55 protein-coding genes and 1 pseudogene (2 of these 56 cut by a window edge) are annotated in these 56,944 nt (G+C 62.1%); 38 read left to right on the top strand and 18 right to left on the bottom strand.

The features are described 5' to 3' along the window. The 5 genes in view from HX818_RS23145 to HX818_RS23125 are tightly spaced (at most 22 nt apart) and all read left to right on the top strand, a layout consistent with a single transcriptional unit that may run on beyond the window. A protein-coding gene (locus HX818_RS23145) for a CpaF family protein (RefSeq protein WP_008438997.1) crosses the window boundary here: on the top strand, positions 1-86 show its 3' portion. 1,186 nt of this gene lie to the left of the window's left edge; the window shows 86 of its 1,272 coding nt (coding positions 1,187-1,272); the start codon falls outside the window, past its left edge; the stop codon is at positions 84-86. An 11-nt stretch (positions 87-97) separates the two neighbouring features. Next, complete coding sequence (locus HX818_RS23140; RefSeq protein ID WP_003212908.1) at positions 98-982, top strand: type II secretion system F family protein; 885 nt, start codon at positions 98-100, stop codon at positions 980-982. 1 nt (position 983) lies between these two features. Further along, the gene (locus tag HX818_RS23135) at positions 984-1,868 is read left to right on the top strand and encodes a type II secretion system F family protein (RefSeq protein WP_087693099.1); all 885 of its coding nucleotides are present in this window, start codon (positions 984-986) and stop codon (positions 1,866-1,868) included. An 11-nt stretch (positions 1,869-1,879) separates the two neighbouring features. Beyond that, a complete protein-coding gene (locus tag HX818_RS23130; RefSeq protein WP_032899853.1) occupies positions 1,880-2,602 on the top strand; it encodes a tetratricopeptide repeat protein in 723 nt (240 codons plus the stop codon). A gap of 22 nt (positions 2,603-2,624) precedes the next feature. After that, entirely contained in the window at positions 2,625-2,897 is a 273-nt protein-coding gene (locus HX818_RS23125; RefSeq protein ID WP_008439006.1) for a DUF3613 domain-containing protein, read from the top strand. Here HX818_RS23125 and HX818_RS23120 read toward each other — a convergent pair. Next, positions 2,894-3,682 carry a response regulator transcription factor gene (locus HX818_RS23120; RefSeq protein ID WP_102605218.1) on the bottom strand — a complete coding sequence of 263 codons (789 nt, stop codon included), beginning with the start codon at positions 3,680-3,682 and terminating at the stop codon, positions 2,894-2,896. The genes HX818_RS23125 and HX818_RS23120 overlap by 4 nt on opposite strands. A 114-nt stretch (positions 3,683-3,796) precedes the next feature. Next, the gene (locus HX818_RS23115; RefSeq protein WP_003212917.1) at positions 3,797-4,282 is read right to left on the bottom strand and encodes a prepilin peptidase; all 486 of its coding nucleotides are present in this window, start codon (positions 4,280-4,282) and stop codon (positions 3,797-3,799) included. Positions 4,283-4,353: 71 nt separating this feature from the next. Here HX818_RS23115 and HX818_RS23110 point away from each other — a divergent pair, with 71 nt between their 5' ends. Next, complete coding sequence (locus HX818_RS23110) at positions 4,354-4,794, top strand: TadE/TadG family type IV pilus assembly protein (RefSeq protein WP_003212919.1); 441 nt, start codon at positions 4,354-4,356, stop codon at positions 4,792-4,794. After that, positions 4,791-7,538, top strand: coding sequence for a PAS domain-containing sensor histidine kinase (locus HX818_RS23105; protein ID WP_087693102.1), 2,748 nt, complete (start codon positions 4,791-4,793; stop codon positions 7,536-7,538). Before HX818_RS23110 ends, HX818_RS23105 begins: the two co-directional genes overlap by 4 nt. On the opposite strand, the gene HX818_RS23100 is transcribed toward HX818_RS23105, so the two are convergent. The 5 genes from HX818_RS23100 to HX818_RS23080 all read right to left on the bottom strand — a co-directional run bounded on the left by HX818_RS23100 (position 7,535) and on the right by HX818_RS23080 (position 11,970). Beyond that, positions 7,535-9,556, bottom strand: coding sequence for a pilus assembly protein TadG-related protein (locus HX818_RS23100; protein ID WP_256346368.1), 2,022 nt, complete (start codon positions 9,554-9,556; stop codon positions 7,535-7,537). The genes HX818_RS23105 and HX818_RS23100 overlap by 4 nt on opposite strands. Before the next feature lie 129 nt (positions 9,557-9,685). After that, a complete protein-coding gene (locus HX818_RS23095) occupies positions 9,686-10,243 on the bottom strand; it encodes a DUF4136 domain-containing protein (RefSeq protein ID WP_003212927.1) in 558 nt (185 codons plus the stop codon). 45 nt (positions 10,244-10,288) lie between these two features. Further along, positions 10,289-10,894, bottom strand: a complete 606-nt coding sequence (locus HX818_RS23090) for a DUF4136 domain-containing protein (RefSeq protein WP_063033315.1) — start codon at positions 10,892-10,894, stop codon at positions 10,289-10,291. Positions 10,895-10,918: 24 nt separating this feature from the next. Beyond that, positions 10,919-11,668 carry a methyltransferase domain-containing protein gene (locus tag HX818_RS23085; protein ID WP_177008340.1) on the bottom strand — a complete coding sequence of 250 codons (750 nt, stop codon included), beginning with the start codon at positions 11,666-11,668 and terminating at the stop codon, positions 10,919-10,921. Next, on the bottom strand, positions 11,665-11,970 hold the full coding sequence (locus tag HX818_RS23080; RefSeq protein ID WP_177020791.1) for a MazG-like family protein: 306 nt from the start codon (positions 11,968-11,970) through the stop codon (positions 11,665-11,667). Before HX818_RS23080 ends, HX818_RS23085 begins: the two co-directional genes overlap by 4 nt. 162 nt (positions 11,971-12,132) lie before the next feature. Between HX818_RS23080 and HX818_RS23075 the strand changes: the two genes are divergently transcribed. The 3 genes from HX818_RS23075 (at position 12,133) to HX818_RS23065 (ending at position 14,531) form a co-directional block, all read left to right on the top strand. Then, entirely contained in the window at positions 12,133-12,423 is a 291-nt protein-coding gene (locus HX818_RS23075) for a hypothetical protein (protein ID WP_003212934.1), read from the top strand. 294 nt (positions 12,424-12,717) lie between these two features. Beyond that, positions 12,718-13,020 (top strand): DUF6124 family protein, encoded by a 303-nt coding sequence (locus HX818_RS23070; RefSeq protein ID WP_023659366.1) that lies wholly within the window; start codon positions 12,718-12,720, stop codon positions 13,018-13,020. Positions 13,021-13,184: 164 nt separating this feature from the next. Continuing rightward, the gene (locus tag HX818_RS23065) at positions 13,185-14,531 is read left to right on the top strand and encodes an MATE family efflux transporter (RefSeq protein WP_134325669.1); all 1,347 of its coding nucleotides are present in this window, start codon (positions 13,185-13,187) and stop codon (positions 14,529-14,531) included. On the opposite strand, the gene HX818_RS23060 is transcribed toward HX818_RS23065, so the two are convergent. From HX818_RS23060 to HX818_RS23040, 5 genes are all read right to left on the bottom strand, one after another. Further along, a complete protein-coding gene (locus tag HX818_RS23060; protein WP_177020790.1) occupies positions 14,515-15,378 on the bottom strand; it encodes an alpha/beta hydrolase in 864 nt (287 codons plus the stop codon). The genes HX818_RS23065 and HX818_RS23060 overlap by 17 nt on opposite strands. A gap of 181 nt (positions 15,379-15,559) precedes the next feature. Continuing rightward, entirely contained in the window at positions 15,560-17,473 is a 1,914-nt protein-coding gene (gene speA, locus HX818_RS23055; protein WP_003217295.1) for an arginine decarboxylase, read from the bottom strand. Positions 17,474-17,685: 212 nt separating this feature from the next. Beyond that, positions 17,686-18,057 (bottom strand): translation initiation factor Sui1, encoded by a 372-nt coding sequence (locus HX818_RS23050; RefSeq protein WP_003217297.1) that lies wholly within the window; start codon positions 18,055-18,057, stop codon positions 17,686-17,688. Positions 18,058-18,354: 297 nt separating this feature from the next. Continuing rightward, positions 18,355-18,891, bottom strand: a complete 537-nt coding sequence (locus tag HX818_RS23045; RefSeq protein WP_008439015.1) for an NUDIX hydrolase — start codon at positions 18,889-18,891, stop codon at positions 18,355-18,357. Positions 18,892-18,893: 2 nt separating this feature from the next. Continuing rightward, the gene (locus HX818_RS23040; protein WP_003217301.1) at positions 18,894-19,961 is read right to left on the bottom strand and encodes a DUF2333 family protein; all 1,068 of its coding nucleotides are present in this window, start codon (positions 19,959-19,961) and stop codon (positions 18,894-18,896) included. 274 nt (positions 19,962-20,235) lie between these two features. On the opposite strand from HX818_RS23040, the gene HX818_RS23035 reads away from it, so the two are divergent. The 13 genes and pseudogenes from HX818_RS23035 (at position 20,236) to HX818_RS22975 (ending at position 37,263) form a co-directional block, all read left to right on the top strand. Next, the gene (locus HX818_RS23035) at positions 20,236-21,906 is read left to right on the top strand and encodes a PleD family two-component system response regulator (protein WP_177020789.1); all 1,671 of its coding nucleotides are present in this window, start codon (positions 20,236-20,238) and stop codon (positions 21,904-21,906) included. A 1,519-nt stretch (positions 21,907-23,425) separates the two neighbouring features. Next, positions 23,426-23,920: pseudogene (locus HX818_RS31535) on the top strand (methyl-accepting chemotaxis protein); the annotation flags it as partial. A gap of 264 nt (positions 23,921-24,184) precedes the next feature. Next, the gene (aroQ, locus tag HX818_RS23025; protein WP_003217307.1) at positions 24,185-24,640 is read left to right on the top strand and encodes a type II 3-dehydroquinate dehydratase; all 456 of its coding nucleotides are present in this window, start codon (positions 24,185-24,187) and stop codon (positions 24,638-24,640) included. A 25-nt stretch (positions 24,641-24,665) separates the two neighbouring features. Then, positions 24,666-25,127, top strand: a complete 462-nt coding sequence (gene accB, locus HX818_RS23020) for an acetyl-CoA carboxylase biotin carboxyl carrier protein (RefSeq protein WP_003217309.1) — start codon at positions 24,666-24,668, stop codon at positions 25,125-25,127. A 17-nt stretch (positions 25,128-25,144) separates the two neighbouring features. Beyond that, on the top strand, positions 25,145-26,506 hold the full coding sequence (gene accC / locus HX818_RS23015; protein ID WP_003217312.1) for an acetyl-CoA carboxylase biotin carboxylase subunit: 1,362 nt from the start codon (positions 25,145-25,147) through the stop codon (positions 26,504-26,506). 288 nt (positions 26,507-26,794) lie between these two features. Next, on the top strand, positions 26,795-27,673 hold the full coding sequence (prmA, locus tag HX818_RS23010; RefSeq protein ID WP_003217316.1) for a 50S ribosomal protein L11 methyltransferase: 879 nt from the start codon (positions 26,795-26,797) through the stop codon (positions 27,671-27,673). A 30-nt stretch (positions 27,674-27,703) separates the two neighbouring features. Next, the gene (locus HX818_RS23005) at positions 27,704-28,966 is read left to right on the top strand and encodes a DUF3426 domain-containing protein (protein ID WP_134325666.1); all 1,263 of its coding nucleotides are present in this window, start codon (positions 27,704-27,706) and stop codon (positions 28,964-28,966) included. A 185-nt stretch (positions 28,967-29,151) separates the two neighbouring features. After that, a complete protein-coding gene (gene dusB / locus HX818_RS23000) occupies positions 29,152-30,165 on the top strand; it encodes a tRNA dihydrouridine synthase DusB (protein WP_003217321.1) in 1,014 nt (337 codons plus the stop codon). After that, positions 30,162-30,482 (top strand): DNA-binding transcriptional regulator Fis, encoded by a 321-nt coding sequence (fis, locus tag HX818_RS22995; RefSeq protein WP_003186237.1) that lies wholly within the window; start codon positions 30,162-30,164, stop codon positions 30,480-30,482. Before dusB ends, fis begins: the two co-directional genes overlap by 4 nt. A gap of 81 nt (positions 30,483-30,563) precedes the next feature. Then, the gene (gene purH / locus HX818_RS22990; RefSeq protein WP_003217323.1) at positions 30,564-32,171 is read left to right on the top strand and encodes a bifunctional phosphoribosylaminoimidazolecarboxamide formyltransferase/IMP cyclohydrolase; all 1,608 of its coding nucleotides are present in this window, start codon (positions 30,564-30,566) and stop codon (positions 32,169-32,171) included. A 138-nt stretch (positions 32,172-32,309) separates the two neighbouring features. Next, positions 32,310-33,602 carry a phosphoribosylamine--glycine ligase gene (purD, locus tag HX818_RS22985; RefSeq protein ID WP_003217326.1) on the top strand — a complete coding sequence of 431 codons (1,293 nt, stop codon included), beginning with the start codon at positions 32,310-32,312 and terminating at the stop codon, positions 33,600-33,602. A gap of 102 nt (positions 33,603-33,704) precedes the next feature. After that, positions 33,705-36,482 (top strand): hybrid sensor histidine kinase/response regulator, encoded by a 2,778-nt coding sequence (locus HX818_RS22980; protein ID WP_102606175.1) that lies wholly within the window; start codon positions 33,705-33,707, stop codon positions 36,480-36,482. A gap of 184 nt (positions 36,483-36,666) precedes the next feature. Continuing rightward, positions 36,667-37,263, top strand: coding sequence for a MarC family protein (locus tag HX818_RS22975; RefSeq protein ID WP_003217330.1), 597 nt, complete (start codon positions 36,667-36,669; stop codon positions 37,261-37,263). A gap of 1 nt (position 37,264) precedes the next feature. Here the strand turns inward: HX818_RS22975 and HX818_RS22970 are convergent, their stop codons facing one another. The 5 genes from HX818_RS22970 to cobG all read right to left on the bottom strand — a co-directional run bounded on the left by HX818_RS22970 (position 37,265) and on the right by cobG (position 42,650). Then, on the bottom strand, positions 37,265-38,056 hold the full coding sequence (locus HX818_RS22970; RefSeq protein WP_177020787.1) for a hypothetical protein: 792 nt from the start codon (positions 38,054-38,056) through the stop codon (positions 37,265-37,267). Positions 38,057-38,358: 302 nt separating this feature from the next. Then, on the bottom strand, positions 38,359-39,999 hold the full coding sequence (gene cobJ, locus HX818_RS22965; RefSeq protein WP_177020786.1) for a precorrin-3B C(17)-methyltransferase: 1,641 nt from the start codon (positions 39,997-39,999) through the stop codon (positions 38,359-38,361). Further along, entirely contained in the window at positions 39,999-40,730 is a 732-nt protein-coding gene (locus HX818_RS22960; protein WP_102606178.1) for a precorrin-2 C(20)-methyltransferase, read from the bottom strand. The genes cobJ and HX818_RS22960 overlap by 1 nt, the downstream gene beginning before the upstream one ends. Beyond that, positions 40,730-41,356 carry a precorrin-8X methylmutase gene (locus tag HX818_RS22955; protein ID WP_177020785.1) on the bottom strand — a complete coding sequence of 209 codons (627 nt, stop codon included), beginning with the start codon at positions 41,354-41,356 and terminating at the stop codon, positions 40,730-40,732. The genes HX818_RS22960 and HX818_RS22955 overlap by 1 nt, the downstream gene beginning before the upstream one ends. Further along, a complete protein-coding gene (gene cobG / locus HX818_RS22950; RefSeq protein WP_371315735.1) occupies positions 41,349-42,650 on the bottom strand; it encodes a precorrin-3B synthase in 1,302 nt (433 codons plus the stop codon). Before cobG ends, HX818_RS22955 begins: the two co-directional genes overlap by 8 nt. Before the next feature lie 95 nt (positions 42,651-42,745). Here cobG and cbiE point away from each other — a divergent pair, with 95 nt between their 5' ends. The 4 genes from cbiE (at position 42,746) to HX818_RS22930 (ending at position 45,562) form a co-directional block, all read left to right on the top strand. Then, positions 42,746-43,951, top strand: coding sequence for a precorrin-6y C5,15-methyltransferase (decarboxylating) subunit CbiE (cbiE, locus tag HX818_RS22945; RefSeq protein ID WP_177020784.1), 1,206 nt, complete (start codon positions 42,746-42,748; stop codon positions 43,949-43,951). Continuing rightward, positions 43,948-44,673 (top strand): cobalt-precorrin-6A reductase, encoded by a 726-nt coding sequence (locus HX818_RS22940; RefSeq protein WP_177020783.1) that lies wholly within the window; start codon positions 43,948-43,950, stop codon positions 44,671-44,673. Before cbiE ends, HX818_RS22940 begins: the two co-directional genes overlap by 4 nt. Before the next feature lie 125 nt (positions 44,674-44,798). After that, the gene (locus tag HX818_RS22935) at positions 44,799-45,077 is read left to right on the top strand and encodes a hypothetical protein (RefSeq protein WP_003217345.1); all 279 of its coding nucleotides are present in this window, start codon (positions 44,799-44,801) and stop codon (positions 45,075-45,077) included. Beyond that, complete coding sequence (locus tag HX818_RS22930; protein WP_177020782.1) at positions 45,074-45,562, top strand: PIN domain-containing protein; 489 nt, start codon at positions 45,074-45,076, stop codon at positions 45,560-45,562. Before HX818_RS22935 ends, HX818_RS22930 begins: the two co-directional genes overlap by 4 nt. A 58-nt stretch (positions 45,563-45,620) precedes the next feature. On the opposite strand, the gene HX818_RS22925 is transcribed toward HX818_RS22930, so the two are convergent. Continuing rightward, the gene (locus HX818_RS22925) at positions 45,621-45,860 is read right to left on the bottom strand and encodes a DUF6124 family protein (RefSeq protein ID WP_177020781.1); all 240 of its coding nucleotides are present in this window, start codon (positions 45,858-45,860) and stop codon (positions 45,621-45,623) included. 644 nt (positions 45,861-46,504) lie between these two features. Between HX818_RS22925 and HX818_RS22915 the strand changes: the two genes are divergently transcribed. From HX818_RS22915 to HX818_RS22865, 11 genes are all read left to right on the top strand, one after another. Further along, positions 46,505-46,807 (top strand): type II toxin-antitoxin system RelE/ParE family toxin, encoded by a 303-nt coding sequence (locus tag HX818_RS22915; RefSeq protein ID WP_008439032.1) that lies wholly within the window; start codon positions 46,505-46,507, stop codon positions 46,805-46,807. A gap of 3 nt (positions 46,808-46,810) precedes the next feature. Further along, positions 46,811-47,098 carry an addiction module antidote protein gene (locus tag HX818_RS22910; RefSeq protein ID WP_008439033.1) on the top strand — a complete coding sequence of 96 codons (288 nt, stop codon included), beginning with the start codon at positions 46,811-46,813 and terminating at the stop codon, positions 47,096-47,098. 97 nt (positions 47,099-47,195) lie between these two features. After that, complete coding sequence (locus HX818_RS22905) at positions 47,196-47,591, top strand: DUF2946 domain-containing protein (RefSeq protein ID WP_177020780.1); 396 nt, start codon at positions 47,196-47,198, stop codon at positions 47,589-47,591. A 46-nt stretch (positions 47,592-47,637) separates the two neighbouring features. Further along, positions 47,638-48,120, top strand: coding sequence for a copper chaperone PCu(A)C (locus HX818_RS22900; protein ID WP_177020779.1), 483 nt, complete (start codon positions 47,638-47,640; stop codon positions 48,118-48,120). Between the two features lie 64 nt (positions 48,121-48,184). Further along, on the top strand, positions 48,185-48,556 hold the full coding sequence (locus tag HX818_RS22895) for a DUF2946 domain-containing protein (protein WP_102607479.1): 372 nt from the start codon (positions 48,185-48,187) through the stop codon (positions 48,554-48,556). Between the two features lie 93 nt (positions 48,557-48,649). Continuing rightward, complete coding sequence (locus HX818_RS22890; RefSeq protein WP_023659364.1) at positions 48,650-50,722, top strand: TonB-dependent copper receptor; 2,073 nt, start codon at positions 48,650-48,652, stop codon at positions 50,720-50,722. A gap of 118 nt (positions 50,723-50,840) precedes the next feature. After that, the gene (locus HX818_RS22885) at positions 50,841-52,223 is read left to right on the top strand and encodes a PepSY domain-containing protein (RefSeq protein ID WP_177020778.1); all 1,383 of its coding nucleotides are present in this window, start codon (positions 50,841-50,843) and stop codon (positions 52,221-52,223) included. A 152-nt stretch (positions 52,224-52,375) separates the two neighbouring features. Further along, on the top strand, positions 52,376-54,481 hold the full coding sequence (locus HX818_RS22880; protein ID WP_177020777.1) for a TonB-dependent siderophore receptor: 2,106 nt from the start codon (positions 52,376-52,378) through the stop codon (positions 54,479-54,481). A 139-nt stretch (positions 54,482-54,620) separates the two neighbouring features. Continuing rightward, entirely contained in the window at positions 54,621-55,409 is a 789-nt protein-coding gene (locus HX818_RS22875) for an ABC transporter ATP-binding protein (RefSeq protein ID WP_003217364.1), read from the top strand. Continuing rightward, complete coding sequence (locus HX818_RS22870) at positions 55,406-56,353, top strand: ABC transporter substrate-binding protein (RefSeq protein ID WP_177020776.1); 948 nt, start codon at positions 55,406-55,408, stop codon at positions 56,351-56,353. Before HX818_RS22875 ends, HX818_RS22870 begins: the two co-directional genes overlap by 4 nt. Then, on the top strand, positions 56,350-56,944 hold the 5' portion of the coding sequence (locus tag HX818_RS22865; protein ID WP_177020775.1) for an iron ABC transporter permease. The gene runs 416 nt beyond the window's last position; the window shows 595 of its 1,011 coding nt (coding positions 1-595); it begins with the start codon at positions 56,350-56,352; its stop codon lies beyond the right edge, outside the window. Before HX818_RS22870 ends, HX818_RS22865 begins: the two co-directional genes overlap by 4 nt.

The following is a 56,944-nucleotide window of genomic DNA, read 5'->3' as shown; positions in this document are numbered from 1 at the left end:
ACAAGCGCACCGGCTTTGGCTTCCTGCGCGAAGCGGTCAACCCGGCCGGTGACAAGTTGCGTCACGAAGGTCACCTGCCGGTGTAGGAGGCAACCCGATGATCGGTCCGATTCTGCTCGCCCTACTCGCCGTAGCCCTTCTGGTGCTGGGGATAGGCCTGATGCGCAACGGTTTGCGCAAGGCCCAGACCGACCGGGTATTGGAACGCCTGGCCGAAGGGCAACCCCAGGCCATGAAAGACAACGCGGTGACCACCAGCCTGGAACGCACGTTTATCCGTGCAGGCCTCGGCCGGCCAACCGAGCGCCTCGGCCTGTGGCTGACCCTGTGGGCCTTTGGCGCCCTGCTGGGGGGGCTCGTGGGCCAGTGGATAGGCTTGTTTGTGATGGTGGCGGCACCGCCCTTGGCACTGCGCCTGTACATCGCCGTACGCTACCAGCGGCGGCTGCGCCGGATGATCGAACAACTCCCGCAATTGCTCGATCACGCCGTACGCAGCCTGAAATCCGGACGCACCCTGGCGGACGCCATCCTGAGCGGAATCGATGCCAGTGACGACCCGTTGAAAAAGTCCATGGGCCGTATCAAGCGCAATGTGCAATTGGGTGTCAGCCTGCCGGAGGCCGCTCATGACTATGCCGAGTTTTATGAACAGGATGAATTGCGCCTGTTTGCCCTGGGCCTCAAGGTCAACCACCGCTACGGCGGCAACGCCAGTGAGCTGCTGGAAAACCTGATCAAGATGATCCGCGAGCGCGACCAGGGCGCACGGCAATTACGCGCCATGACCGGTGAAACCCGGGTGACCGCGCTGGTGCTGGCGGTGCTCCCGGTGAGTGTCGCGGGCTACTTCCTGCTCGTTAATCCGACGTACCTGATGGCCATGTGGGATGACCACAGCGGCCAACGCCTGATGCTCGGTGCGTTCGCCTTGCAAGTCATCGGATGCGTGGCGCTGTGGCGCATGTTGCGGAGTATCTGAGATGGCGATACTGATCAGTGCCGTATTGTTTCTTGCCGCGTTATCACTGCTGCTGGCGAATATCCTGAGCAGTCGTCGTCAACAACGCGTGGTCGCCCAGCGGCTGCAGGGCGAGCCAAGCCGCAATGACAAAATGAGTGAGTGGTTGCACCAGTTGGGCAGCACCCGGATCGGCCAGCGCACCATCAGCCTCGATAACGAAACCCAAATCCTGCTCAACCGCATGGGCTGGAGAAAAACCAGCCAACGCTCGATGTTCGCCGCTTGCCAGATCGGTTCACCGATAGTTTTGCTGGGGCTGACCGCGATGACACTGGAGCTGTTCTTTCCCGGCACCGAGCATGAGTTTGTGATCTCCCTGCTGGGCCTGATCATCGGCTACCTGCTGCCCAAGCGAATACTGGTGGCACTCGCCAAAAGGCGCCAGGGGAAAATCTCCCGGGAAGTAGCGACCTTCATCCCCCTGGTGCGCATTCTGTTTGAGTCAGGCATGGCCGTGGAGCAGGCGCTCCGGGTCATGGCCTACGACGCGCAAAAGTTGCTGCCGGTACTGACCGCCGAACTGCGCCTGGTGCTGGCACGCGTCGATTCCGGGCTGGAGTTGGGGGAGGAATTGAACAAGGCCAGCCAGATGCTGGACGTCGATGAACTCAGCGACACGTGCCTGATCCTCCAGCAGCTTCTGCATCAGGGCGGCGGGGCGATGAAGTCGCTGCAATCGCTCAAGCAGTTGCTGGATGACCGGCGCCTGACCCGCCTGCAGGAATACATTTCCAAGATGTCCGCCAAAATGTCCGTGGTGATGATGCTGTTCCTGTTTCCCGCATTACTGATCGTATTGGCCGGCCCTGGCTTTATCGCCATCGCCAAAGCCTTCGTGCCTTGAGAGGACATGCAATGAAGACATTGATGGTCGCCTGCAGCCTGTTGTTGTTAAGTGGTTGCGCCAGTAACGGGCAACTGCCGTGGGCGGGTTTCAGCGCGCAGGGCAGTTGTGCCAAGCCCAACTCCAATCAGGAGTTATCGCTGAACCTGGCCGACGACATGGCCAACGAGGGCAAGCTGCACGCCAGCCTGGCCAACCTGCAAAACCTGCCGGACAACCTGCCCCAGGTGCGCCAGCGCCAGGCCAAGGTGTACCGCCTGCTGGGCCGCAGCGAAGCCGAACCGTTGTACCGCAGCCTGCTCGGCACCTGCATGGCTGCCGAAGGCGAGCACGGGCTCGGCCAGCTGGCAGCGGCCAGGGGAGACAACGGCCAGGCCATGGCGCACTTGCAACGCGCGGCCAGGATGTCGCCCACCGACGAGAAAATCCGCAACGACCTGGGCGTGGTGTACCTCAATCAACGGCGCGTGGAAGATGCACGCTTCGAATTCCTCACGGCCATGGAGCTCAAGCAGAGCGACCAACTGGCGGCGATCAATCTGGTGACGCTGATGATCTACCAGGACAACTGGGAACAAGCCGCACAAGTGGCCAGCCGCATGGGCCTGAGCCCGGAACAAGTGACGCAAGCCCAGGCCCGGGCGCAGCAACTCAAGGCGCCCGTCTCACCGACGACAGCGCCAAAAGATCAGGTCGCAACCGTAGGCGACGTGCTGCAAGCGCCGGTCAAATAGGTCTCTAAAGGGAGTACACACGATGAAATTCACACTGCTCGCCACGCTGCTGTTCGCCAGCCTGCCGCTGACGGTGCTGGCTATTGAGCCGGGGCCTTCTTCGCCACAGCAAAAACAGACCGAAGGCTGGCTGCAACTGCAGGTCAGTGGCGAACGCGCATCTCCCATCCGGCAGAAGGCCACGCCCGCTGAACGCGACCAGGCCATGCAACGCCTGCTGGACAGTTACAAACACCCTATTCCTGAGTACTACGACCAGAAACTGGGCGGCAACACCCCAGGCAGCAACAACTAATGCGCAGTGACGCGCTGGCGCGCCGCAGAATTGTTCGGCGATAACGCCAGCGCCAACTGGGTTCGGTTGTGCATATGGGTCAGGCGCAGCACTTGGGACACGTAGAGTTTCACGGTGTTTTCAGTGATGCCCAGTTCACAGGCAATCTGGTAGTTGGTCTGGCCCTTGCCTACCAGCCTTGCGACATCCAGTTGACGGGGCGACAACTGATTGAAGATCGCCGGTATTTCAACCCGGTCAGTGTCGCTGACTTCACCCTCGGCTTCAGTCGACAGGCCGGATTGCGGACTACTGCGCACCTTGTCGAGGTCATGATAAAGGTCATCGATGGACGCCGAGAGAAACTGCAGCTTCTGGTTCAGGTGCCCCAGGTCGAGATCTTTCTGCCGGTCCTGCAGCGCGACCACCTGGCGTTGCAACCCTTCGAGCAGCTCGCCCAAATTGATCGGCTTCTGGTAGTAATCGGCAATCCCGGCGCGCAAGGCCTTGATCACGTCCTGCTTGTCTGCACGCCCGGTCAGCATGATGGCCTCAAAGGCCCGTTGCTTGCCGGCCAGGTGTTGCAGGGCCTGGACCAGTTCGATGCCATCCATCTCGGGCATATGCAGATCGCACAGCACCAGGCCGATCTCGGCATCGTCGCGAAAACGCTCGATGGCTTCCTGGCTGGATGCGCAAGGGACGCAACGGTAACCGTTGCTTTCAAGAAATTCGCAAAGCTCTTCCACGATCAAAGGCTGATCGTCCACCACGAGCACTTTCACTTGAGAGGTAAGCTTGTTCACGCGCTACTCCATGCCTGGCAAGCAAAAGGACCGATGTATCCATTCCGACCATTTTTCCTATACAACCTACCCATAAACGTAGACGTACTTTCCTACTATGTACATAGCGATACCCTACGTGGCGACTAATGGGATCCAAAACCAGGACAGGCAAAAACCGATCAGTAAAAACGGCACGAACGGCTGCCTGGCCGAATGTGCCGGATCAAGGTACTGCAAGGTATTCCTAAGCCCTTGATTCATCAGCGGCCACACCCTGGGCGCCAGCAACAGCCAGGCTGCGCTCGCGAGGCCGGCGCCGATAAAAGTGCCCAGTACGTAGAGGTAGTCGGTTGCCAGCCCCAATGCCGCGATCAGCTTCACGTCACCGGCGCCCAGGCGGCCCAGCGCGTACCCCGGCAGGGTGAACAACAACGCCAGGACAAAGGCCACGCCGCCCTCGACAGCCGGTGCACCGAGCCAGGTCGTACCGCTCCAGAACAGGTAACCCAACGCCAGCAAGGCTGCGCCGAGGGTCAAACGGTTGGAGACCTGACGTAGACGGATATCTTGCACAGCGCACAGCGCGAGCCAAACGACCAGGACGAGGCTTTGAATCACGTAAAAAAAATCCCTTTTTGCTGAATGATTCTATGCTGATATCAGGTAGTAGTAGTCAGGGTAGACGAGTCATGAAAAAAGGCCTCGCTAAAAAGCAAAAAGGTGCCGCCGCGCTGGAGTTCGCGATGGTCTTCATGATTTTTTTTGCCATTTTTTATGGCCTGGTCAGCTACAGCTTGCCGTTATTGCTGATGCAGTCCTTTACCCAGGCCGCCGCCGAAGGCGTAAGACGTAGCGTCGCGCTGGACCCCGCCACGCCTGGCTACGTCACGGCACTGCCGCTGCAGGCCGTCAGTGCGGCGCAGGCACAACTGGCGTGGATCCCCTCCCAGTTCAAATTCCTTCCCGGGTACGTGACGGCCGTCTACAACTCGTCAGGCGTGTTGACGGTGTACATCAATTACCCGACGTCCAGCCTCCAAAGTGTGCTGCCGTTCCTGGTACTGCCAGGCATCGGTACCGTCCCCGCCCTGCCTCCCATGCTGTCTGCCCAGTCGAGCATGCAGTTTTGACCTCAGGCGATAAACTCTTCGGCCGCCTGCTCGGACGTGGCAACCAGCTGCCTGCTGACGCACCGGCAGCGATCCCGGCAACCGCCGCGCTGTTGTTCTACCTGGACGCCCAGGGCCGCGTAATGGATGTCCATGGCCCGCTTCGCCATCGACTCGAACACCCCGCTGCGCAACAGCAACAGGCACCCTCGCTGCTCGACTACCTCACTGCGGCGAGCCGCCTGGTGATCGAGGGCACGCCCAGCGACTGGCAGGGGCAAAGCCTGGACCTGGAGCTCAAGGGGCTCGCCGGGCAAACCCTGCATACCCGTGGCTGGGTCCAACCCGAAGGCAAGGGCTGGCTCCTGCAATTGCTGGACATTGGCGACCTGATTGCCCATCGCCAACTCACCCAGGTGCGCGAACACAATCAACGGGTGAGCGACCAGATCAGCGAGCAACTGCGGGTCTGCAGCCTGGTGCGCCTGCCCGAAGTACTGCAAGACACTCTGCAGGCTATTTCCCAGCACTGGCACATCCCCTGCGTCGCCATCGCCTTGCTGGATGAGCAGGGCCAGGCGTGGTGCATCGAGGGCTGTTACACCGCCCACGATGCGCCGGTACTCTGGAGCAACGGCCAAGCCCTGGGCTCCAGCCTCGACAGCCTGGGCGGCACGGCGCCAGTGAGCCTGGAGGTAAACCGTGGCCACAGCGAACACCCACGCCTGCAAGGCCTGTTTGGCAATACTGATGGTTTTCTGGTGCCCTACCGCGACGGCCTGGGCGTGGGCGCATGGCTGCTGTGCGGGGTGTATCACCGCCAGGAACACACCAGCGACCGTGACTGGTTGCAACTGACCGCCGCCCTCGCGGCACCGCTGCTCGGCCGCCTGCGCGAACTGCGCCATCAACAGCAACTGGAACGCCTCGACGCGCTGCAAGGATTGCTCGGCACCGGCTGGTGGGAGCTGTCCCCACACACTGAAGACCTCGAACTCGCCCCACCGCTGCTGCACACCCTGAGCCAAGGCGAGGCGATCACACAGCTGTCGCTACCCATGTGGCTCAAGCTGATTCACCCTGCCGACCGGGAAGAACTCGCCAGCCGCCTGCAAGACCTGAAGACCCTGGGCAAACCGCTGTCCACCAGTGTGCGCCTGCAACGTGCCGACGCGGCGCTTAACCCCATCTGGTATCGCGTGCAGGGGCAAGCGTTGGGCTCGGGTGAGCATCGCCGCCTGGTGGGCTTCATGCTCGACATCAGCGACATAAAAAACCAGGAGCAACAGGCCGCCGCCGCCCACGCACGCCTGGATAACCTGATCGCCAGTTCCCCGGCTGTGATCTATGTGCAGCGCTACGTCGAGGGCACGCTGCAACCGGTGTTCTTCAGCGACAGTTTGCTGCCGCTGCTTGGCCGCACCCTGGCCGACTTCACTCCGGCGACGCTGAACCAGTGGATCCACCCCGAAGACCGCGACCTCTACTTCGACCGTACCCGCCAACTGCTGCGCGAAGGCAGCGTGCGCAGTCGCTACCGGGTGCTCGACACACAGGGCAATTACCACTGGCTGCTGGATGAAGCCCGGCTGCTGCGCGACGACCTCGGGTTGCCCGTGGAAGCCGTGGGCCTGTGGCTGGATGTGACCGAGACGACCCTGGCGGCGCAACGGGTCAAGGAAAGCGAGGAGCGCTATCGAATCCTCGTGGAAGACTCCCCGGCCATGATCTGCCGCTACCTTCCGGACCTGACCCTGACCTTCGGCAACACGCCCCTGGCCAACTACATGGAATGCCTGCCTGGACAGCTGCCGGGCATGAACCTCAGCCAATGGTTGTCGGACGAACAACACGAGGCGTTTGTACTGCGCATCCGCCAGCTCACCCCGGAATTCCCGGTGAGCACCGCCGAAATCAGCCTGCAACTGCCGGGGCGCACACATGCCTGGTGGGTGTGGTCGGACCGGGGCGTGTTCGACGAACAGGGCCAATTGCAGGAAGTGCAGGCCGTGGGCCGCGACAACACCGAAGTGCGCCGCTCCCAGCAGCAACTGACCCAAAGCGCCAAAATGGCCACCCTCGGCGAAATGGCCACCGGCCTGGCCCATGAGATCAACCAGCCGTTGAATGTGATGCGCATGGCCATCGTCAACGTGCTCAAGCGCTTGAGCAACGGCGATGCACAGATCGACTACCTGACGGAAAAACTCCAGCGTATCGACTCCCAGGTCCAGCGCGCAGCCCGCGTGGTAGACCACATGCGGGTGTTCGGCCGCCGTTCGGAAGTCGAACAGCAGCCCTTCAACCCGGCGCAGGCGGTGGAAGGCACTCTGTCGCTGCTCAGTGAAGGCATGCGCGGCAAAGGCGTGGACCTGCGCGTGGCACAGCTAGACGTGACGGTGCAGGTCAAAGGCTATGTCGACCAGCTGGAGCAGGTGCTGATCAACCTGATGGTCAACGCCCGCGATGCTCTGCTGAGCAAACGCGAACACGACCGCGACCTGCAACCGTGGATCTCGGTGCAGATCGAGCAGGACAGCCGCCACGTACGCATCTGGGTCGAGGACAACGGCGGCGGGATTGACCCGCGGCTGCTGGAGCGGATTTTCGAGCCGTTCTTCACCACCAAGCCGATTGGCGTGGGCACCGGCCTCGGGTTGTCAGTGAGCTACGGCATTGTCGAGAACATGGGCGGCCGGTTGAGCGTCGCCAACAGCGAGCATGGGGCGAAGTTCTGTGTGGAGCTGCCGGTGGTTGAAGCCTAATTCACCAGGGCCGCTTGCCCATGCGGCCGGCAACTGAGGTTGGCGCCCACTTCCACCGCGTTCAGGTTAACCCCAAGGTTCGACAACAGGCTGTTCACCACCGGGTCCAGAATAGGGCTGAGCACTCCGCCAATCACGGTGCCCAAGGTGCTGTTGAGCCCGTTTAGCACTGTGCCCGCCGTCGTCAATAACCCTCCCAGCAGATTGAACCCCGTTGGCTTGTAGACCTGGAACTGGATACCGCTCAACGCGTTACTGATCGCGCTGAGAAGGCTGGCTGTCGATGAGGCGTAGTACTGCGGCGGCAGGTTGATTTCCGGCGGTTGGAGGTACGTGTGGGGGGGCAAGGCACTTGTCGCAGCGCCCACCGGACTGTTGACGCTCAAGCCCAGGCCGCCCCCGTAAAACGCTTTGCGGGTGGACGGATCACAAGTGGTAGGCCCCAGGCCCAGCAAGGGTTTGAAACAGGTAATGGATCCGATATCCACCACCGGCACTGGAGGAATCGGATTAAGGGTGGTGTTGCTGTTAAACGCGTTGATCAGTTGCGGGCTCTGGCCAATTTGCACGGTAACGATCGAGGCATTGGTCTGGGTGGTCAGGGTCTTGGTAGCGTCGCTGACGCAGGTAAACCCGGTGACATAGCTTTCAGCCGTGCCCAGTTGAAGGACCACATCTATCCTGGCGGCCGGCGGGTTTGAGGATGACGACAGCACCTGCAAATTCGTCATCTGGCAATAACCACCCAGTACACACAGCACCGAACTGATGGTTCCTCCCAGGTTCAAGCTCAACAAGTTGTTCAAAACGTCCGAAAGCGGCCCGACCAAGCCGTTCAGGGCGGCCTGCACCGCGGGAGAATCCAGCGGTGGCAACCCTAACGTCAGGCCGACGCTGATCTGAGCCGTTTTTACGTAAATGCGGGTTGCTGAAGTTTTATCCACGGCAAACCGCGGATCGCCAATAGCGGACAACTGCGGTGGCTGAATCACCTTGACCTGAACACCTGCATTCACCAGGCCCGGAATATTCACCGGGATGGTCGCCACCACCCCGTTCTTGGTATTGGCCAATTGCACAAAGGCTTCGGCCAGCTGGAACACATTCAGGCTGGTATTCAGCCCCGCCGACACCGCCCCCGTTTGCAGCTGCAGCAGGCTGCCCAGGGTGACATCAAGGTTGCCGATTATCGCGTTGATACTGGTAAGACCGCTGACCGCCACGCTGGCTGTATTGCCTCCGGCACTGAGCACCGTAATGGCTGCGTCGACCAGCTGACTGATCTTGACCGTCTTGGTCAGCAGTTGATCGTAGGCTCCGGCCGTGACGCCCACGTTCAACGCCAACTGGTTGAGGTAGCTGAGCAAGTTGATGTTGGTGTCTACCAGGCCCTGCCAGCCTGCCACGCTCAGGTTCAGTGAGCCGCCCAAGAGTTGGCCGAACAACAGGTTCAGTGCTGCTGATTTGCTCGAGTCCACGGTGACCAGGGTCGATTTGATCGTCAGTTGCGCCTGAGGCGGCAGGATCTTCGGCGCCGCCACCGCGACGGCAGACAACTGGGTGTTGAAGTTGTAGCCGCTACCGCTGAACAACGCCCAGACACCCCCGGCAACGCTGGTCATGATCGGGCGCGAGGCAGTCACCTGGATGGCATCGGTCTTGGTCGCGTCTGCGGAGAACACCCGCTGGTTGGTGGCGCCGGTGGTCAGCACGCCGCATTTCACTATCAGGGCGTTTGCTGGCGGGATGACATAACCGTTGCGCACTGCGCTGGCACGGGCATAGGTGGGCGCGGTATTGGTGGCGGGCAGGCAATCCCCCTTACGCTGCACTGCCTCCAGTGCCGCCATATCGGCAATCCCCTGCAACTGGCGTTTTTCCAGGTACAAACGGCTGCTATCAACCACCAGCAACATGAATACCAGCACCATGCCCAGGGTCAAGACCGCCACCAAGCCAACCGCACCGCGCTGCCTTGCAGGCCCGGCGTGGTGACCGGAACGAAGTCGAAGAGACATCGAGCACTCCTTTGCCGGCACACTGCCGAGCGCTTACTCTCCTGTGTTGCTTGGGAGTGTAGTCAAGAGCGGCGGGGGCTGCAGGCCAGTCGCCATAGAACGGCGACTGGCGGAGGGCTGATCAGGCGATCAATGCGGCGGGTAGTTGGAAAGCACCTTGGTCACCGTGGCACGAATAGCGGCACTGCGGTCTTGGGGTTCAGGCGAGCTGGCGAGGATCTGCTCATCGCTGCCACGCCACACCAGCTTGCCGTCCTTGCCGTCGAGCAAGTCAATCTGGATGGTCGCGACCTTGTAGGTGATGTTGCGGGTTTCGTTATACATCGGCGCGCCCCAGTAACCATTCCACGGGCCGCCCCAGGCGCCGCCGTAATTGGTGGTGACTTGTTGCTGGCGGTCTTCGACGATCAGGTAGGTCTGTACATTCAGGTCAGCCTTGGTGCCCGGCGCGGCAGGACGCAGGCCACGCTGGTCGAGCTGCTCGCCCACGGCCTGGCGGATGCGCTGTTCGGTGAGGTCACTCTTGATCCGTGGGTCATCCGGGCGGTATTGCAGCGCGGGCTCTTTCCAGCTCCAGCTGCGGTAGGCGCCAAAGTCCCGGCTGGCGTCGAAATCATGGTTGACCTGGCTGGTCTGGCAACCGCCCAGCAACACAACAACAGCAAGTGCAGCAATACGACGAAGCATGGTTTTTCTCCAAAAGACAATCCGGGCCTGAGATGAGAATAGCTGCTAACTGGGCGGGTAGGCAGTCATTGCCTTTTGCATCGCCTCACGCAGCGAGTCGGCGCGCTCGCTGAGGCTGCCCTGGCTCGTGGTTTCGGCGCTGGTGCTCCATACCGGCTGGCGGGTGCGCGCGTCGAACAGGCTGATGCGCGCCACGGCCACCGTCACTTCATAAGTGCGTACCACCGGCACACTGTTGTACATGCCGTAGCCGTTGCCGTAGCGGTTATAACCGCCGTAACCGTAGCCATAGTCGTCCTGGACCTGGCGCAGGCGTTTTTCCAGGCGCACGTCGGCGCTTACCAGCAGGTCGGGGGCGCGGTTGTCATGCAAGGGGCGCAGGCCGCGCTGGTCGAGGGCGCCGCTGACCGCCTCGGCAATCTGCGCCGAATCCGCCCAGGCCGAGCCTGCCGGCAGCTGGTTGTTGAGCCAGGCCCAACTGCGGTACGCGCCGTAGTCGCGCACCGGCGCCGGGTAGGCGCTGGCATCAAAGGTGTTGGCCGCCTGGGCAGGCGCCGGCGGCATCGGGGCAGACGCCGCCACATACGGGTTGGGGCTTTGGCAACCCGCCAGGCCCAGGCCCAGCAGGATCAGTCCAAGACAGCGCTTCATTTCGACCTCCGCAGACTGGGCCGCTTAAACCGGACGGCAGATCCAGTGCAAATAACGCCCAAGTCCGGCAAAGCTTGGGTGACGACGGTGTGCGAGCTCCATCTCCAACAAATCCTGCAACTCGGCGCGGGCCTGGAATTCCACCGGCATATAGTCGTGGAACACCCGCACGCCACTTTCGGTTTCGACCTGCCACAGGCCCTCTAGTTGCGTCGCCAACTCCCGTGGGTCCAGGGGTTGTTGCGGCGTGAGGCTCTGCTTTTCGCCGGCCATATCGTTCTTGCGCATTTTGCGGAAGTGGCCTTTGAGCAGGTTGCGGTAAATCAAGGCATCGCGGTTATAGAAGGCCAGGGACAGCCAGCCACCGGGCGCGGTCAACTGGTGCAGCACCGGCAGGATCGCATGGGGTTCGGCCAGCCACTCCAGCACGGCGTGGCACAGCACCAGGTCATAGGGTTCGGTGAGCTGGCCCAGCAGGTCTTGCCAGGGGGCTTGAATGAACGTGGCTGTCTGCCCGGCTTCGGCGAAACGCTGGCGGGCGCCTTCGAGCATCGGCTCGGCGGGTTCGGCCAGGGTTACATCGTGGCCGCGCTCGGCCAGCCACAGCGACATATGGCCCAGCCCCGCGCCGATATCCAGTACCCGCAGCGGGCGGTCCGGCAGCGCTTCAATCAGGTCGGCCTGCAGCACGGCCAGGCGAATCGCGCCCTTGGCACCGCCATAGATCTTCTCGGCGAAACGGGTGGCCAACTGGTCGAAATGACGGTCGCTCATTTGGCAAACCGCCGTTCGCTGTCGGCCAGCTTGGCCTGTACCACCAGATCCATGTCCAACCCCAACTCACTGCACAACAGCAGCAGGTACAGCACGATGTCACCGACTTCCTGGCCGGCATGGGCGAGTTTGTCGGCGGGCAACTGGCGCGACTGGTCTTCGCTCAACCACTGGAATATCTCCACCAGCTCGGCCATTTCAACGCTGGCGGCCATGGCCAGGTTCTTGGGGCTGTGGAACTGCTTCCAGTCGTTGGTATCGCGGATGCGGTGCAGGCGTTCGGTGAGGTGATCGAGGTTCATGGGGGGCTCCTGAAGGTGTATAGCTTCGGGCGCAAGCCGCGCGAAGGCAAGTGAATCCCTGCGGCCCGTAAACCTCTATGCTAGAAGGGAACTAGCTTGGGCCAATAACGAACAAAGGCTCAGGTTCGGCAGCTACGCCCACCGTCTTATCAGGACACACACATGCAAACAGACTTTTTCGGATGGCTGGGTCTCAAGATCGGCCAGATCATCCACTTTATCGTCGAGTTGTTCAGCGGGCTGTTCAATACCCTGTCCCACGCGGGCGGCGACTTTGTCGACGGGCTGTCCAGATCCTTGGGGATGGACACCTCGATCATCAGCATCCTCATGCTGATTATCGGCTTGATGCTGTTGTACTCGGCGGTGCGCGCGTTTATGCGGGCTTCGATCATCATGGGGATTATCTGGTTGATGCTCGGGCTGTGGGTGCTCAGTTGGGTGGTGCATTAATAAAGGGCCAGCAGGGTAAATCCCTTTAATTTGAGGGACGTTTCCGAGACAATCTTTCGGCCTTGTGCCTGTTGGGATGGGTGGCTAGTCTTCGGCCCTTCACTGCATATCAGTGATCGGGTTTAGTCGCCCGGAATTAGTGAGCGCAAGTTGTCGCCATGCTTCATGGCGGCTGTGCGCAGGGCACCTTCGGGTGCGCCGGGTTCCACTAGCCGGTCGACTAACCTGCGTACAGCCGCCACCCTCGTTTAGTCGCGCGGGTGTCAGCTCCTTACCTTCTAGTGGAGTTACACCATGCATAAGCTCGTCCCCGATCCACCCAGCGACCTCCTCAACGACCGCGCCGCCTTCAATCGCGCCCTCGAACATTACCTGCCATCCCAAGGCTTCCACACCATCAACGAAGACCTGAGCTTCGAAGATTCCCTGCTCTACACCGCCAGCTTGCTCAGCAGCGCCTCGGCGACTGCGCTTGATTGCGGCGAACTGCTGGAAAGCCCGCAGCGCGCGAAGATCCTGGCGGTTTGGCATCTGCTGGAAATTGCCAAGACCACCGTCGACCGCTCCATCGAATGCCTGCACCCGCGCAAAACCTGACACTACGCGGTCAAAAATGTGGGAGCGGGCTTGCTCGCGAAAGCGGTGGATCAGCCAATACATCCGGCGACTGACACACCGCTTTCGCGAGCAAGCCCGCTCCCACATTGGCCCTGCGGCGCAGCTAATGGACAGTTACACTACCGCTCCCCAAAGGAGCCCGCATGACTTCCCTGCTAACCGACTGGCGCGACCGCCCCACCCACCGCCGCGTGTGGGCCCTCGCCGCGCCGATGATTTTGTCGAACATCTCCGTGCCGCTGGTAGCGCTGGTGGACAGCATGGTCATCGGCCACCTGCCCCACGCCCACCAACTCGGCGCCGTGGCCGTTGGCGCCAGCCTGTACACCTTCCTCGCCTGGGCCATGGGTTTCCTGCGCATGGGCTCCACCGGCTTTGCCGCCCAGGCCGCCGGGCGTGGTGATGGCGCGGCGCTGCGGCAGATTCTGTTGCAAGGACTGCTGCTGGCGCTGGGCCTGGCGATGTTGCTGGGCAGTATCGGCATTCCGTTAAGCGGCCTGGTGCTGGACTGGATGCAGCCCTCGCCCGAACTTAACCAGCTGACCCGCGAATTCTTCCACACCCGCCTCTTCGGCCTGCCCGCAGCGCTGGCCAGCTATGCGCTGGTGGGCTGGTTCCTTGGCACCCAGAACGCCCGCGCGCCGCTGGCGATTTTGCTGACCACCAACCTCGTGAACATCGCGCTCAACCTGTGGTTCGTGCTGGGTCTGGATTGGGGTGTGGTCGGCTCGGCCCGCGCCTCGGTGATCGCCGAATGGACCGGCGCCCTCCTCGGCCTGGCCCTCACCCAAAAAGCCCTGCGCGCCTACCCTGGCCATATCGCCTGGGCGGCACTCAAGCTGTGGCAAAGCTGGCGCCCGCTGCTGGCGGTGAACCGCGATATCTTCATCCGCAGCCTGGCCCTGCAATCGGTGTTTTTCATGATCACCGTGCAAGGCGCTCGCTTGGGGGATGCCACGGTGGCGGCGAATGCGCTGCTGCTCAATGGTCTGTTGCTGACGGCCCACGCCCTGGACGGACTGGCCCACGCCGTGGAAGCCTTGTGCGGCCACGCCATCGGCGCCCACGACCGCCAGGCCTTGCGCCGCTCGCTGGTGGTGGCCTGTGGTTGGTCGTTGCTGGCGAGTATCGGCTTCGCGATCCTGTTCGCCGTGTTCGGCCACCTGTTTATCGCCATGCAAACCGATATTCCGAGCGTGCGCGAAACCGCCGACATCTACCTGCCCTACCTCGCCGTACTGCCGTTGATCGCCGTGTGGAGCTACCTGCTGGACGGCCTGTTCATCGGCGCCACCCGCGCCCGGGAAATGCGCAACGGCATGCTGCTGACGGTGGTGATTGTGCTGCCCTTCGCCTGGGCCTTGCAGGGCCTTGGCAACCACGGGTTGTGGATAACCTTCCTGCTGTTCATGGCCCTGCGCAGCCTGACGCTGTGGGCAATTGCCTGGCGCCTGAACAAACAGGACCGCTGGCTCACTGACCCGGCGTGAACGTGATAAAAGCCGTGACCCGGTCCAATACGGGCGCCAGCCAGCGCAGCGGCCGGGACATCGACGCCACCAATGTGGCGTGGCTGGTCCTGGTGAAGTAGAACTCCTCCACCGGCACACCCGCCGCTCGCAGCTTTTTCGCCAACCCGCCGGTGTTGCGCTTGGGGTTGACCAGGTTGTCGTCCACCGAAGCAATCAACAGGCTGGGGGGTGCGCTTTGGCTCACGTGGTTGATGGGTTGGGAATCGGGCGGCGAGTCCGGGTAGAAGAACACCGGGCGCACCTCGCGGTTTTCAATCGGCAGGAAATCATACGGCCCGGCGAGGCCGATCCATCCCTTGAAGACTGACGGCGACAGGCCAACCCCGGCCAGCCACTGCGGGTCCAGCGCCAGCATTGCGGCGTTGTACGCACCGGAACTGTGGCCCATCACATACAGCTTGCGGGGATCGCCGCCGTATTCGGCACTGTGCTGATACGCCCACGCGACTGCTTGGGCGCCGTCCTGCAAAAACAGTGGGTAGCGCACTTGCGGGTAAAGCCGGTAATCGGCGATCACCACCACGATGCCGCGCGAGGCCAGGGCTTCGCCGACGAAACCGTAGTCATCCTTGGAGCCGCTGTTCCAGCTGCCGCCATAGAAAAACACCACGACGGGCGCGTCGGGCAAGGCGGTGACGGGGCGGTAGATATCGAGTTTCTGGCGGGGGTCATCGCCGTAGGCGAGGGAGGAGGTTTTGGTGAAGGTGCTGGTGGGGGTGAGTGCGTTGAGCACTTTGATCGGGGAGCAGGCTGCGAGCAGCGTCGCGATGGCCAGGGTGAACACTTGCAGGAGCTTTTTCGACATTATTCAGGCCCTATAAAAACTGCAGGACTTGCGGCGATCCAAATGTGGGAGCGGGCTTGCTCGCGAAGGCGGTGTATCAGTCTGCACATGTATCGACTGACACACCGCCTTCGCGAGCAAGCCCGCTCCCACACTGGATCTCTGTCACATTGAGATCTTTGTCAGCCTGGAAGCGGTGTGCTTACGAGGACAGGTACGACGAACGCGTCAAACCAAGACGCAACGCATCCAGGAACTGAGTCCGCTCCGCCGCCGTGATCTTCGCGCTGGCGCACTTGTCACGGTAGTGAGTCATCAACTCCTCCGGCGACAAGTGCACGTAGCGCAGCATGTCTTCGATGGTGTCGTGGGTCTCGATCCCGGCGCTGTACACCGACCCGTCGTCACGCTGGTAGATGTTCACCGAGTCGGTGTCACCGAACAGGTTGTGCATGTCGCCGAGAATTTCCTGGTAGGCACCCACCAGGAAGATCCCCAGCAGGTAGTCCTCGCCTTCTTTCACAGCGTGCACCGGCAAGCTGGTCTCGATGCTTTGCTCATCCACGTACTGCTTGATCTTGCCGTCGGAGTCGCAGGTCAAATCCTGCAGCACCGCACGGCGCAGCGGCTCTTCGTCGAGGCGATGCAGCGGCAATATCGGCAGCACCTGCCCGATGGCCCAGGTGTCCGGCAGGCTCTGGAATACCGAGAAGTTGCAGATGTATTTGTCGGCCAGCTTGTCGTTGAGTTCGTCCAGCACCTGGCGGTGGGAACGCTGACGGGCTTTCAGCGAGTCGTGCAGGCGGCGGCAGACGGCGAAGTAGCATTGTTCAGCCAAGGCCTTCTCGGCCAGGGTGATCTTGCCGTCGGCGTACTGGGTTGCCACGTCGCTCATGTAGTGAGTGGCGCGCCAGTAGGTTTCGGTGACCATTTCAATGTCGGTCGGGCCCAGCAGGTCCACCAGCCATTGCACGGTTTCCGGCAGGCTTTCCTTGTTTTCGATCAGCGGCACGTCGTCGTTGTGCTTCTCGACGTCAGTGACTTGCACCACCAGCATGGCGTGGTGGGCGGTCAGGGACCGGCCGCTCTCGGAGAAGATGTTCGGGTGCGGCAGGCTCTGCGCGTCGCAGAATTCCTTGAGCATGCCCACGACCACGCCGGCGTAGTCGTCCATGTCGTAGTTGATCGAGCTGGCGTTACGCGAGTGGGTACCGTCGTAGTCCACGCCCAGGCCGCCGCCCACGTCGATGTGGTCCACCGGCAGGCCGAGGTTGCGCAGTTCGCCGTAGTAACGAATGGCTTCCTTGAACCCGTGCTGGTAGTCGGCCAGGTTGGCGATCTGCGAACCCATGTGGAAGTGCAGCAGGCGGATGCCCTGGTCCAGGCCCGCCGCGCGGAAGCGCTCGACCACCGACAACAATTGCGCCGCCGACAGACCGAATTTGGATTTCTCGCCGCCGGTGTCCGCCCACTTGCTCGACGCCAGGGACGACAGGCGCACCCGCAGGCCCACCTGAGGCTTGACCTTGAGGTTGGCGGCTTCTTCGATCACCAGGCCGACTTCGGATTCTTTCTCGATCACGATGAACACGTTGTGGCCCAGCTTCTGGCCCATCAGCGCGAGGCGGATGAACTCACGGTCCTTGTAACCGTTGCAGACGATGGTGCCGCCTTTCGGCGCCAGGGCCAGCACGGCCAGCAGCTCGGGCTTGGAGCCGGCTTCCAGGCCAATGGACACGTCCTGGGTGGCGATGATGTTCTCGATCACCGCTTCCTGCTGGTTCACCTTGATCGGGTACAGCGCGGTGTATTTGCTCTGGTATTCCAGGCGCTCGATATTGGAGTCGAACGCGCCGGTCAGCTGGCGCACGCGGTCTTGCAGGATGTCGGGGAAGCGCACCAGCAACGGCAGGGACAGGCCGCTTTTGCGCAGCTCGTCGACTTGCTCGTACAGGTCCACAGGCGTGCTGTTCGGGCCGTTCGGACGGACTTCAACGCGACCGGCATCATTGATCGCGAAATACCCGGCCCCCCAATGGCGAATCCCGTAAACACTGCGGCTGTCCGCAACTGTCCATTGGCTGCCATCGTCTTTGCGTGTGCGTCGTACGGACATCGAAGTCCCCTATAAATGAAGTCGAAGTGCACCGGCCTGATCAGAGGCTGGCGCAGTCTAAAGAATGAAAATGACGATTTGCCTGTGAGAGGGGTAGACCCCACTTGCAGGACAGAGTTTAGACACCGGTCAGGAACAGGCTCTGTGAAAACCATGGAGACGACAGTTCGCGTTCAGCCAGCGGGCTATCGGGGTGGTTTTCACAGAGGCTGCTAGCCGCCGGATTTCTTCGCCTTGTAACCCAGCTTGATCAGCTCGGCCAACAGCAACTCGACGTGGTCACCCTGGATCTCGATCACGCCGTCTTTCAGGGCGCCACCGGTGCCACAGCGCTTTTTCAGCGTGGTGGCCAGTTCCTTCAAGGCTTCTTCGGCCAGGGGCACGCCAGTGATGGTGGTCACTGTCTTGCCGCCACGGCCCTTGCTCTCGCGACGAACGCGGGCAATACCATCGCCTTCGGGAATCAGGGTTGTTTTGCAGGTACAAGCGTCCACGGGCTGGCGACAGTCCGGGCAGTGTCGACCTGCGTCGGTGGAAAATACCAGGCCACCAAGGGCGGCGAAGGATGCGGCTTTTTTGGCCACCGGCAATCCTCTTGGGAGGACAAAGACTGATCGATGGGGTCATCGACCGCGAAGCCCCACTCAGGCAGGGGCAGCGCTACTGAACCGCCGATGTTCAAACCACTGTAGGAGCGAGCTTGCTCGCGAAGGTCGTCAACGATAACGCGGGCCTTCAGACAGCACGCGTCGTGCTTACGTTTTTCGCGAGCAAGCTCGCTCCTACAGGGTGGAACAACAGCGGTTCAGCCTGAAAAGTCGCGCAGTGTAACGGCAAAAACGCCCCTTGCTAAGAGCCAAATGGCGCCAATTTATGCAACTTTAGCGACGCAGGGCCAAATAACGACGCAACCCTTCCTGGGCATCCGGGCAATAGGGCTTTTGCTCGGCCTCCTGAAGCACCGTCGCCAGGGGCAGAAAGCGCGCTTCCATGACTTCTTCCGGCTGGATTCGCAGCGGCCCGTCCCACACGGCCGAGAACGAGGTGCACCAGAGCCGGCTGTCGCCGTCTTCGAAGTAGAAGTGATCGTGGGCGGTCAGTTCGACGCCGCTGACGCCCAACTCTTCTTCCAGCTCACGGGCCGCCGATTCGGCATAGGACTCGTGGGCCGCCACCATTCCGCCCGCCGCCGTGTCCCAGAAACCCGGGTACATGGCTTTGCTCAGGGTGCGCCGGTGCACACACAGCTCACCGGCCGAGTTGAACAGGAAAATAAAAGTGCAGCGCCCGATCAGCCCGCGCCGGCGCAGATCGGAACGTACGAGGCTGCCGAGCAGGTTGTCCTGCTCGTCGACCCAGGCAATCAGTTCGGCGTCGGAGGCGGCGCGGTGCGCTGCCTCCCTGGTGGAAGCGTCCATCATCAACCCTGGTTCAGGAGCTGACGCAGGTCGATCACTGCAGCGTTGGCCCGGGAAATATAGTTGGCCATGACCAGCGAATGGTTGGCCAGGATGCCAAAGCCACTGCCGTTGAGAATCATCGGGCTCCATACCGGCTCTTGCGAAGCTTCCAGCTCACGAATGATCTGGCGCACGCTGACGGTGGCGTTCTTCTTGGCCAGCACATCGGCGAAGTCGACTTCAATGGCGCGCAGCAGGTGCGACAGGGCCCAGGCCTGGCCGCGGGCTTCGTAGAACACGTTGTCGATCTGCATCCACGGGGTTTCCACCACTTCTTCGTCGACCTGCGGCACTTCACCCGGCGCCAGCGCTTCGGTTTTCAGCGCGGTGTTGAGCTTGACCCGGCCCACACTGGCCGACAGCCGTTGCGACAGCGAGCCCAGACGGGTCGCCACATCACCCAGCCAGTTGTTGAGGTTGTCGGCACGTGCATAGAACAGAGCGCCTTTTTGATTCGGGTCGGACAAGCGCGCTTCGTAGCGGCTCAGGGAATTGATGCCTTCCTGGTATTCCGACTCGCTGGACGGCAGCACCCAGCTCTTGTTGTCGAAGTTGAAGCGCGGTTCGGCCTTGGCCAGGTCTGCGTCTTCCGCCGACTGCGACTGGGAGCGGGCGAAGTCCTTGCGCAGGGCACGGGTCAGGTCACGCACCTGCACCAGTACGCCGTACTCCCAGCTCGGCATGTTGTCCATCCACAGGCCCGGCGGGAAACGGTCGTTGGAAATGTAGCCACCCGGCTTGTTCAGCAGGGTGCCCACCACCGTCTTGAGGGTTTCGACGGTGGTAAAGCCCACCACCATCTGCTTGCCATCCTTCTCGGCGGCAATTTGCGCATTCTGCTGGACCGGGAACAACGCAGGCTCTTCGCTCCAGTACCAACCCAGGGCACCGGTGACCAACAGGTACAACGCAACCAGCGAGAGCAACGCACGGCTCATCAGCAGGTTACGGAAATAGCTGCGAGGGGCCGACTTGGTTTCAGGGGCCGGGCCCTTTGCACTGCCTGCGCGGTTTTTCCAGTCCAGCATGGCGATATCCTTTCAATCACTTGAGTTCAATAGCTACGACCACAACCCTGCCCCATCGTGCCGAGCAGTGCGGCGCTTTTAGCCAGGGTGGCGCGAGTACGCGGTTCGACTATAAAGGATGCACGCTGTTTACGCCCGCGCGACTGCATGGTCGATAAATGAATCTCTGCGACCTTGCAGTTAATTGACGTATGACACTCGTGCAACGGAAAAGAGGTGCTAGCATAGAGCCATCAGTTCGACCTCAGCATGCAGCCTAACTAGTAGTCAGGATATGACCGAGCCAGAAGACCCCAGCCGTGAGCGTCTCAAGCACCATTTTGCCCAGCGGGTAATTCATCAGGCACGTCAAATTCTTGAGATCTGGCAGCGCCTGCAACGCAGCGAATGGTCGAACACTGACTTGTCCGAGCTCAGTGAGGCCAACCTGCGCCTGCTGCGCTTTGCCGAGCGCTTCGAGCAGCCGGAACACGGCCAGCTGGCGCACCAGATCGGCGCTTCACTCAAGGCGGTGGATGACAACCGCGGCCGCCTGAGCAGCCACCTGATCACCGAACTCAACCGTTTGATGCAGCGCCTGTCGCGCACCGGGCTGCGCCAGGGCGACCAGCTGGAACAAACCCTGCTGCCGCCGATGCGCAAGCCGATCTACGTGATGCTGGCCGATCACGACCGCGCCGACCGCCTGGCCAAGCAGCTGGAATTTTTCGGCTTGAGCGCCCAGTCCCTCGACAGCGTGGCGGCGTTTCGCTCATCCATGGCCGAGCGCTTGCCGGCGGCCATTGTGATGGATGTGGATTTCTGCGGCGCCGGCCTCGGCCTGAAGCTCGCCGCCGAAGCCCAGGAAGGCCTGGAGCAAAAGCTGCCACTGCTGTTTTTCAGCCTGCACGAAACCGACACCCCCACCCGCCTGGCCGCCGTGCGCGCCGGCGGCCAGGAGTTCCTCACCGGCACCCTGGAGGCGTCGAGCCTGCTGGAAAAAATCGAAGTGCTGACCTGCGTCGCCCAGTACGAACCTTATAAAGTGCTGATCATCGACGACTCGCGGGCCCAGGCGATGCACACCGAGCGCCTGCTCAACAGCGCCGGCATCGTCACCCGAACCCTGATCGAACCGATCCAGGCCATGGCCGAGCTGGCGGACTTCCAGCCCGACCTGATCATCCTCGACATGTATATGCCGGCCTGCACCGGTACCGAGCTGGCCAAGGTGATCCGTCACAATGACCGCTACGTCAGCGTGCCGATCATCTACCTCTCGGCCGAAGACGACCTGGACAAGCAACTGGACGCCATGAGCGAAGGCGGCGACGACTTCCTCACCAAGCCGATCAAGCCCCGGCACCTGATCACCACCGTACGCAACCGCGCCGCGCGGGCACGCAACCTCAAGGCGCGGATGGTGCGCGACAGCCTCACCGGGCTGTACAACCACACCCACATCCTGCAACTGCTCGAAGACTGCAGCTTCCGCGCGCGCCGCGAGAGCAAGCCGCTGAGTTTTGCGATGCTCGACATCGACCACTTCAAGCGGGTCAACGACAGCCACGGCCACCCCATGGGCGACCGGGTGATCAAGAGCCTCGCGCTGTTTCTCAAGCAGCGCCTGCGCAAGACCGACTATATAGGCCGTTACGGCGGCGAAGAATTTGCCATCGTGATGCCCGACACCGACCTCGACAGGGCTTGCCAAGTACTTGACGAGATTCGCGGGCGCTTTGCCGAGATTCACTATCCCGCCCAGCCCCAGGATTTGTGGTGCACGTTCAGTGCCGGCGTGGTGGAGCTCTGCGACGGCTCCGACAGCCTGATGATGGCGGCCCAGGCCGACGAGGCGCTGTACCGCGCCAAGGATGCCGGGCGTAACCGGGTGATGTCGGCGCGTGCATCAAAGCAAAGTGCCACCTTTTCACCGGAATCCACCGAATCCGTCATAACTCTGTAATGGAAACGCAATAACTTCAGGCACTTACTTCTGCTGTCGGTTGAAACCACGCATGCGCCTGAAGCTGCTGACGAATCTGAACACCCTCCTTCTGGTCGCCGTTTGCCTGGCCCTGGGCGCTACGCTCTGGTGGTCGCAACGTGCCCTGGAACGGCCTTACCTGCTGATGGAGCGCTACCTTGGCCTGTCGCAGACGTTCCAGAACCAGGCCGCGCGCAATATCGACGATTACCTCGCCAGCGGCGACGCCCTGCGCCTGAGCGGCGCCAGCCAGAGCCTGGAAAACCTGTTACAGCAGCTGGATGAGTTACCCGCAGAGCTGGCGCAAAACCTGCGTCCCAGCCTTGCCGACCTGGACACCTTCGGCAAGACCGACCTGCTGGCCGCCGGTAAGCTGGCCGGCGACCCGCAAGCCCTGTTGCTGCAAGCCGAACGCGAACTCGGTGCCAACCTGGAGCAACTGAACCAGTACGCCAGCGGCGTCAGTACGCCCGAGGCGGCGCGCTATCTGCCGCCGTTGCTCGCTGCGTCCCAGCACCTGGCGAAACTCTCCCTGGCCCGGGACAAGCTGGTGAGCAGCGGGCGCAGCGAACTGGCCGACGATGTGGAGCGCGAAGTCAGTAATATCCGCAGCCAGGCTGACGTGCTGGGGCAGCTGCCATTACTGGGGGTGACCGCCAGCAGCGAGTCCAGTACCGACGATTTCTCGGCCATGATGGGCCTGGAAAACACTGAAAAAACCGTGGCCCAGGACACCGGCGTCGACCTCAAGCGCGAACTCAACAGCCTGCTGACCCGCTACCCCGCCGAGCTGAAACGCACCCGCGAACAAATCCAGCAACGCACCGAACTGGCCACCGCCACCCACTTGAAAATCAACGCCGTGCAGCAAGCCATCGCCGGGCTGGAGCCTGTGGTGCGCGCCCAGCACGCGCAGATCCAGAGCGAAGTGCGGCTGATGCAAGGCGTGATGATCGGCCTGATTCTGCTGATCGCCCTCTTGATCGACACCTTGCAGCGGCGCCTGGCGCGGGTACTGACCAACCTGGCGCCGGCTTTGTCCACCTGGGCCGAAGGTGACTTCAGCCAACACATTGCCCTGGGCAAGACCAACCGCGAACTGCACGATATCGAAGAGTCCCTGAACCGCCTGCGCGCCTACCTGGTGGACCTGGTGGGCACCATCAGAGGCAACGCCGAGCAAGTGGCCGGCAGCAGCAGCGCGCTGGCGGAGTTGAGCAGCGGCATGCACGACGGGGCCGAGCGCCAGGCCGGTGATACCGCGCAGATTCGCGATTCCCTGGGCGAACTGGAAGCGACTATCCAGCAGGTTGCCGGAGACGCCAGCCAGGCTGCCGAGGCCAGCCGCAGCGCGGGCCAGGCCGTCGAGCAGGGCCAACGGGTGATCGGCCTGAGCCTGACCGGGTTGCACGCATTGGTCGGCGAAGTGCAGATAAATGCGCAGATGATCGAGAAACTCGCCGAAGAGTCCGCGACCATCGGCGGCGTACTCACGGTGATTCGCTCGATTGCCGACCAGACCAACCTGCTGGCGCTGAACGCCGCCATCGAAGCCGCCCGGGCCGGTGAAGCCGGGCGCGGGTTCGCCGTGGTGGCCGATGAGGTGCGCTCCCTGGCCCAGCGCACCGCCGGCGCCACCGCCGAAATCCAGCACCTGATCGCCGGCCTGCAAACCGCCGCCCGGCAATCGGTGGAAGGCATGCGTGCCCAGGTCGAACACGCCGAGGCCACTGCCGAACAAGCCCAGGCGGCTGACGGCGCGCTGGATGAAATCGTCGGGGCGATCCAGACCATTTCCGACACCGCCGTGCGGATCGCCGATGTGACGGCCCAGCAAAGTGGCGCCGTGAGTGAAATCCGCGATAACAGCGAGCGGATTCACCAGCTGGGCGAGGACAACTTGCTGCGAATTGGCCAGGGACGCCGCCAGGGCGAGCACTTATTGGTACTTGGCGGGCAACTCAACACCGCCGTGCAGGCATTCCGCGTCTGACCGGCTCTCCCGTCTTGTGAAGATCAAAATGTGGGAGCGGGCTTGCTCGCGAAGGCGGCGCACCCGTCAACGCATGTGGCGGCTGAACCACCGCCATCGCAGGCAAGCCAGCTCCCACACTGACCGGATTCAGCCTTGCGGTCACATATTTTGCGCAATCCTCGCTAATCGTGCTGCCTACTGCATAGAACTGGACAGTCACAAAGCCTTTGCGGCATAGTCGCCGGGTTCTACCGTGCCCACATCAATAACAAGGAACAGCCGATGGCGACCTTACTGGTTCTTCACGGACCCAACCTGAACCTGCTCGGCACCCGCGAACCGGGCGTCTACGGGGCAGTGACCCTCGAACAGATCAACCTCGATCTGGAACGACGGGCACGTGATGCCGGCCACCATTTGCTCTACCTGCAAAGCAATGCCGAGTACGAACTGATTGATCGCATCCATGCCGCGCGCAGCGAAGGCGTGGACTTTATCCTGATCAATCCCGCCGCTTTTACGCACACAAGCGTTGCATTACGTGACGCGCTGCTGGCGGTGAGCATCCCATTCATCGAAGTGCATTTATCGAACGTGCACAAACGCGAACCTTTCCGCCATCACTCTTACTTCTCCGACGTTGCGGTAGGAGTGATCTGCGGCCTTGGCGCCAGCGGTTACCGACTGGCCCTGGAGGCCGCCCTGGAACAGCTTGAAGACACGGCCAAGCGCCCCTGACCGACCCTTTGGGAGTTGATGATTCATGGATATCCGTAAAGTTAAGAAACTGATCGAACTGCTGGAAGAATCCGGTATCGACGAGCTGGAGATCAAGGAAGGCGAGGAATCCGTACGGATCAGCCGTCACAGCAAGACCCCGGCCCAACAGTTCTACGCACCACAGATGCAAGCGCCGGCTCCGGCCGCTGCACCCGTGGCGGCTGCTCCGGTCGCGGCGGCTGCCGAAGCCCCTGCGGCTCCAAAACTGAACGGTTTCGTGGTCAAGTCGCCAATGGTCGGTACCTTCTACCGCACCCCGGCACCGACCTCGCCAGCCTTCGTTGAAGTCGGCGCAACCGTGAAAGTGGGCGACACCATCTGCATCGTTGAAGCGATGAAGATGATGAACCACATCACGGCTGAAAAAGCCGGCGTCATCGAATCCATCCTGGTAGAAAACGGTCAGCCGGTTGAGTACGACCAGCCGCTGTTCACCATCGTTTGAACCGCGGAGCGCCTTCGATGTTGAAACCTGCGAAGAAACTGCAAAAAGTCCTGATCGCCAACCGCGGCGAGATCGCGCTGCGTATCCTGCGCGCCTGTAAGGAAGAGGGCATCAAGACCGTCGCTGTTTACTCGACGGCCGATACCGAATTGATGCACGTGAAACTGGCGGACGAAAGCATCTGCATCGGCCCGCCACTGGCCACGAACTCGTACCTGAAAGTCTCGAACATCATCGCCGCCGCTGAAGTGACCGGCGCTGATGGCATCCACCCCGGCTACGGCTTCCTCGCGGAAAACGCCGATTTCGCCGAACAGGTGGAGAAATCCGGGTTTGCCTTCATCGGCCCGAAAGCCGAAACCATTCGCCTGATGGGCGACAAGGTATCGGCCAAGGACGCCATGATCGCGGCCGGCGTACCTACCGTTCCAGGTTCCGACGGCCCACTGCCTGAAGACGAGGCAACCGCCCTGCGCATTGGTCGCGAAGTCGGTTACCCGGTGATCATCAAGGCCGCCGGTGGCGGTGGTGGTCGCGGCATGCGCGTGGTGCACAAGGAAGAAGAACTGATCGAAGCCGCCAAGCAGACTCGCTCGGAAGCTGCCGCCTGGTTCGGCAACCCGATGGTCTACCTGGAAAAGTACCTGACCAACCCACGTCACGTGGAAGTGCAGGTACTGTCCGACGGCCAGGGCCACGCCATCCATCTGGGCGACCGCGATTGCTCGCTGCAACGTCGTCACCAGAAGGTACTGGAAGAGGCGCCGGCACCGGGCCTGGACGAAACAGCTCGCCAGGAAGTACTGGCTCGCTGCGTCAAGGCGTGCATCGACATCAACTACCGTGGCGCGGGCACTTTCGAGTTCCTGTACGAGAACGGCCGTTTCTACTTCATCGAGATGAACACTCGTGTGCAGGTAGAGCATCCGGTTTCGGAGATGGTCACCGGTATCGACATCGTCAAGGAGATGCTGAGCATCGCCGCTGGCAACAAGCTGTCGTTTACCCAGGATGATGTGAAGATCCACGGCCACTCCCTGGAGTGCCGGATCAACGCCGAAGACCCGAAAACCTTTATCCCAAGCCCTGGCCTGGTCAAGCATTTCCACGCGCCCGGCGGCAACGGCGTACGTGTGGATTCGCACCTGTACAGCGGCTACAAGGTTCCGTCCAACTACGACTCGCTGATCGGCAAGCTGATCACCTGGGGCGCCACCCGCGACGAGGCCATGGCCCGTATGCGCAACGCCCTGGACGAAATCGTGGTAGACGGCATCAAGACCAACATCCCGCTGCATCGGGACCTGGTTCGCGATGAAGGCTTCTGCGAAGGTGGTGTGAACATTCACTACCTGGAACACAAGCTGGCTAATCAGTAAGCGAAGTGCTCCACCCAACAAAGCCGCCTTCGGGCGGTTTTGTTGTTTCTGCCCACCCGATTTTTCTGGATGGATACATTCCCCTTGTGGGAGCGGGCTTGCTCGCGAATGCGGTGTGCCAGTCAACACATCCATTACTGACACACCGCATTCGCGAGCAAGCCCGCTCCCACATTTTGTTCTGTGTACACCAGCAGTACAGTCGTCTTCTGCTGTTCGCTCGCGTAAACTTGCGCGTCTTTCGCAGCCCTACCCCGCTGCACACTCATTTTTTCAAAGGTGCCCGCCATGCCTTGGCTGCAAGTCCGTCTCGCCATCAGCCCAGAACAAGCCGAAACCTACGAAGACGCGTTCCTCGAAGTGGGCGCCGTGTCGGTGACCTTCATGGACGCCGAAGACCAGCCGATCTTCGAACCCGAGCTCAACACCACCCCGCTGTGGTCCCACACCCATCTGCTGGCCCTGTTCGAAGACGGCACCGATGCCGCCAGCGTCCTGGCCCATATGGAACTGCTCACCGGCGGCCCGCTGCCGGAACACCACAGCGAAATCATCGAAGACCAGGACTGGGAACGCAGTTGGATGGACAACTTCCAGCCAATGCGTTTTGGCCAGCGCCTGTGGATCGTGCCGAGCTGGCACGCCGCCCCCGAGCCTGACGCCGTGAACCTGCTGCTGGACCCGGGCCTGGCGTTCGGCACCGGCACCCACCCCACCACCGCACTGTGCCTGGAATGGCTCGATGGCCAGGACCTGAAAGACTGCAACGTGCTGGACTTCGGCTGCGGTTCGGGGATCCTGGCGATCGCCGCCCTGCTGCTGGGCGCCAAGGAAGCGGTCGGTACCGATATCGACGTGCAAGCCCTGGAAGCCTCCCGCGATAACGCCGGGCGCAATAACATCGCTGAAGAGAAATTCCCGCTGTACCTGCCGGAGCAATTGCCCCAGGTGCAGGCCGACGTGCTGGTGGCCAATATCCTCGCCGGGCCGCTGGTTTCCCTGGCGCCGCAGCTGTCGAGCCTGGTCAAGCCGGGCGGCCGCCTGGCGCTGTCGGGCATCCTCGCCGAACAGGGCGAAGACGTTGCCGCCGCCTACGCCCAGGATTTTGAGCTGGATCCGATCGCCAACCGCGATGGCTGGGTACGCATCAGTGGTCGTCGGCGCTAGAATGAGCGCCTGCATGAATCGGATGGCCGCATGACCGACAGTTTCGTCACCCAGTGCCCACACTGCCAAGCACGCTTTCGCGTCAACCACGCTCAATTGAGCGTGGCCCGTGGCGTGGTGCGCTGTGGGTCGTGCCTGCAAGTGTTCAATGCCGCTCGCCAACTGCTGGAGCAGCGCGCCAATGCGCCCGCGCCCCAGGCACCACCTGCGGCAGAGCCGCCGGCAGCCGTAGAACCGCCACCCCAAGCGCCGCGAGCCATCAGCCAGAAGCAATGGACCGCCGAAGAGCTGGACCTGGATAACCTGGACCTCGACGTAGAACTGGCCAAGCTGGAACGTCGCGAGATCCAGCACACCCAACCCGTGGGTGCCGACCGTCGCCAGCCCGGCGCCGATCGTCGGCAAAAGGAAGATGCCCTCAGCGCCAGCCGTGATACGGCCAAGGCCGAGGAAGAGCAATGGGCCTCCAGCCTGTTCAGCGAACCCCGGGATGAACGGGCCCAAGCCCCGCAAACGGCCGACGACGAACCGCAACCGGCCAAGGCAAGCCCAGGCAAACCCAAGCGCACCGAACCGTCGATGTCGTTTGAAGCGGTCGAGCCGGACGACGAACCACCGCTGCACACAAGCACCACCGATGACGAACTCGACCCACCGGTAACCGCCGTAGCGGACGAGCCGGAACCCGAACAACCGGAACGCCCGCAGCCCAAACGCAAGCGCCCTCGCCCCGAGGCCGGCGCCCACGACGACCTGCTTTCGGACCTGGAAGACGACCCGCTGCACCTGTATTCCCGGAAGCGCTCCTCCGGCTGGGGCCGCCGTTTGTTCTGGGGCTTGCTGGTGCTGCTGGCCGCCGCCGGCCTGGCGGGACAATACGTCGCCTACCAATTCGACGACCTGGCACGCCAGGACGCCTACCGCCCATGGTTCCAGGAACTGTGCCCGAAACTGGGCTGCACCGTGCCATCCCGCGTCGATATCGCCCACATCAAGAGCAGCAACCTGGTGGTGCGCAGCCACCCGGAGTTTGCCGGTGCCCTGGTGGTGGACGCGATCATCTATAACCGCGCGACATTCTCCCAACCGTTCCCGCTGCTGGAGCTACGCTTTGCCGACATGAACGGGAATATGATCGCCAGTCGTCGCTTCAAACCCGCCGAATACCTCAGCGGCGAGTTGGCAGGCGTGACCGAGATGCCCTCCCAGACGCCGATCCACATTGCCCTGGACATCCTCGACCCGGGCAACAAAGCGGTGAATTACAGCCTGAGCTTCCACTCCCCCGAGTGAAACGGCTGCCTGGCCGGTGCTTGACGGCAGATTATTGACTGCATCGCCTTTGACCAAACCTGCGGCGATAAGAAAATAACTGCTCAGATTTTATCCAATTCAGCCTTTATCCAGTCATCGAGAGCGGGTATCATGCCAACCCTTTTTCGAACTCTAATGATCCGGCCCCACAACAGGGAAGTCCTATGTCGGCGGTACGCATCGGCCCATACACATTGCACAACGGCTTGATCCTCGCCCCGATGGCGGGCGTCACCGACCAGCCCTTTCGTCAGCTTTGCAAGCGTTTGGGCGCAGGGCTTGTAGTCTCGGAAATGGTCACCAGCGACATGAGCCTGTGGAACACCCGCAAATCACGGATGCGCATGATCCACGAAGGTGATCCCGAGCCCCGCTCGGTACAGATCGCCGGCGGTGATGCGCAGATGCTGGCGGATGCGGCCCGGGCCAACGTGGAGTTGGGGGCGCAGATTATTGATATCAACATGGGTTGCCCGGCCAAGAAGGTCTGCAACAAGGCCGCAGGTTCTGCCCTGTTGAAGGATGAGCAGTTGGTGAGCGAGATCCTGCATGCCGTTGTCGCTGCAGTGGATGTGCCGGTCACCCTGAAGATCCGCACCGGTTGGGACCGGGACAACAAGAATGGCCTGACGGTGGCGAAGATCGCCGAGCAGGCGGGCATTACAGCGCTGGCGGTGCATGGCCGCACCCGCGCCGACCTTTACACCGGTGAAGCCGAGTACGACACCATTGCCGCGATCAAGCAGGCGGTGTCGATTCCCGTCTTTGCCAACGGCGACATCGACTCAGCCGAGAAAGCCCGGCGCGTGCTGCACGCGACCGGCGCCGATGGCCTGTTGATTGGCCGGGCTGCCCAGGGGCGGCCGTGGATTTTTCGTGAGATCGAGCATTTTCTGCGTACCGGCGAAACCTTGCCGGCACCGGAGCTGATCGAGGTGGAACGTATTCTGCTAGAGCATCTGGCCGCCCTGCACGCCTTCTACGGAGACGTGATGGGAGTACGCATTGCTCGCAAGCATGTGGGCTGGTATCTCGCAACCTTGCCGGGCGCCAGGGAGTTTCGCGCCCACTTCAATCGTTTGGATGATACGGAAGCACAGTGCGCCAACGTTCGTGAGTTCTTCTCCGAGCGTTACAAGAGCCTGGTGACAGGGGACGGAGAAGGGGTGGCCGCATGACGATGATGACCGAGACTTTAGTGAGTGGAACAACACCCGTGAGCGACAACGTCAATTTGAAACAGCACCTCAACACGCCGAGCGAAGAAGGCCAGACCCTTCGCGGGAGTGTCGAGAAGGCGCTGCACAATTATTTCGCCCACCTTGAGGGCGCTGCCGTCACGGACGTGTACAACCTGGTGCTCTCCGAAGTCGAAGCGCCGTTGCTCGAAAGCGTGATGAACTACGTCAAGGGCAACCAGACCAAGGCCAGTGAGCTGCTCGGTCTGAACCGTGGCACGCTGCGCAAGAAACTCAAGCAGTACGATTTGCTGTAAGCATTCAATCAAACCAGAAAGGCGCCCGCGTAAAAACGGACGCCTTTTTTGCTGACTCCTTTGCTTTTGATGGAAATTGAAATGACCGACCAGACTACCCGCCTGCCGATCCGCCGTGCCTTGATCAGTGTCTCCGACAAGACCGGGATCCTCGAATTTGCCCGGGAGCTGGAAGCCCTGGGCGTGGAGATTCTCTCCACCGGCGGGACCTTCAAACTGCTGCAGGACAACGGCGTGGCCGCAGTGGAAGTGGCGGACTACACCGGTTTCGCAGAAATGATGGACGGTCGGGTCAAGACCCTGCACCCGAAAATCCACGGCGGGATCCTCGGTCGTCGCGGTATCGACGACGCCATCATGAGCGAGCACGGCATCAAGCCGATCGACCTGGTGGCCGTTAACCTGTACCCGTTCGAAGCCACCATCAACAAGCCAGGCTGCGACCTGCCGACCGCCATCGAAAACATCGATATCGGCGGCCCGACCATGGTTCGCTCGGCAGCCAAGAACCACAAAGACGTGGCCATCGTGGTGAACGCCAGCGACTACGCCAACGTACTGGAAAGCCTGAAAGCCGGCGGCCTGACCTACGCCCAGCGCTTCGACCTGATGCTCAAGGCCTTCGAACACACCGCTGCCTACGACGGCATGATCGCCAACTACATGGGCACCGTGAACCAGGCGGCTGAAACCCTGAGCACTGAAGGTCGCAGCCAGTTCCCGCGCACCTTCAACAGCCAGTTCATCAAGGCCCAGGAAATGCGCTACGGCGAGAACCCGCACCAGAGCGCGGCGTTCTACGTCGAGGCCAAGCCTGCTGAAGTCGGCATCGCCACCGCGACCCAACTGCAAGGCAAAGAGCTGTCGTACAACAACGTGGCCGACACCGACGCCGCGCTGGAATGTGTGAAGAGCTTCGTCAAGCCAGCCTGCGTGATCGTCAAGCACGCCAACCCGTGCGGCGTGGCCGTGAGCCCGGACGCTGAAGGCGGTATCCGCCAGGCCTACGAACTGGCCTACGCCACCGACACAGAGTCGGCCTTCGGCGGCATCATCGCCTTCAACCGTGAGCTGGACGCCGAGACCGCCAAGGCGATCGTCGAGCGTCAGTTCGTTGAAGTGATCATCGCGCCATCCGTCAGTGAAGAGGCTCGCGCCATCGTTGCCGCCAAGGCCAATGTGCGCCTGCTGGCGTGCGGCGAGTGGTCGGCCGAGCGTGCCGCTGCCTGGGACTACAAGCGCGTCAACGGCGGCTTGCTGGTACAGAGCCGCGACATCGGCATGATCGGCAGCGCCGATCTGAAAGTGGTGACCAAGCGCGCCCCGACCGAACAGGAAATCAACGACCTGATCTTCGCCTGGAAAGTCGCCAAGTACGTTAAATCCAACGCCATCGTCTACGCCAAGAACCGCCAGACCATCGGTGTCGGCGCGGGCCAGATGAGCCGCGTGAATTCGGCACGCATCGCTGCGATCAAGGCGGAACATGCCGGCTTGCAGGTGCAGGGTTCGGTGATGGCGTCCGACGCATTCTTCCCGTTCCGTGATGGCCTGGACAACGCCGCGAAAGCCGGTGTTACCGCCGTGATCCAACCGGGCGGCTCGATGCGTGACGCAGAAGTGATTGCAGCGGCTGATGAAGCCGGCATTGCCATGGTCTTCACCGGCATGCGCCACTTCCGTCACTGATTGCTCGTTCCCACGCTCTGCGTGGGAATGCAGCCCGGGACGCTCCGCGTCCCAAAGCGTGACGCAGAGCGTCACAAGAGGCATTCCCACGCAGAGCGTGGGAACGGTCAGAATTCAGCGTCATCCGAGGTTTTTGAAATGAATGTTTTGATCATTGGCAGCGGTGGCCGTGAACACGCCCTGGCCTGGAAAGTTGCCCAGGACCCACGTGTCCAGAAAGTTTTCGTCGCCCCCGGCAACGCCGGTACCGCCATTGAAGCCAAGTGCGAAAACGTCGCCATCGACGTGTTGGCCCTTGAGCAACTGGCGGACTTTGCCGAGAAAAACGTTTCCCTGACCATCGTCGGCCCGGAAGTGCCCTTGGTAGCTGGCGTTGTGGACCTGTTCCGCAGCCGTGGCCTGGACTGCTTCGGCCCAACCGCCGGCGCTGCCCAGCTGGAAGGTTCGAAAGCCTTCACCAAGGATTTCCTGGCGCGCCACAAGATCCCGACCGCCGACTACCAGAACTTCACCGAGATCGAGCCGGCCCTGGCCTACCTGCGTGAGGTCGGTGCACCGATCGTGATCAAGGCCGACGGCCTGGCCGCCGGTAAAGGCGTGATCGTCGCAATGACCCTGGCCGAAGCCGAAGACGCCGTGCGCGACATGCTCGCCGGCAACGCTTTCGGTGAAGCCGGTTCGCGCGTAGTGATCGAAGAATTCCTCGACGGCGAAGAAGCCAGCTTCATCGTGATGGTCGACGGCAAGAACGTACTGCCGATGGCCACCAGCCAGGACCACAAACGTGTGGGTGACGGCGACAGCGGCCCGAACACCGGCGGCATGGGCGCTTACTCCCCTGCTCCGGTAGTGACTGCCGAAGTGCACAAGCGCGTGATGGACCTGGTCATCTGGCCAACCGTGCGCGGCATGGCCGACGAAGGCAATGTGTACACCGGTTTCCTGTACGCCGGCTTGATGATCGACAAGGCCGGCAATCCGAAAGTCATCGAGTTCAACTGCCGCTTCGGCGACCCGGAAACCCAACCGGTGATGCTGCGCCTGCAATCGAGCCTGGTGCTGTTGGTTGAAGCTGCGCTGGCCCAGGCCCTGGACAAGGTCGAAGCCCAGTGGGACCCGCGCCCGAGCGTCGGCATCGTGCTGGCCGCCGGCGGCTACCCGGCCGACTACGCCAAGGGCGATGTGATTGAAGGTCTGGACGCGGCTGCTACGCTGGAAGGCAAGGTGTTCCACGCGGGCACCGCGCTCAAGGATGGCAAGGTCGTCACCGCCGGTGGTCGCGTACTGTGCGCAACCGCCATGGGCAGCAGCGTAGATGCCGCCCAGCAACAGGCTTACAAGCTGGCGGCGAAGATCGACTGGAAAGGCTGCTTCTACCGCACCGACATTGGCTACCGCGCCATTGCCCGTGAGCGTGGCGAAAGTCAGTAAACAGCTATCCGTTCGGTTAGGCAGGGGCCTCTGGCCCTTGCCCTACGCTTGTGGCCCCGCGCATAGTTATACCCATGCATCAACCTACGAAGGGATTTCGCCGTGCGCTGGCTCAGGATCGCCATAGGTTTCACTGTCAGTCTGCTGACCTTGCTCTGCTTGCTCCCGGCCCAGGCCGCCGCACAAGGCAGTGGCTGGGCAGTATTGCTTGATGAACAGGCCGATCTGCAACTGAGCGACATCCGCTCGCCCCGCTACATCAATCAATTCAGCCCCATCGAACTGGACCGGATTACCGCCGCGCAACCGGACGGTGCGTTGTGGGTACGCTTCAGGCTGCAACCCGGCAAACACGAGCAAGTGCTGCGGGTATTCGCCCCTGACCTGTCACACCTGAACCTGTATGTACTCGACGGCGACACCCTGGTGGAGCAGGAAGCTACCGGCACCCGCCAGCCCCAGGCCGAGCGCCCGCTGCCCAGCAGCGACTTCATGCTGCCGATGCCGCAAAGCCAGAAGCCGCTGGACGTGTACCTGCGCATGGTCTCGGAACACGAGCTGCGCCCCTACATCACCCTTGAGCCGGCCGTGCTGGCTGCGGCCAACCAGAACCAGACGCTGATCTACGGGCTGCTGTTCGGTTGCCTGGTGATGCTGATCCTGCACAACCTCACCCGCTACGCCTACCATCGCTCCCGCAGCAGCCTGTGGCTCGCCGCCTGCGAATTGCTGTTGCTGCTGAGCCTGGCGCTGCTGCTCAACGTGCTGGGCCCGTGGTTGCCGAACTGGCACGCGGTACAAACCCCCGGTGCCTACCTCGCCCTGCTGCTGACCGCGCCGTGCGGGCTGATGTTTGCCTACCGCTTCTTTGCGCCACTGGGCCCGCATCCGCTGAACAAGCTGTTGATGGCCGACATCCTGCTGATCGTCCTGACCGGCCTGTTGCTGCTGTTCGTCAACACCTTGCCCCTGAACATCATCACCTACGCCCTGGTGGCGCTGGCCGGCCTGAGCATGTTGTTCGTCTCGGCCTATCACTGGCAAAAGGGTTACCGCCCGGCGCGCCTGTTCATGCTGGCGATGGTGATCTTCAACATCGGCACGCTGATTATTCTCCCGGCCTTGCTGGGCCTGACGCTGGTGCCGCCACAAGGCTTGATCATCACCCTGCTCGGCTTTATCTGCCTCAGTGGCCTGTTGATGAGCCTGGCCCTGGGCGAACGCCAGCGCGCCATCACCGAAGACAACTTCAGCCTCAGCCGCGACCTGGCGGCCAGCAACGCCGAAATCGCCGCCAAGGCCGAATTCCTGGCGAAGATCAGCCACGAAATCCGCACCCCCATGAACGGCGTGCTGGGCATGACCGAACTGCTGCTGGGCACCCCGCTTTCAGTCAAGCAACGCGACTACGTGCAAACCATCCACAGCGCCGGCAACGAACTGCTCACCCTGATCAACGAGATTCTCGACATCTCCAAGCTGGAATCCGGGCAGATCGAATTGGACGATGTGCAGTTCGACCTCAACGCGCTGATCGAAGACTGCCTGAGTATTTTCCGCGCCAAGGCCGAGCAGCAGAACGTCGAGCTGATCAGCTTTATCCAGCCCCAGGTACCCCGGGTGATCAGCGGCGACCCGACGCGGCTGCGCCAGGCACTGTTGAGCCTGCTGGAAAATGCCCTGCAAAAAACCGATGAAGGCGAAGTACTGATCGTCGTCGCACTGGACGAGCGCAGCAGCAAACCGCGCCTGCGCATTGCCGTGCAAGACAGCGGCCTGCCGATGGAACCCGCCGAGCGCGACGCCCTGCTGCACAGCGAGTTGCACAGCAAGAACTTCCTCTCTGCCACCCGCCTGAGCGGCCATCTGGGCCTGGTCATTGCCCGCCAGCTGATCCTGTTGATGAACGGCGAATTCGGCATCAAGAGTGGCAGCCAGCAAGGCAGCACCCTGTGGCTGACCTTGCCGCTGGACCCGGAACGCCTGGAGCACCCGACCTCCGACCTAGACGGCCCGCTCAAGGGCGCGCGCGTGCTGGTGGTGGACGACAACGACACCTGCCGCAAAGTGCTGGTGCAGCAATGCACGGCCTGGGGCCTGAACGTGAGCGCCGTGCCTTCGGGCAAGGAAGCCCTGGCGCTGCTGCGCACCAAGGCGCACCTGCGGGACTATTTCGACGTGGTGCTGCTGGACCAGAACATGCCCGGCATGACCGGCATGCAACTGGCGGCGAAGATCAAGGAAGACCCGAGCCTGAACCACGACATCCTGCTGATCATGCTCACCGGCATCAGCAATGCGCCGAGCAAGATCATCGCGCGCAACTGCGGGATCAAGCGCATCCTCGCCAAACCCGTGGCCGGCTATACCCTCAAGACCACCCTTGCCGATGAGTTGACCCAGCGCAGCAAGGGCTCCGTGCAACCACGCCAGCCGGCGATCAGCGCGCCGGCCCCGGTGACCGTGCCGAGTGACTTCCGGATCCTGGTGGCGGAGGACAACAGCATCTCCACCAAGGTGATTCGCGGCATGCTCGGCAAGCTCAACCTGCAGCCCGACACCGCCAGCAACGGCGAAGAAGCCCTGCAGGCAATGAAGGCCCAGCGCTACGACCTGGTGTTGATGGACTGTGAAATGCCGATCCTCGACGGCTTCTCCGCGACCCAGCAACTGCGCGCGTGGGAGGTCAGCAACCAGCGGATTCGTACGCCAATCGTGGCACTCACCGCGCACATTCTTTCGGAACATAAAGAGCGTGCACGCCAGGCCGGGATGGACGGGCACATGGCCAAGCCGGTGGAGTTGTCGCAATTGCGCGAGCTGGTGGAGTACTGGGTGGCACAGCGGGCACAACGCCCCGAGCACGCCCCGACTTCCTGACACGCCCAACCTGTAGGAGCGAGCTTGCTCGCGAAGAACCTGAGAGCGCCGCGTTAAACCAGAAAGCCCGCGTTATCGTTAACGACCTTCGCGAGCAAGCTCGCTCCTACAGGGGATCAGTGCAGCCCGTTCGTCACAGGCCTGATAAACTCCCGCTCGCCCTCCTTCGCTGCGAGCTCCCACCATGCTCCACGTGCTATTCAGCGTTTACCTGAAGATGCTGGTGCTCTACAGCCCCTTCTTCGTGCTCTCCTGCTTTATCAGCCTGACTCGCGGTTACTCCAGCAAGGAGCGGCGGCGCCTGGCCTGGAAAGTGGCCCTCGCCACCCTGGTATCGAGCGTGTTGCTCTACCTGTTCGGCCGGGTGATTTTCAGTGTGTTCGGCATCACCGTCGACGCCTTCCGCATCGGCGCCGGCAGTGTGCTGTTCATCTCGGCCCTGGGCATGGCCCAGGGCAAGTCAGCGGTGCAGACCGACAACGTGCAGCAGGACGTGACCATCGTGCCGCTGACCATTCCCCTGACCGTCGGCCCCGGCACCATCGGTGCGCTGCTGGTGATGGGCGTCAGCCAGCCGCACTGGGACGACAAGATCACCGCGATCCTCAGTATCGCCCTGGCCAGCCTGACGGTGGGCGTGGTGCTGTACCTGTCCAACCGTATCGAACGCATCCTCGGCGACCAGGGCTTGCAGATTGTCAGCCGGTTGATGGGGCTGTTCGTGTGCGCCCTGGCCGCACAAATCATCTTCACCGGTGTACGCGGTTACCTGGTGCCGTAGATCAAATCCTGTAGTTGGCGATAGCCAGGCGGACCTTGTCCCCTGCGCTGTCCCGCAGCAGTTGAATCGTGTCTTCGTTGACCACCGAGCTGTTCAGCACCAGGCACGTGCGGCCACTGAAGGCCTCGACGGATGCACTGTCCCACTCCAGAAACGGTATGCCCAGTTGCTTGCTGACGCCGTGGTAGCTGTACGTCACCAGCACCATCGAAACTTCCCCGGCGATTTCCGAGCAGGACGCCAAGCCGAAATCGCCACCGTCACGCGTGGTGGTATTTCGCTTGAATAACTCAAATGAGGCCGGGAGCTGCTTCAAGGCTTCAACCGCCTCCGCCACCCGTTTGGGCAATACACTGATCAGCGGCCCCGACAGAAACGTCGAGGCCACGGTGGCCGCCATCAGGTTCAGCGCCGCCAGCTGTACCGACAGCCCCTTGCGAGAGGTGTACACCCGCTCGAAACTGCTCCTGACCGGCATCCAGCCGAGGCTGCTCATGACCTTGATGAATTCGTTGTACCAGGCCTCTGTGCCCCGGGCGACCCGCAGCACATCGCTGACGTAGCTGCTCGCCAGCAAATAGCTTTTGCGGGTGTACTCCTTGTTGAGGCTGGTCATGCCTTGCACAAACGACATGACGCTGTTGTTCACCACCGCCGCGTCCAGCTCATCATCCGCCTCGGGCTTCACCGGCGCGCTCAACCCCGACGCCAGGCCGGGCGCGCCCGGAAGCCGGTAGGCGGCAATCAGCTTCCTCCTTTTTGCGCTGTTGATCCGTTTGTTGTTTCGCTCCATAGCCATTTCTCCATAACCCCCAACATGGGGCTCAACGCCAACACTAGTCGACTTGCCGGGGATTTTGAGCTGCTGGAAATTGACCACGGGACGCGCCGCGACCCGCAGGAAAAATCACTGCAGGCGGCGCAGCTGAGTAAACGCTGGGGATGAGGCGGCGGCACACAAAAGCGCCGTGCTTTTCTTCAAGCCGTAGAGAAAGGTATGACTTGAGCCGATGCAAAAAAACCTCGGCAAGCAGACCTTTCCGGCATCAATGACTGACGTTTCAAGGCGGCCCCATGGCGGGGCCGCCGTTGTTTTCAGGAGGCGGGTTTCTCGCCGTACCAACGTGGCGTGTAGACCCACTCGCCACCACCTGCCCGCGCAAAGACGCAGGTGGTGGACGAACCGATCAGCACCATGGTGCGCATGTCCACCTGCTCCGGCGTCAGTTGCCCCAGGGTGGTGACTCGCAGGGTCTGGCCCGGGCGACCGATGTCACGGCCCAAGACCACCGGTGTTTCAGGCGTGCGGTGCTGCGCGACGATTTCCAGGGCGCGTCCCAACTGCCAGGGCCGCGCACGGGAAATCGGGTTATAGAACGCCAGCGCCAGGTCGGCCTGGGACGCCAGGTCCAGGCGCTTCTCGATGATCGACCAGGGTTTGAGGTTGTCCGACAGTGACATCACACAGAAGTCATGCCCCAGCGGTGCACCTGCCTGGGCCGCCGTGGCGAGGGATGCCGACACGCCCGGCAAAATCTCCAGGTCGACCTGATGCCAGGCCGGGTCGCTGGACTCGTGCAAGGCTTCGATCACCGCGGCGGCCATGGCGAATACACCCGGGTCACCCGAAGACACCACCACCACCGAACGCCCCTGCGCCGCCAGCTCAAAGGCATGACGCGCGCGCTGCATCTCTTCGCGATTGTCGGTGCAATGCTGGATCTGGTCCGCGCGGAACGGCCCGGCCATGCGCACATAGGTTTCGTAACCCAGCACGTCGGTGCAGCGGGCCAGCTCGGCTTTTACTGCCGGTACCATCAGTTCGGCAGCGCCGGGGCCCAAACCGATCACCGCGAGGCGGCCACGGGGACGACCGATCAGGGACAGGTCCAGAGGGACCTCGGCCACCGTGATCGCGATGTCCGCCTGAGGCGCCAGATCGGCGAAGCGCAATGGCACGCCCAGCTCCAGCGCCGCTTCGTGCAATGACGAATCGGCCATCTCCGTTTCAGCCGCCAGCAGGCAAGCCAGGGACTGCACGGCGAGCCCGGCATCCTGCAACGCCGCACGAATTCGCCCGGCCAGTTGCGGCCCCGGCTGGCAGGTAACCAGCACCGTCTTCGGATAAATCAGCAACTCATTGGCCGCAGGTGTGCGCTCGGCACTGCCGACGTGAATCGCCAGGCGCGCCTGTTGATCCTGGGGCAAGTTGGCCTGATCCAGCCACGGCGCCGCGCCTTCAATGCGTACTGATTCGCCAGCCAGCAAATCCGAGACAAAGCGTTTGCCCAGTTCCAGATCCCCCAGCTGATAACCATGGGGCGGGTTAAGCAGGCAAGTACCAAAACGCAGCTCGCCACTGGTGGTGATCGCGGCGGCAACGTCCAGGGCCGCGGCGATTTCCCGCGCCATCACGTTCACGCCACCCAGGCCACCGAGCAGCGGCACCACCGCGCTGCCGTCTTCGGCGACGGCCAGCACAGCAGGCTCGACGCCCTTCTCCAGCAACAGCGGCGCCAGGGTGCGGATCACAATCCCGGCGGCGCACAGGGCGATGATCGGCGTGCCCTGTTGATACAACTGGCGCACGCTGGCGCCGAATTCGTTATAGGCCTGATCTGCGCCCTCGACCCGCCCGGCCAGGCCGTGGATCAGTGCGTCGGGATACACCTGCTGGATAGCGCGGGCCGTGGCGAGGCTGCCCTGCCCCAGGATGACAATCGCGGGAGCCGTCATCAGCCTTGCCACCTTTCACCAGGAACGATGATCAACGAGAAATACGGCGAGGACGTCGGATCGACCTGATCCAGGGCGACGATTTTCTGATTGGCCATGGTCGCGCGCTCGACGTACAACGCCCGGCTCGCCAATCCCAATTCTTCCAGTACCTGACGCACCTTGGTGAAGTTGCGCCCCAGCTTCATGATCACCGCCGCGTCGGCATCCGCCAGGCGACGCTTGAGTTCGTCATGGGGCAGCACGCCGGAAAGCACCGACAGGCTCTGGTTGCGATACACCAACGGTGCGCCCAGTACAGAGGCGCCACCGAGCATCGAGCACACACCCGGGATCACCTGGGCTTCGTAGCGCTCGGCCAGGCGGTCGTGCAAATACATGTAGGAGCCGTAGAAGAACGGGTCGCCTTCACAGATCACCGCCACATCGCGCCCCGCGTCCAGGTGTGCCGCAACGTCGACACTGGCGGCGTCGTAGAAATCGCTGATCACTTGCTCGTAGGACAGCGGCGCCGGCAACACTTCAGTGGTCACCGGGTACACCAGCGGCATCAGGGTTTGCTGGGGCACCAAATGGTCTTCGATGATGCCGAAGGCGTTGCCCTTCTTGCCCTTGGCCACGAAGTACGCCACCACCGGCGATTCGCGCAGCAGGCGCAGGGCTTTGAGGGTAATCAGTTCCGGATCGCCGGGGCCTACGCCCAGGCCGATCAAACGTCCGCGTGCCGGCATCATTCGACCTCCGTGGCCAAGGCGTTGACCGCGGCGGCGGCCATCGCACTGCCGCCCAGGCGGCCCTGCATGATCACGAACGGTACGCCGCGGCTGTCTGCCGCCAGCATCGCCTTGGATTCGGCGGCGCCGACAAAACCCACCGGGAACCCGAGGATCAGTGCAGGTTTTGGCGCGCCGGCGTCGAGCATTTCCAGCAGGTAAAACAGCGCTGTCGGCGCATTGCCGATCACCACCACACTGCCTTCCAGGTGCGGGCGCCACAGCTCCAGGGCGGCGGCGGAACGGGTGTTGCCCAGCTCGCGGGCCAACGCCGGCACGCTGTCGTCGCGCAGGGTGCAGATCACCTGATTGTTGGCCGGCAGGCGCGTACGGGTCACGCCTTCGGAGACCATCCGCGCATCACACAGGATCGGCGCGCCAGCGGCCAGGGCTTCGCGCCCGGCCTTGCCGGCACCTTCGGAAAATTGCAGGCCGTCGATGGCGTCGACCATGCCGCAGGCATGAATCACCCGCACCGCGAGTTTTTCCAGGTCGGCAGGGATGCGATCAAGCCGGGCTTCTGCGCGAATGATCGCGAAGGAGTTGCGATAGATCTCCTGACCGTCGCGGATGTAATCAATCATCGGTGTTGCTCCGTGGGTGAGCGCGCAACAAGGCGCCCGCCGCTTCAATAGAAAGAGTGCGCGCGTGCAGGCGGCCGAAACCGGGCAGGCCTGCGTCGCGAAAATAGAGGTCGTAGTGGCCGGGGCTTACCGCCAGCAGGGTGACCGGCGCGGTGTGGGCGGCCGCGCAGGAACGCGGGCAGCCGGACAGGTGCACGCTGTGGCCGGGCGCTAGCGCGGCCAGTTGCACGGCGTCGGCCTTGGTGTCGGACAGGCCTTTGGCGCAACCGCCGGCGCCGGTGCAGGCGATCATCCGTGCGAGGGGTTGGTCCACCGAACACAAAAAGCCAAGCTGTTCGAGGCGTTCGGTGACAGCCGCCGCATCCTGGATATTGGGCAGCAGCAGGCCTTGCCATGGCGTGACACGCAAGGTGGCGTCGCCATGGTCGACGGCCAGCTGCGCAGCGCCCCTGAGCATCGCCGAATCCAGGCGGCCCAAGGGTGCGACGGCGGCGACGTAGACCTGGTTTTTTTGGCGCTGTGGATAACTTCCCAGGTGCAGCGGCGCGGGGTTGTAGTGCCTTGAAAAGCCATCAACCGGCTGCAATGGCATATTCAGCTGCCGCAAAAAGTTATCCACAGCGGTTTCAGCCAGCAGGTGGCGCATGCGGGTTTGATCAGGCCGGGCCAGTTCAAGGAACCGCTCCAGCACCGCCACCACCAGTGCATGCCCTTGCGCCAAAGGTACCGCCGCCAAGGGCGCATCCCGCGCCGGGCAGCCTGCCAGGCCGAATGCCAACAGCGTGTTGCCATTGGCATCGAAGGCTGACAGCCACAGGTCGTGATGATGCTCGAGCATCGCCAGGGCTTCACCGCCGTCCAGTTGCACGGCGAACTTGGCCGACAGCTCATGGAAACGCGGGTGGGTTTCCAGGGTGGTGAGGATCTGGTCGGCCAACGGTCGGGTATCGAACAGCATCTCGCGGTCAATGCCGGCACTGGGGCTCAGCATCAGGTTGCGCACATCATCACCGGCGGCACGCTTGGGCCCCAGGTCGGCGGCCAGCAAGGCGGCGATCAATGCATCCTGTTCGGCGCCGATCCCGCGAATCTGCAGGTTGGCGCGGTTGGTCGCCTCGATCACCCCGCCGGCATGGGCCTGGGCGGCGTCGGCCACGGCAAACGCCTGCTCGGCGCTAATGGAACCACCCGCCAGCTTGATCCGGCAAATCCCGCCGTCCAACGCCTGGACAATACGCAGCAACCCCGGACAGGCCGAGGGGCGCAAGGTATTGGACGGTGGTATTGGTTTCACGGGGCTACCGGTTCACGGGTAAAGGCGCGGTATTATGCCTGCTTTGTCCGGCGGCATGAAAAGCCTGCCCGTCGGATGTCGTTCAAGGAATTCATATGTCGCCCTGGCTGACGGTAGTAGGCATCGGTGAAGACGGCTTCAAGGGCCTGGGCAGAAACGCCCGGCACGCCCTGTTGCGCGCCTCGCGCATTATTGGCGGGCAACGCCAGCTGGACTTGTTGCCGGTGTGCATCCGTGGCGAACGCCAGCTGTGGCCCAGCCCGTTTTCCCTGGAACCGGTGCTGGCCAGGCGTGGTGAAGCGGTGTGCGTGCTGGCCAGCGGCGACCCGATGTTCTATGGCGTAGGCGCGAGCCTGGCGCGGCAGGTGCCCGCCAATGAGCTGCTGATCCTGCCGGCGCCCTCTTCCGTGTCCCTGGCGGCGGCGCGTCTGGGTTGGCCGTTGCAAGAGGTTGTGACGCTGTCGGTGGTTGCCCGGCCGATGGCGGCGCTGAATGCGCACCTGGCCAGCGGCGTGCGTTTGCTGGTGCTGAGCAATGACGGCCAGAGCCCGGCGGCGATTGCCACACAATTGGCCGAGCGCGGGTTTGGCGCAAGTCGCCTGAGTGTGTTTGAACACCTCGGCGGGCCGGATGAGCGGCGCATCGACGGCATCGCCCGGGATTGGCCTGGCGAACCGATTGCCGCGTTGAACCTGGTGGCCATCGACTGCGTGGCCGACGCCAACACAGCGCGCCTGTCACGCCTGGCAGGGCTGCCGGACTCGGCCTTCAGGCACGACGGCCAACTGACCAAGCGCGACGTGCGCGCCATGACCCTCGCCCGCCTCGCGCCGATGCCCGGTGAACTGCTGTGGGACGTGGGCGCGGGCAGCGGCTCCATCGGGATCGAATGGATGCGCGCCCACCCCAGTTGCCGAGCGCTGGCGATCGAAGCCGATGAAGGTCGGCAACTGTTGATCGAACACAACCGTGACGCCCTTGGCGTACCCGGCCTGCAGCTGATTCGCGGCACCGCGCCCCACGCACTCGCTGGCCTGGAAGCGCCCGACGCCATCTTCATCGGCGGCGGCGTCACCCGCGACGGCGTGCTCGACACTTGCTGGCAACACCTGCGCCCGGGCGGCCGGCTGGTGGCCAACGCCGTGACCCTGCAAAGTGAAATGACCCTGATGGCCTGGCGCGAACAACACGGCGGCGAGCTGACCCGCATTCATGTGGCCCAGGCTCAGCCACTGGGGGACTTTGATACCTGGCGCCAGGCGCTGCCGATCACCCTGCTGGAAGTGATCAAGCCACTATGAAACGCATCCTGCTGTTGGGCGGCGTGACGGAAGCCCTGGCCATCGCCCGCACACTGGGGCCCGAGCATGTCTACAGCCTGGCGGGTGTTGGCCGCGTTCCCACCGACCTTACGTGCCAGGTGCGCGTCGGTGGCTATGGCGGCGCGGAAGGTTTGGCGCAGTTCATTCGCGATGAAGGTATCGAGCTGGTGCTGGACGCGACCCATCCGTATGCCGCACAGATCAGCGCCAATGCCGCCCGTGCTGCGGGTGTGTGTGGCATTCCCTGCTGGGCCCTGCGCCGCCCGGCGTGGCAGCCACAGGCCGGTGATGACTGGCGCGAAGTCAGTGACTGGGCGGAGTTGATTGAAGCCCTGAAACCCTTCAAGCGACCACTGTTCACGCTGGGCCGGGAACCGTTGCAACACCTCGACGAAATCCCCGCCGAGCAGTTCTGGACGTTGCGCGCACTGGATGTGTACCCCGGCAATGAACGCTGCGAAGTGATTGGCGCCCGTGGGCCGTTTTTGATCGAGGATGAGCGGGCATTGTTTGAGCGACGGCAAATTGATGTGCTGATCAGCAAGAACAGCGGCAGCACGGCTACCGAGCCGAAGCTGGAAGTGGCGCGGGAGCGGAGGGTGCCGGTGTTGGTGTTGAGGCGGCCGGTGTTGGTGGCGGTGGATCAGGAGCTTTTGTCGCCCGCAGAAACAATCGAGTTATTGGCAGATTTCATTCGATAGATCAGGATCATCGCCCACCTCTATCAACTCTATTTGTGACTAAAGGGACGGCGATGAATCCACAACATGAACTGCTACACTCCAGAAACAGTTCAAGCCAGACTCAATTCTATTCAGGAGCTGACATGATAGATGTCAAAGAAGCCGTGCAAGTTGCCAAGGCAGCAGCCAATGACTTTCTCGGCCAGGAAACAGTACTTCAGGACTTGATGCTTGAGGAAGTCGAGTTAAACCCAGGCGACAAAACGTGGGCAATAACACTTGGCTTCAATGTTCCAGCCCCTGATAAATATCAACGATTAGGCGCATCTTTAGCGGGACAAATGTACGCAAGAAAATATAAAACATTCTTCATTGACTCGGAGACTGGCGAGTTCCGCTCCATGAAGATCCGCGAAGTATGATCGAAACATATATCCGGCAATATCGAAGAAAAGGAATCATAGTCGACACCAACCTTCTGCTCTTGGTACTGATCGGAGGCACACCCAGTATTGCAGGCTTCAAAAGAACAAGCGGGTACACCACCAAAGATTACAAACTTCTGCTTAACGTGATTGATCAATTCGAAAAGCTTATTTCAATTCCTCATATACTTGCGGAAGTCAGCAACCTTACAAACGGGCTTTATGGGAGCAAGCTACACGACTTCTACGCAACATTAAAAAAATCATTATCGACAGTCATTGAGATTCACTGCCCTGCTCTTGATATAAGTTGCGATTATGAGCTGTCGCCCTACGGACTTACCGACGTCGGTATTATCTGTGCAGCCAAAGATAATTATCTAGTTTTGACAGATGACCTAAGAGTCGCTGGATTTGCTCATCAGCACAGCGTAGATGTCGTGAACTTCAATCACATACGGGAAGCAAGCTGGGACGTTTAAAGGCGTCTCACGGGATCATTCCCACACATCAGCGCAGGAACGATCGATCATCGAAGTGTTAAATGCGTTTTCCGCCACCTTCGTGCACCCGATCAGCCAGTAACTCCGCCAGATCGATCAACTGAGCGACGCCCAACAACTCCTCTCGCTTCGATCCTTCCAGGCTAAACGCCAAGTCGCAACTCAGCGCGTTGGCCGAGGCGAGTGTTTCAATGAGGTTGACCAACAGGTCTTCGGTGCTGATTCCGTCGGCTACGGTGAACAGCCGAAAAGGGGGATTGGGGGTAGGTTTAATCATTGTGAAGCTCCGGAGAAGTACAAAGGAGCTACCACTGATCGCCGCGATGCGATGGGGGTGGTAGCTGAACGCGGGTTCGCGGACCGGCTCTCCAGAACACCGGCATACCCGAAGGTATCCCGCGCACAGCCACCATAGCGCCGCACAGTAGACGATAAAAAAGCGCCAACTGAAAGGACACGATGACGCTTTTGCGTCTGAAGAAATCCGGGCCGCGACGCCCGACCACTGAGTTTGCAGTGGTGTTCGGAGACTAGAGATTGAGTTTCCTAGAGACAACCGCCAATCACTGTCGGAAATTTCTGTGGAGGGCCTCCACATTCGAATCGAACACAATCCAAACTGTGGGAGCTGGCTTGCCTGCGATAGCATCACCTCGTTCCAGCAGGAAGACCGAGTCGCCTGTATCGCAAGGTGCAATGACCTCGTAGGAAAGCGCCTCAATCATCGACATCCTTTTGACAACCTCGCTTTAAAAACTGATTCGCCTTACACCCCCCTCCGAACCAGCCGGCTGGTTCAGCCAAAAGCCCTCGCCCTAAGCTCCCCTCCCGCAGTTTTGCACCAGAGTCTGCGATGGGGATGCACTGCTTTTGCGGAGCATCGTGACTTGTCATTCTGTATCCCAAGGAATACGATCCAAGATGATTCACTTCAAGAAATCCAAGCATTTCCTGGAGTGGCTTGATTCGTTAAACAATAAACCGGCCCGTGCACGCGTACTGGCAAGGTTGAATAACGCACAATCAGGCAACTTCGGAGACTGTGAGACAGTAGGAAATGGCGTTTCGGAAATGCGCATCCACTACGGTCCTGGATACCGGGTTTATTTCACTCGTAGAGAGGAGGTGGTTTACCTGTTGTTGATAGGCGGCGATAAATCAACGCAGAAACGCGATATCCAGCGCGCTAAGCAAATTGCAGCAGACTTTGAAAAAAAGGAGTAAGCCATGACTGAATTTACAGACTTCGACATAGCGGAACACCTCAAGACTCCTGAAGATATGGCCGAGTATCTTGAAGCGTGCTTCGAGGAGGATGCCGGTGACGGACTGCTTATTCGTTCAGCCCTCAACAACATCGCCCGCGCCCAAGGCATGACTCAAGTAGCCCGCGACGCAGGCCTCGGACGCGAAAGTTTATATAAAGCCCTCTCCAGCACTGGCAATCCCGAGTTCGCGACTATCATGAAGGTCATGAAAGCGCTCGGCCTGAAGCTGCACGCCACAGCTGGTTGATAGCACTGCGACACCAAACCACACCGCCCCTTTTTACTTATCCTCCCCGATCAGGCTAAATACCCACCTGATCGCTTAACCCTACGGATTGTCCGCCATGGCCCGTCAACGCTTTGCAATTGCCTGGATCGCCTGCCTTGCAGTGCTGTTCAACGCCTTTGCCATGCCGCTGGCGAGTGCGATGCAGCAGGCGGATGACCCGGTCAAGCAATTGCTGTGGGGCAGTTTCTGCTCCTCCAACGGCACGAAACTGACAGCCATTGCCCTGGGCAAGCTGGAGATACCGGCGCCGCAGCAGGACGATCACTCCACCATGCAGCATTGCTGGTGCTGCTCCGGCTCGGCACCTCTGGTCGCGCTGCCTGGGCACACACCCAGCCTGTTCTTTGCTCGATTCGACGCGGTGCAAGACCTGCCGCCGCCGTCATTGCAATCCCCCACCCCGCGCCAGCAATGGCCGAGCCTTAACCCCCGCGCCTCTCCAACGGTCTGATTTCTTCGCAAGTGAACTGCGTTTAGAACCGTTCTGGAGAACTGCCATGCTCAAATCTTCCCTGCTTCTGGCTGCGTTGTTGCTGCCGGTGTGTGCTGCTGCCAATGCCGAAGACTTCAAGGTCGGCGAACTGGTGGTCAGCGAACCCTGGTCCCAGGAACTGCCGCCCAATGCGCCGACCGTCGCGGCGTATTTCGTGATTCATAACCAGGGCGAGCATGCGGATCGCTTGCTCAGCGTCGACACGCCCGTGGCCGCCAAGGCCGAACTGCATGAGCATGTGATGCAGGGCGATCTGATGAAGATGCAGCAGGTGACCAGCGTCGCGGTGCCGGCCAAAGGTGACCTGGCGTTCGCGCCCATGGCCTACCACGTGATGCTGCTGGACCTGAAGGACCGCAGCGTTTTGCGCGACGGCCAGCATTTTCCGCTGACCCTGAACTTTGAAAAGGCCGGGCCAGTGAAGGTGGAAGTGTCAGTGCAGAAGCAGCCGCCCATGGCCGGCCACGAACACATGCACGCCCAATAGATAAACCTCGATGGGCGCCCCACGCGCCAGGTTGTCCCCGCACCGCCGTAAGCCTGTAGGCCTTATGCGCGGCAGCTGGATCAGCCTGTTCGCCATGCTGATGATCTTTATCGGTCCGCTGATTTCCCAAGCGATGCCGATGGATCATCACGCCGGCATGTCGATGGAAATGTCCATGGACGCGCCGAGCTGCCATGGCGACGCCAAGCCTGCGACCGATCACCACAAAGCACCCGACGAACACCACGTGCTCTGGGAAAAGTGCGGCTATTGCAGCCTGCTCTTCAGTTGCCCGGCGCTGCCTGGCAGCGTGTCGTTTGTCACCCTCGGCAGCCCGCCGCCCGCCAACGCCCTGACCCCCGCCCCACGCCTGGGCCATGCCCGGCAAACCGTGTTCCCCGGCGCCCGCAGCCGCGCCCCGCCCATCATCGCGTAAGCACTTCACACCGTTACTTCACCCCGGCCGACTTTAGACAGACAGCCGCAGGCTGCTGGCCGTGTTGTTTACGAATGAATGATGGAATTTTTCATGTCCAGGTTTTCTGCTGACACCCGTTTGGGATGTACTCCCGTTTTCGCCGTTCTGTGTGGCGCGCTGCTGGTTCCTCAGGTCCACGCCGACGAGCCTGCCGACCAGAACGAACTGAGCCCGACGGTGATCACCGCCATTGCCCCCAGCTCACCACTGACCGTCGTCACCAACCCGAAAGACCCGCGCCAACCGGTGCCCGCCAGCGATGGCGGCGACTACCTCAAGACCATCCCCGGCTTCGCCCTGGTGCGCAACGGCGGCACCAACGGCGACCCGGTGCTGCGGGGCATGTTCGGCTCACGTCTGAACATCCTCACCAACGGCAGCATGATGCTCGGCGCCTGCCCCGGCCGGATGGATGCGCCCACCTCCTATATCTCACCGGAAACCTACGACAAGCTCACCGTGATCAAAGGCCCGCAAACCGTGCTCTGGGGTCCGGGCGCTTCAGCCGGCACGGTCCTGTTCGAGCGCGAGCCCGAGCAATTCGGCGAGCTGGGCACCCGGGTCAACGCCAGCATCCTGGCGGGCTCCAACGGGCGTTTCGACAAAGTCGTCGACGCAGCAGCCGGCGGGCCGCTGGGTTATGTGCGGGTGATCGGCAACCAGGCCCACGCCGATGACTACAAGGACGGCAACAACGACACCGTCGCCTCGCGCTACGACAAGTGGAACGGCGACGTGGCCGTGGGCTGGACCCCGGACGCCGACACCCTGCTGGAACTCACCGCCGGCCGTGGCGATGGCGAAGCCCGCTACGCCGGGCGTGGCATGGACGGTTCGCAGTTTTTGCGCGAAAGCCTCGGATTGCGCTTCGAGAAATCGAACATCGGCGAGGTGCTGGATAAGGTCGAAGCGCAGGTCTACTACAACTACGCCGACCACGTGATGGACAACTACACCCTGCGCGTCCCGTCGGGCACCGGGATGATGGCCGGGCCCATGGCGGCCAACGTCGACCGCCGCACCCTCGGCGCCCGTATCAAGGCCACCTGGCGCTGGGCCGATGTGCAGTTGATCAGCGGCATTGATGCACAAACCAACGAACACCGCGAACGCAGCGCCATGGGCGTCGACACCTACAAGGACCTGCCCCGCAGCAAGGACGCCAACTTCCACAACTACGGGGTGTTCGGCGAACTGACCTGGTACGCCGCCGACCGCGACCGGCTGATCACCGGCGCCCGCGTCGACCGCGCCTCGGCCAAGGATTTCCGGCAAACCATCAGCTCCGGGATGATGAGCAGCCCCAACCCCACCGCCGGTAAAACCCGCGCCGATACGCTGCCGTCGGGCTTTGTGCGCTACGAGCACGATCTGGCGGACAGCCCTGCCACCCTGTACGCAGGGCTTGGGCATTCGGAGCGTTTCCCTGATTACTGGGAGCTGTTTTCTCCCGACACCGGGTCGGTCGGTTCCGTGAATGCCTTCGACGGTGTGAAGCCTGAAAAAACCACCCAGCTGGATTTTGGCCTGCAATACAAATCCGCCGATCTCGATGCCTGGGCCTCGGGCTACGTCGGCCAGGTGCGTGATTTCATCCTGTTCGACTACCAGCCGGGAATGATGGGCACCACCTCCCAGGCGCGCAATGTGGACGCGCGAATCATGGGCGGTGAATTGGGCGCAGCCTACAAGCTGACCGCCAACTGGAAGGCCGATGCCACCTTCGCCTACGCCTGGGGCAAGAACACCAGCGACGGCAAACCGCTGCCGCAGATCCCACCGCTGGATGCGCGCTTCGGGCTCACCTACAGCCAGGACGACTGGAGCGCCGGCGCCTTGTGGCGGGTGGTCGCGGCGCAAAACCGCATCGACCAGAACAAGGGCAACGTGGTGGGCAAGGACTTCGACAAAAGCTCGGGGTTTGGCGTGTTTTCGCTGAACGCGGCGTATCGCATCAACAAGAATTTCAAGGTCAGCACCGGCGTCGACAACCTGTTCGGCAAGGCGTACGCCGAGCACCTGAACCTGGCCGGCAACGCCGGGTTCGGCTACCCGGCTAATGACCCGCAAGCCATCAAGGAACCGGGGCGCACGCTCTGGACCAAGGTGGACATGAGCTTCTAAGCGCATCGCAGGCAAGCCAGCTCCCACAGTTGCAATGCATTCCCCTGTGGGAGCGGGCTTGCCCGCGATGGCGTCCTCGATAACACAAAAAATCCAAGCCTTTGCGGAGCACATCCTGATGAACCCACCGAAGATTTCCTTCTACAACCTGGCCTGGCGCTGGCATTTCTACGCCGGGCTGTTTGTCGCGCCGTTCATGGTGCTGCTGGCCCTGACCGGCATCATCTACCTGTTCAAACCCCAACTCGACCCGCTGATGTACGGCAACCTGCTGACCGTGCAAAGCGCCGAACACGCGCTGAGTGCCGACGAGCAACTGCAACGTGCCCAGGCTGCCTATCCACAAGGCAAGATCAGCAAGTACCTGCCACCTGCCGACGCCACCAGCAGCGCGCAATTCGTGATGCACAACGACGGGCGCGAAGTGACGGTATTCGTCGACCCGTATCGCGGCACCGTGCTCGGCGAACAGGACGCCAAGTACAACCTGCAAGCCATCGCCCGCGCGCTGCATGGCGAGTTGATGATCGGCACCGTCGGTGATCGCCTGGTGGAACTGGCCGCCGGCTGGGGCGTGATGCTGGTGATTTCGGGCGTGTATCTGTGGTGGCCGCGAGGCAAGTCGGCGGCGGGCATTCTGTGGCCACGGCTGGGCAGTCGCGGCCGCTTGTTCTGGCGCGATTTGCACGCGGTCGCCGGTTTCTGGGGCGCGGCGTTCCTGCTGGTGATGCTGCTCAGCGGCATGACCTGGACCGGCTTCTGGGGCAAGCAATACGCCGACCTGTGGAATAAATTCCCGGCGGCCATGTGGAACAACGTGCCGCAGTCCGACCAGCAGGCCCGCAGCCTCAACACCGCGAGCCAACAGACCGTGCCGTGGGCCATGGAAAACACACCGATGCCGATGTCTGGCGAGCATGCCGAGCACATGAAGCACGCCGGCATGAGCCAGGGCCCGGCAGCCCCGAGTATCCGCCTGCAACAGGTGGTCGACCTCGCCAACTCACGCAAGGTCGAGCCCGGCTACAGCATCACCTTCCCCACCACTGCCGAAGGCGTGTTCACCCTCGCGGTGTTCGCCAACGACCCGCGCAATGACGCCACCCTGCATGTGGACCAATACACCGGCAAGGTCCTGGCCGATGTGCGCTGGGAGCACTACAACAGCGTGGCGCGGGTTACCGAATCGGGCGTGATGCTGCACGAAGGCAAGATGTTTGGCGTGGTCAATCAGATCATCGTGCTGCTGATTTGCCTGATGATCCTGCTCAGCGCCGTCAGCGGTGTGGTGATCTGGTGGAAGCGTCGGCCACAGGGCAGCCTGGGGGTTCCACCGTTGCGCCATGACCTGCCGAAATGGAAAACCGCGATGGTAATCATGCTCGGGCTGGCGATTGTCTTTCCGCTGGTGGGCGCCTCGCTGATCGTCGTCTGGGTACTGGATCGCCTGGTGCTTTCACGGTGGTTTGGCCAACGTGAATCTGCCTCAGGTTCAGCGTGAAACAGACGAGATGCCCTACCTAGAGGCGTTATGTAGTCTTACGCGGGCTTTCGCTCACGCCGCACAAAGTGTTATGTTGTAACACTTAATGTGCTCTCCCACTCGCCGCGCCCTGCGGCGAGTACCGTCTCGAAGAAGCGATTTATCGTCCGATGAACAAGTACCTTGCGTCCGGCCTGTGCCTGCTCGCCCTGCAAAACACTGCCCAGGCCCTGACGCTTCCCGCCAGTGCCGTCTCCGCCCCCGCTGTCGACGACGAGCGCGTCGACCTGCAAACCCCGACCACCGCAGGTTCGCGCTTGAACCTCACTGCCTTGCAAACCCCGGGCAGCGTTGAAAGCCAGACCGGCAAGCAGATTCGCGCCCGGGGCGATGCCACGGTGCAGGACGCGATTTCCCGGGCCACCGGCATCAGCCGCACCGGCACGCCGGGCGACGGTGGTACCTCGTTGTCGGCACGCGGGTTCACCGGCCAGAGCTCGGTGCTGCAGTTGTACGACGGCGCGCGCATGTTCGATGGCGCGGGCACTTCCACCTTCCCGGTGGACACCTGGTCCGTTGAGCGGGTGGACGTACTGCGCGGCCCGGCCTCGGTGATGTACGGCCAGGGCGCCACCGGCGCGGTGGTCAACACCATCGCGAAGAAACCCTTCGAGGGCGAGATCGAAAACCATATCCGCCTGGGCTACGGTTCTTATGACCGCCAGCAGCAAGCCCTCGACAGCGGCGGCTCGCTGACCGACACCCTGAGCTATCGCCTGAACATCAACCGCCTGCGCAGCAACGGTTTCATCGACCGCGGCGAGTCCGGCAGCGACTTCGTCAGCGGTGCCCTGCGCTGGCAGGCGGCGGACAACCTGAGCTTCACCCTGGCCTCCGACTACGGCGACCAGACCCCGCAAAACGACTACGGCACACCGCTGATCAACGGCCAGTTGCACAAGGGCCTGCGGGACAAGAACTACAACGCCAGCAACGATATCCAGCACTACAACGACCAGTGGACGCGCCTGACCAGCGAGTGGCAGATCAACGACAACGTCACCGCCACCAATGAACTGTCCTACCTGAAAAACCAGCGCCGCTGGCAGAACGCCGAGAGCTACAACTACGTCGACGGCGGCCTGGTGCGCCAGAGCTACCTGGGCATCAAGCACAACCAGGAACAGGTGGGCGACCGCCAGACCTTCACTTTCAAGCACACGCTGTTCGGCCTCGACAGCCAGACGGTGACGGGGGTGGAGTACAACCGCATTCGCTTTCGCCTGGCCAGCAACTCGCCGTTCGATGACCTGACGAACGCCGGCCAACCGGTGGACATCAACCACCCGGTACCGCAGCCGTTTGAAAGCGCCAGCCCCTTCGTCCCGCAGTCCGTCAGCACCACCAAACAGCTGGCCGCGTTCGCCGAAAACCGCCTGCAACTGACCGATAAACTGTCGCTGATCACCGGCGTGCGCCGCGATTACCTGCACATCGACAGTGACTCCCTGGTGGATGGCAGCGACTCCAACAAGACCTTTACCGGCAACAACTGGAAAGCCGGCCTGGTCTACGCGATCACCCCGGACACCTCGGTCTACGGCCAATACGCCACCAGCACTGACGGCGTTGGCAGCCTGATCACCCTGAGCCCGAGCCAGCAGCAGTTCGGCCTGTCCACCGCCAAGCAAACCGAGATCGGCCTCAAGCAGGCGTTCTGGGACTCGCGGGGTGAATGGACCCTGGCGGCCTACCACATCGTCAAAAAGAAACTGTTGGTGAGCATCCCAGGCACCACCCTCAAGGAACAAGTCGGCCAGCAATCCTCCAACGGCTTGGAAGCCAGCCTCGACCTGCAACTGCCCGATGCCTGGCAACTGCAAGCCAACGCTGCGATCGTGCGGGCGCAGTACGACGACTTCTCCGAAGTGGTCAACGGCCAGTCCGTGTCCCGCGACGGCAACCGCCCCACCGACGTGCCGCGTCGCACCGCCAACCTGTGGCTGAGCAAGGCCATCACTGACGACGTGCGTGCCGGTGCGGGCGTGCGTTATGTAGACTCGCGTTTCGCCAACACCGCCAACACCAGCGAAGTGCCGAGCTACACCGTGGTCGACGCCAGCGTTTCATGGAAAGCCATGCGCAACACGACATTGGGCCTGCAATTGAATAACCTGTTCGACCGCACTTACGCCGTCAGCCAATACAACGACGGCCAGCAATGGATCCTGGGCGAGCCGCGCTCGTTCTTCGTGACGGCGGACTACACCTTCTAACTGAACGCAACACTGTCCAAATGTGGGAGCGGGCTTGCTCGCGAATGCGGTGTGTCAGGCACTGTATCTGTTACTGATCCACCGCTTTCGCGAGCAAGCCCGCTCCCACATTTGTCCTGTGTTGGACCTGAGAGTAAAGATGACCTCACTCAACCTCACCGCCCTCGCCTGGACCCCACCAGGCCACGAGCACTGTCATCACCAGTTCCAACTGCGTGACGCCAGCCTGCACGTGAACGCCGGTGAGTTCGTCGGGCTGATCGGGCCCAACGGCAGCGGCAAGACCAGCCTGCTGCGCTGCGCCTATCGGTTCAGCAAACCGGCTGACGGTGAGGTGCTGCTGGAACACCAGAACGTCTGGAAGCAATCCTCGAAGTGGTGCGCGCAACGCATTGCCGTGGTGCTCCAGGAGTTTCCCGACGCCTTCGGCCTGCGGGTGGATGAAGTGGTCGCCATGGGCCGCACACCGCACAAGGGCCTGTTCGACAGCGATACGCTTGAAGACCAGAACCTGATCCGCCAGGCCCTCGATAACGTCGGCCTGCTGGGCTTTGAAGACCACGCCTTCGCCACCCTCTCGGGCGGTGAAAAGCAGCGGGTGATCCTCGCCCGCGCCCTGGCCCAGCAACCGCAACTGCTGATCCTCGACGAACCGACCAACCACCTCGACCCGCGCTACCAGCTGCAATTGCTGCAACTGGTCAAGCGCCTGAACATCGGCACCCTGGCCAGCATTCACGACCTGAACCTGGCCGCGGCGTTCTGCGATCGGCTGTATGTGATCAACCACGGGCGCATCGTCGCCAGCGGCACACCTCACGAAGTGCTGACCGCCGAATTGCTGCGCGAAGTGTTCGGCGTTGAAGCATTGATCGACACTCACCCCTTGTCCGGCTACCCCCGAATCACCTGGATAACCCAACCATGATCCTGCGCTCCCTGCTGTCTCTCGCGTTGCTGCTCGGCACTTCCCAGGCGTTCGCCGAAGCGACCCATTACCCGCTGAAAATCCAGAGCTGCAACCGCGAAGTGACCTTCGCCGAGGCACCGAAACACGCGGTCAGCCACGACATCAACATGACCCAGATGATGCTCGCCCTGGGCCTCAAGTCGCACATGGCCGGCTACAGCGGCGTGACCGGCTGGAAGTCGGTCACCCCGGAAATGGCGCAGATTCTCGACGGCCTGCCGGAACTGGCGAGCAAATACCCGTCGGTGGAAACCCTGCTCAATGCCAACGTCGACTTCTTCTTCGCCGGCTGGGACTACGGCATGCGCGTCGGTGGCGACCTCACCCCGCAAACCCTGCAACCGTTGGGCATCAACGTCTACGAGCTGACCGAGTCCTGTGCCTTCGTGATGAAGCGCCCGGCGGCCACCCTGGAAGACACCTATAACGACCTGCGCAACCTGGGCAAGATCTTCGATGTGCAGGACCGCGCGAATGCCTTGATCGCACAGATGCAGGCACAGGTCGCCCAAGTGCAGGAAAACCTGCCGGCCGACAAGCCCCGCGTGTTCCTCTACGACAGCGGCGAAGACCGCGCCATGACCTCCGGCCGCCTGGGCATGCCCCAGGCGCTGATCGACGCCGCCGGTGGGCGCAACATTCTCGATGACGTGGACGCCAGCTGGACCCGGGTCAACTGGGAAACCGTGGTGGAGCGCAACCCGCAGGTCATCGTGATCGTCGACTACAGCGAAATCACCGCCGAGCAAAAAGAGCAGTTCCTGCTGAACAACCTGGCGCTGCAATCGGTGGACGCGATCAAGAACCAGCGCTTTATCGTGATCCCCTACGTGCAAGCCACGCCGGGCATCGACAACGTGCTGGCGGTTGAAACCCTGGCCAAGGGGTTTCACGGCGAATGATCACCCGTCGCTATGCCCTGCTGCTGAGTGCCCTCGGCGCGTTGTTGCTGATCTCGTGCGTGGTCTCGCTGGGGTTCGGCTCGGCGCGGGTACCGGTGGACGTGGTGTGGCGGATCCTGCTGCATAAAGCCTTCGGCGCTGGCGAGGTGGACTGGAGCGCGGGGCAGGAACATATCGTGTGGCTGATCCGCGTGCCGCGCATGTTGCTCGGTGCGTTGGTAGGCGCCGGGCTGGCGTTGATCGGTGCGGTGTTGCAGGCCGTCACACGCAACCCGCTGGCGGATCCGCACCTGCTGGGCGTGACCTCCGGCGCCACCCTCGGCGCGGTGATCGTGGTGCTGCATGTGGGTGAAGTGATCGGCCTGCTGACCCTGCCCATCGCGGCGTTCATCGGTGCGTTGCTGAGCATGATCGTGGTGCTGGCGGTGGCCAGTCGCAACGGTCGGCTGGAGAGTGACCGCCTGCTGCTGTGCGGGGTGGCGGTGTCGTTCGTGATGATGGCGGTGGCCAATTTGCTGCTGTTCATGGGCGACCATCGCGCGGCCTCGGCGGTGATGTTCTGGATGCTCGGCGGCCTCGGGTTGGCGCGCT

This window comes from Pseudomonas sp. F9001, assembly GCF_013385435.1.
Classification (GTDB): Bacteria; Pseudomonadota; Gammaproteobacteria; order Pseudomonadales; family Pseudomonadaceae; genus Aquipseudomonas.
The sequence above is the reverse complement of the archived record's forward strand: the minus strand, read 5'-3'. Positions and strand labels throughout refer to the sequence as shown.

Bases quoted from the DNA above. Each gene is read 5' to 3' on its own strand.
- HX818_RS22915 (WP_008439032.1), top strand. From the start codon at position 46,505: ATGATTCACTTCAAGAAATCCAAGCATTTCCTGGAGTGGCTTGATTCG.
- HX818_RS22895 (WP_102607479.1), top strand. From the start codon at position 48,185: ATGCGCGGCAGCTGGATCAGCCTGTTCGCCATGCTGATGATCTTTATC.
- HX818_RS22875 (WP_003217364.1), top strand. From the start codon at position 54,621: ATGACCTCACTCAACCTCACCGCCCTCGCCTGGACCCCACCAGGCCAC.
- cbiE (WP_177020784.1), top strand. From the start codon at position 42,746: ATGTCGCCCTGGCTGACGGTAGTAGGCATCGGTGAAGACGGCTTCAAG.
- HX818_RS22975 (WP_003217330.1), top strand. From the start codon at position 36,667: ATGCTCCACGTGCTATTCAGCGTTTACCTGAAGATGCTGGTGCTCTAC.
- HX818_RS23095 (WP_003212927.1), bottom strand. From the start codon at position 10,243: ATGCTTCGTCGTATTGCTGCACTTGCTGTTGTTGTGTTGCTGGGCGGT.
- cobJ (WP_177020786.1), bottom strand. From the start codon at position 39,999: ATGACGGCTCCCGCGATTGTCATCCTGGGGCAGGGCAGCCTCGCCACG.
- HX818_RS23100 (WP_256346368.1), bottom strand. From the start codon at position 9,556: ATGTCTCTTCGACTTCGTTCCGGTCACCACGCCGGGCCTGCAAGGCAG.
- purH (WP_003217323.1), top strand. From the start codon at position 30,564: ATGACCGACCAGACTACCCGCCTGCCGATCCGCCGTGCCTTGATCAGT.
- HX818_RS23005 (WP_134325666.1), top strand. From the start codon at position 27,704: ATGACCGACAGTTTCGTCACCCAGTGCCCACACTGCCAAGCACGCTTT.
- HX818_RS22890 (WP_023659364.1), top strand. From the start codon at position 48,650: ATGTCCAGGTTTTCTGCTGACACCCGTTTGGGATGTACTCCCGTTTTC.
- HX818_RS23045 (WP_008439015.1), bottom strand. From the start codon at position 18,891: ATGGACGCTTCCACCAGGGAGGCAGCGCACCGCGCCGCCTCCGACGCC.
- HX818_RS23060 (WP_177020790.1), bottom strand. From the start codon at position 15,378: ATGTCGAAAAAGCTCCTGCAAGTGTTCACCCTGGCCATCGCGACGCTG.
- HX818_RS23085 (WP_177008340.1), bottom strand. From the start codon at position 11,668: ATGAGCGACCGTCATTTCGACCAGTTGGCCACCCGTTTCGCCGAGAAG.
- aroQ (WP_003217307.1), top strand. From the start codon at position 24,185: ATGGCGACCTTACTGGTTCTTCACGGACCCAACCTGAACCTGCTCGGC.
- HX818_RS22925 (WP_177020781.1), bottom strand. From the start codon at position 45,860: ATGATTAAACCTACCCCCAATCCCCCTTTTCGGCTGTTCACCGTAGCC.
- HX818_RS22930 (WP_177020782.1), top strand. From the start codon at position 45,074: ATGATCGAAACATATATCCGGCAATATCGAAGAAAAGGAATCATAGTC.
- HX818_RS23040 (WP_003217301.1), bottom strand. From the start codon at position 19,961: ATGCTGGACTGGAAAAACCGCGCAGGCAGTGCAAAGGGCCCGGCCCCT.
- HX818_RS22900 (WP_177020779.1), top strand. From the start codon at position 47,638: ATGCTCAAATCTTCCCTGCTTCTGGCTGCGTTGTTGCTGCCGGTGTGT.
- HX818_RS23090 (WP_063033315.1), bottom strand. From the start codon at position 10,894: ATGAAGCGCTGTCTTGGACTGATCCTGCTGGGCCTGGGCCTGGCGGGT.
- HX818_RS23070 (WP_023659366.1), top strand. From the start codon at position 12,718: ATGCATAAGCTCGTCCCCGATCCACCCAGCGACCTCCTCAACGACCGC.
- speA (WP_003217295.1), bottom strand. From the start codon at position 17,473: ATGTCCGTACGACGCACACGCAAAGACGATGGCAGCCAATGGACAGTT.
- HX818_RS22885 (WP_177020778.1), top strand. From the start codon at position 50,841: ATGAACCCACCGAAGATTTCCTTCTACAACCTGGCCTGGCGCTGGCAT.
- HX818_RS23110 (WP_003212919.1), top strand. From the start codon at position 4,354: ATGAAAAAAGGCCTCGCTAAAAAGCAAAAAGGTGCCGCCGCGCTGGAG.
- HX818_RS23075 (WP_003212934.1), top strand. From the start codon at position 12,133: ATGCAAACAGACTTTTTCGGATGGCTGGGTCTCAAGATCGGCCAGATC.
- HX818_RS23065 (WP_134325669.1), top strand. From the start codon at position 13,185: ATGACTTCCCTGCTAACCGACTGGCGCGACCGCCCCACCCACCGCCGC.
- dusB (WP_003217321.1), top strand. From the start codon at position 29,152: ATGTCGGCGGTACGCATCGGCCCATACACATTGCACAACGGCTTGATC.
- purD (WP_003217326.1), top strand. From the start codon at position 32,310: ATGAATGTTTTGATCATTGGCAGCGGTGGCCGTGAACACGCCCTGGCC.
- accB (WP_003217309.1), top strand. From the start codon at position 24,666: ATGGATATCCGTAAAGTTAAGAAACTGATCGAACTGCTGGAAGAATCC.
- HX818_RS23035 (WP_177020789.1), top strand. From the start codon at position 20,236: ATGACCGAGCCAGAAGACCCCAGCCGTGAGCGTCTCAAGCACCATTTT.
- HX818_RS23080 (WP_177020791.1), bottom strand. From the start codon at position 11,970: ATGAACCTCGATCACCTCACCGAACGCCTGCACCGCATCCGCGATACC.
- accC (WP_003217312.1), top strand. From the start codon at position 25,145: ATGTTGAAACCTGCGAAGAAACTGCAAAAAGTCCTGATCGCCAACCGC.
- HX818_RS23140 (WP_003212908.1), top strand. From the start codon at position 98: ATGATCGGTCCGATTCTGCTCGCCCTACTCGCCGTAGCCCTTCTGGTG.
- HX818_RS23130 (WP_032899853.1), top strand. From the start codon at position 1,880: ATGAAGACATTGATGGTCGCCTGCAGCCTGTTGTTGTTAAGTGGTTGC.
- HX818_RS23135 (WP_087693099.1), top strand. From the start codon at position 984: ATGGCGATACTGATCAGTGCCGTATTGTTTCTTGCCGCGTTATCACTG.
- prmA (WP_003217316.1), top strand. From the start codon at position 26,795: ATGCCTTGGCTGCAAGTCCGTCTCGCCATCAGCCCAGAACAAGCCGAA.
- fis (WP_003186237.1), top strand. From the start codon at position 30,162: ATGACGATGATGACCGAGACTTTAGTGAGTGGAACAACACCCGTGAGC.
- HX818_RS22940 (WP_177020783.1), top strand. From the start codon at position 43,948: ATGAAACGCATCCTGCTGTTGGGCGGCGTGACGGAAGCCCTGGCCATC.
- HX818_RS22880 (WP_177020777.1), top strand. From the start codon at position 52,376: ATGAACAAGTACCTTGCGTCCGGCCTGTGCCTGCTCGCCCTGCAAAAC.
- HX818_RS22910 (WP_008439033.1), top strand. From the start codon at position 46,811: ATGACTGAATTTACAGACTTCGACATAGCGGAACACCTCAAGACTCCT.
- HX818_RS22960 (WP_102606178.1), bottom strand. From the start codon at position 40,730: ATGCCGGCACGCGGACGTTTGATCGGCCTGGGCGTAGGCCCCGGCGAT.
- HX818_RS22935 (WP_003217345.1), top strand. From the start codon at position 44,799: ATGATAGATGTCAAAGAAGCCGTGCAAGTTGCCAAGGCAGCAGCCAAT.
- HX818_RS22905 (WP_177020780.1), top strand. From the start codon at position 47,196: ATGGCCCGTCAACGCTTTGCAATTGCCTGGATCGCCTGCCTTGCAGTG.
- HX818_RS22870 (WP_177020776.1), top strand. From the start codon at position 55,406: ATGATCCTGCGCTCCCTGCTGTCTCTCGCGTTGCTGCTCGGCACTTCC.
- HX818_RS22970 (WP_177020787.1), bottom strand. From the start codon at position 38,056: ATGGAGCGAAACAACAAACGGATCAACAGCGCAAAAAGGAGGAAGCTG.
- HX818_RS22955 (WP_177020785.1), bottom strand. From the start codon at position 41,356: ATGATTGATTACATCCGCGACGGTCAGGAGATCTATCGCAACTCCTTC.
- HX818_RS23125 (WP_008439006.1), top strand. From the start codon at position 2,625: ATGAAATTCACACTGCTCGCCACGCTGCTGTTCGCCAGCCTGCCGCTG.